52 protein-coding genes, 1 tRNA gene and 1 pseudogene (2 of these 54 only partly in view) are annotated in these 56,750 nt (G+C 60.3%); 25 read left to right on the top strand and 29 right to left on the bottom strand.

What is annotated here, in order from left to right:
- A protein-coding gene (locus tag ACP7E6_RS19760) for a DUF1013 domain-containing protein (protein ID WP_426231412.1) crosses the window boundary here: on the bottom strand, nt 1–154 show its start. It extends 545 nt beyond the left edge of the window; only the first 154 of its 699 coding nucleotides appear in the window; it begins with the start codon at nt 152–154; the stop codon falls past the left edge of the window.
- A 235-nt stretch (nt 155–389) separates the two neighbouring features.
- Between ACP7E6_RS19760 and acs the strand changes: the two genes are divergently transcribed.
- Nucleotides 390–2,339, top strand: a complete 1,950-nt coding sequence (gene acs, locus ACP7E6_RS19755; RefSeq protein WP_426231411.1) for an acetate--CoA ligase — start codon at nt 390–392, stop codon at nt 2,337–2,339.
- A gap of 41 nt (nt 2,340–2,380) precedes the next feature.
- Here the strand turns inward: acs and ACP7E6_RS19750 are convergent, their stop codons facing one another.
- Nucleotides 2,381–2,881: a thermonuclease family protein gene (locus tag ACP7E6_RS19750; RefSeq protein ID WP_426231501.1), complete on the bottom strand. Its 501-nt coding sequence runs from the start codon at nt 2,879–2,881 to the stop codon at nt 2,381–2,383.
- A 17-nt stretch (nt 2,882–2,898) separates the two neighbouring features.
- Nucleotides 2,899–3,147 (bottom strand): DUF1674 domain-containing protein, encoded by a 249-nt coding sequence (locus ACP7E6_RS19745; RefSeq protein WP_426231410.1) that lies wholly within the window; start codon nt 3,145–3,147, stop codon nt 2,899–2,901.
- Nucleotides 3,148–3,216: 69 nt separating this feature from the next.
- Here ACP7E6_RS19745 and htpX point away from each other — a divergent pair, with 69 nt between their 5' ends.
- The 6 genes from htpX (at nt 3,217) to ACP7E6_RS19715 (ending at nt 9,964) form a co-directional block, all read left to right on the top strand.
- On the top strand, nt 3,217–4,179 hold the full coding sequence (gene htpX / locus ACP7E6_RS19740; RefSeq protein ID WP_426231409.1) for a zinc metalloprotease HtpX: 963 nt from the start codon (nt 3,217–3,219) through the stop codon (nt 4,177–4,179).
- Nucleotides 4,170–5,594, top strand: coding sequence for an RsmB/NOP family class I SAM-dependent RNA methyltransferase (locus ACP7E6_RS19735; protein WP_426231500.1), 1,425 nt, complete (start codon nt 4,170–4,172; stop codon nt 5,592–5,594). Before htpX ends, ACP7E6_RS19735 begins: the two co-directional genes overlap by 10 nt.
- A 204-nt stretch (nt 5,595–5,798) precedes the next feature.
- Nucleotides 5,799–7,484 carry a heparinase II/III family protein gene (locus ACP7E6_RS19730; RefSeq protein ID WP_426231408.1) on the top strand — a complete coding sequence of 562 codons (1,686 nt, stop codon included), beginning with the start codon at nt 5,799–5,801 and terminating at the stop codon, nt 7,482–7,484.
- A gap of 127 nt (nt 7,485–7,611) precedes the next feature.
- Complete coding sequence (purH, locus tag ACP7E6_RS19725; RefSeq protein ID WP_426231407.1) at nt 7,612–9,225, top strand: bifunctional phosphoribosylaminoimidazolecarboxamide formyltransferase/IMP cyclohydrolase; 1,614 nt, start codon at nt 7,612–7,614, stop codon at nt 9,223–9,225.
- 84 nt (nt 9,226–9,309) lie between these two features.
- On the top strand, nt 9,310–9,582 hold the full coding sequence (locus ACP7E6_RS19720) for a type II toxin-antitoxin system VapB family antitoxin (RefSeq protein WP_426231406.1): 273 nt from the start codon (nt 9,310–9,312) through the stop codon (nt 9,580–9,582).
- Nucleotides 9,551–9,964: a type II toxin-antitoxin system VapC family toxin gene (locus ACP7E6_RS19715; protein ID WP_426231405.1), complete on the top strand. Its 414-nt coding sequence runs from the start codon at nt 9,551–9,553 to the stop codon at nt 9,962–9,964. Before ACP7E6_RS19720 ends, ACP7E6_RS19715 begins: the two co-directional genes overlap by 32 nt.
- Before the next feature lie 22 nt (nt 9,965–9,986).
- Here ACP7E6_RS19715 and ACP7E6_RS19710 read toward each other — a convergent pair whose 3' ends face one another.
- Both ACP7E6_RS19710 and ACP7E6_RS19705 read right to left on the bottom strand, forming a co-directional pair.
- Nucleotides 9,987–11,378, bottom strand: coding sequence for an MFS transporter (locus tag ACP7E6_RS19710; RefSeq protein ID WP_426231404.1), 1,392 nt, complete (start codon nt 11,376–11,378; stop codon nt 9,987–9,989).
- Between the two features lie 43 nt (nt 11,379–11,421).
- On the bottom strand, nt 11,422–16,209 hold the full coding sequence (locus ACP7E6_RS19705; protein ID WP_426231403.1) for an NAD-glutamate dehydrogenase: 4,788 nt from the start codon (nt 16,207–16,209) through the stop codon (nt 11,422–11,424).
- A gap of 286 nt (nt 16,210–16,495) precedes the next feature.
- On the opposite strand from ACP7E6_RS19705, the gene pdxY reads away from it, so the two are divergent.
- Together pdxY and ACP7E6_RS19695 are read left to right on the top strand one after the other, a co-directional pair.
- Nucleotides 16,496–17,371, top strand: coding sequence for a pyridoxal kinase PdxY (gene pdxY / locus ACP7E6_RS19700; protein WP_426231402.1), 876 nt, complete (start codon nt 16,496–16,498; stop codon nt 17,369–17,371).
- A gap of 213 nt (nt 17,372–17,584) precedes the next feature.
- Nucleotides 17,585–18,226: a carbonic anhydrase gene (locus ACP7E6_RS19695; protein ID WP_426231401.1), complete on the top strand. Its 642-nt coding sequence runs from the start codon at nt 17,585–17,587 to the stop codon at nt 18,224–18,226.
- A 265-nt stretch (nt 18,227–18,491) separates the two neighbouring features.
- Here the strand turns inward: ACP7E6_RS19695 and ACP7E6_RS19690 are convergent, their stop codons facing one another.
- Nucleotides 18,492–19,313: a lytic murein transglycosylase gene (locus tag ACP7E6_RS19690; protein WP_426231400.1), complete on the bottom strand. Its 822-nt coding sequence runs from the start codon at nt 19,311–19,313 to the stop codon at nt 18,492–18,494.
- Nucleotides 19,314–19,585: 272 nt separating this feature from the next.
- Nucleotides 19,586–20,620 (bottom strand): aspartate-semialdehyde dehydrogenase, encoded by a 1,035-nt coding sequence (locus ACP7E6_RS19685; protein WP_113247375.1) that lies wholly within the window; start codon nt 20,618–20,620, stop codon nt 19,586–19,588.
- A 407-nt stretch (nt 20,621–21,027) separates the two neighbouring features.
- Here ACP7E6_RS19685 and ACP7E6_RS19680 point away from each other — a divergent pair, with 407 nt between their 5' ends.
- The 5 genes from ACP7E6_RS19680 (at nt 21,028) to ACP7E6_RS19660 (ending at nt 27,638) form a co-directional block, all read left to right on the top strand.
- The gene (locus tag ACP7E6_RS19680; RefSeq protein WP_426231399.1) at nt 21,028–22,785 is read left to right on the top strand and encodes an alkaline phosphatase; all 1,758 of its coding nucleotides are present in this window, start codon (nt 21,028–21,030) and stop codon (nt 22,783–22,785) included.
- Between the two features lie 358 nt (nt 22,786–23,143).
- Nucleotides 23,144–23,608, top strand: a complete 465-nt coding sequence (locus tag ACP7E6_RS19675) for a hypothetical protein (RefSeq protein ID WP_426231398.1) — start codon at nt 23,144–23,146, stop codon at nt 23,606–23,608.
- A gap of 4 nt (nt 23,609–23,612) precedes the next feature.
- Entirely contained in the window at nt 23,613–24,305 is a 693-nt protein-coding gene (locus ACP7E6_RS19670) for an ABC transporter ATP-binding protein (RefSeq protein WP_426231499.1), read from the top strand.
- Complete coding sequence (locus tag ACP7E6_RS19665; RefSeq protein ID WP_426231397.1) at nt 24,302–25,594, top strand: ABC transporter permease; 1,293 nt, start codon at nt 24,302–24,304, stop codon at nt 25,592–25,594. The genes ACP7E6_RS19670 and ACP7E6_RS19665 overlap by 4 nt, the downstream gene beginning before the upstream one ends.
- A 157-nt stretch (nt 25,595–25,751) precedes the next feature.
- Nucleotides 25,752–27,638, top strand: coding sequence for an MFS transporter (locus ACP7E6_RS19660; protein WP_426231396.1), 1,887 nt, complete (start codon nt 25,752–25,754; stop codon nt 27,636–27,638).
- 68 nt (nt 27,639–27,706) lie between these two features.
- Here ACP7E6_RS19660 and ACP7E6_RS19655 read toward each other — a convergent pair whose 3' ends face one another.
- Nucleotides 27,707–28,405 (bottom strand): phosphatase PAP2 family protein, encoded by a 699-nt coding sequence (locus tag ACP7E6_RS19655; RefSeq protein ID WP_426231395.1) that lies wholly within the window; start codon nt 28,403–28,405, stop codon nt 27,707–27,709.
- A gap of 287 nt (nt 28,406–28,692) precedes the next feature.
- Complete coding sequence (gene leuB, locus ACP7E6_RS19650) at nt 28,693–29,805, bottom strand: 3-isopropylmalate dehydrogenase (protein WP_426231394.1); 1,113 nt, start codon at nt 29,803–29,805, stop codon at nt 28,693–28,695.
- 380 nt (nt 29,806–30,185) lie between these two features.
- On the opposite strand from leuB, the gene ACP7E6_RS19645 reads away from it, so the two are divergent.
- The gene (locus tag ACP7E6_RS19645; RefSeq protein ID WP_426231393.1) at nt 30,186–30,362 is read left to right on the top strand and encodes a hypothetical protein; all 177 of its coding nucleotides are present in this window, start codon (nt 30,186–30,188) and stop codon (nt 30,360–30,362) included.
- Nucleotides 30,363–30,701: 339 nt separating this feature from the next.
- On the opposite strand, the gene ACP7E6_RS19640 is transcribed toward ACP7E6_RS19645, so the two are convergent.
- Together ACP7E6_RS19640 and ACP7E6_RS19635 are read right to left on the bottom strand one after the other, a co-directional pair.
- Nucleotides 30,702–31,532, bottom strand: coding sequence for an alpha/beta fold hydrolase (locus ACP7E6_RS19640; RefSeq protein ID WP_426231392.1), 831 nt, complete (start codon nt 31,530–31,532; stop codon nt 30,702–30,704).
- Nucleotides 31,533–31,638: 106 nt separating this feature from the next.
- The gene (locus ACP7E6_RS19635) at nt 31,639–32,091 is read right to left on the bottom strand and encodes a DoxX family protein (protein WP_426231391.1); all 453 of its coding nucleotides are present in this window, start codon (nt 32,089–32,091) and stop codon (nt 31,639–31,641) included.
- A 550-nt stretch (nt 32,092–32,641) separates the two neighbouring features.
- On the opposite strand from ACP7E6_RS19635, the gene ACP7E6_RS19630 reads away from it, so the two are divergent.
- Nucleotides 32,642–33,049, top strand: coding sequence for a hypothetical protein (locus tag ACP7E6_RS19630; RefSeq protein WP_426231390.1), 408 nt, complete (start codon nt 32,642–32,644; stop codon nt 33,047–33,049).
- A gap of 4 nt (nt 33,050–33,053) precedes the next feature.
- On the opposite strand, the gene ACP7E6_RS19625 is transcribed toward ACP7E6_RS19630, so the two are convergent.
- The 3 genes from ACP7E6_RS19625 to ACP7E6_RS19615 all read right to left on the bottom strand — a co-directional run bounded on the left by ACP7E6_RS19625 (nt 33,054) and on the right by ACP7E6_RS19615 (nt 34,409).
- Nucleotides 33,054–33,440 carry a RidA family protein gene (locus ACP7E6_RS19625; RefSeq protein ID WP_426231389.1) on the bottom strand — a complete coding sequence of 129 codons (387 nt, stop codon included), beginning with the start codon at nt 33,438–33,440 and terminating at the stop codon, nt 33,054–33,056.
- 6 nt (nt 33,441–33,446) lie between these two features.
- Nucleotides 33,447–34,052 carry a 3-isopropylmalate dehydratase small subunit gene (gene leuD, locus ACP7E6_RS19620; RefSeq protein WP_426231388.1) on the bottom strand — a complete coding sequence of 202 codons (606 nt, stop codon included), beginning with the start codon at nt 34,050–34,052 and terminating at the stop codon, nt 33,447–33,449.
- Nucleotides 34,053–34,169: 117 nt separating this feature from the next.
- Entirely contained in the window at nt 34,170–34,409 is a 240-nt protein-coding gene (locus tag ACP7E6_RS19615; protein ID WP_426231387.1) for a hypothetical protein, read from the bottom strand.
- Nucleotides 34,410–34,570: 161 nt separating this feature from the next.
- On the opposite strand from ACP7E6_RS19615, the gene ACP7E6_RS19610 reads away from it, so the two are divergent.
- Both ACP7E6_RS19610 and ACP7E6_RS19605 read left to right on the top strand, forming a co-directional pair.
- A complete protein-coding gene (locus ACP7E6_RS19610; RefSeq protein ID WP_426231386.1) occupies nt 34,571–35,512 on the top strand; it encodes an HpcH/HpaI aldolase/citrate lyase family protein in 942 nt (313 codons plus the stop codon).
- A complete protein-coding gene (locus ACP7E6_RS19605) occupies nt 35,509–35,715 on the top strand; it encodes a DUF1737 domain-containing protein (protein ID WP_426231385.1) in 207 nt (68 codons plus the stop codon). Before ACP7E6_RS19610 ends, ACP7E6_RS19605 begins: the two co-directional genes overlap by 4 nt.
- Before the next feature lie 38 nt (nt 35,716–35,753).
- Here ACP7E6_RS19605 and ACP7E6_RS19600 read toward each other — a convergent pair whose 3' ends face one another.
- On the bottom strand, nt 35,754–36,188 hold the full coding sequence (locus tag ACP7E6_RS19600) for a metallopeptidase family protein (protein ID WP_426231384.1): 435 nt from the start codon (nt 36,186–36,188) through the stop codon (nt 35,754–35,756).
- A 170-nt stretch (nt 36,189–36,358) separates the two neighbouring features.
- Here ACP7E6_RS19600 and ACP7E6_RS19595 point away from each other — a divergent pair, with 170 nt between their 5' ends.
- From ACP7E6_RS19595 to bfr, 5 genes are all read left to right on the top strand, one after another.
- Entirely contained in the window at nt 36,359–37,309 is a 951-nt protein-coding gene (locus ACP7E6_RS19595) for an ImuA family protein (protein WP_426231383.1), read from the top strand.
- Between the two features lie 40 nt (nt 37,310–37,349).
- The gene (locus ACP7E6_RS19590; protein WP_426231498.1) at nt 37,350–38,774 is read left to right on the top strand and encodes a DUF6504 family protein; all 1,425 of its coding nucleotides are present in this window, start codon (nt 37,350–37,352) and stop codon (nt 38,772–38,774) included.
- The gene (locus tag ACP7E6_RS19585) at nt 38,771–42,109 is read left to right on the top strand and encodes an error-prone DNA polymerase (protein ID WP_426231382.1); all 3,339 of its coding nucleotides are present in this window, start codon (nt 38,771–38,773) and stop codon (nt 42,107–42,109) included. The genes ACP7E6_RS19590 and ACP7E6_RS19585 overlap by 4 nt, the downstream gene beginning before the upstream one ends.
- A gap of 283 nt (nt 42,110–42,392) precedes the next feature.
- Nucleotides 42,393–42,704 carry a (2Fe-2S)-binding protein gene (locus ACP7E6_RS19580; RefSeq protein ID WP_426231381.1) on the top strand — a complete coding sequence of 104 codons (312 nt, stop codon included), beginning with the start codon at nt 42,393–42,395 and terminating at the stop codon, nt 42,702–42,704.
- Nucleotides 42,670–43,155 carry a bacterioferritin gene (gene bfr, locus ACP7E6_RS19575; RefSeq protein WP_426231380.1) on the top strand — a complete coding sequence of 162 codons (486 nt, stop codon included), beginning with the start codon at nt 42,670–42,672 and terminating at the stop codon, nt 43,153–43,155. Before ACP7E6_RS19580 ends, bfr begins: the two co-directional genes overlap by 35 nt.
- Nucleotides 43,156–43,285: 130 nt before the next feature.
- On the opposite strand, the gene ACP7E6_RS19570 is transcribed toward bfr, so the two are convergent.
- The 10 genes from ACP7E6_RS19570 to obgE all read right to left on the bottom strand — a co-directional run bounded on the left by ACP7E6_RS19570 (nt 43,286) and on the right by obgE (nt 53,400).
- Nucleotides 43,286–43,828, bottom strand: a complete 543-nt coding sequence (locus ACP7E6_RS19570) for an RNA pyrophosphohydrolase (protein ID WP_426231379.1) — start codon at nt 43,826–43,828, stop codon at nt 43,286–43,288.
- Between the two features lie 69 nt (nt 43,829–43,897).
- Nucleotides 43,898–45,097: a divergent polysaccharide deacetylase family protein gene (locus tag ACP7E6_RS19565; protein WP_426231378.1), complete on the bottom strand. Its 1,200-nt coding sequence runs from the start codon at nt 45,095–45,097 to the stop codon at nt 43,898–43,900.
- Nucleotides 45,098–45,227: 130 nt separating this feature from the next.
- The gene (locus ACP7E6_RS19560; RefSeq protein WP_426231377.1) at nt 45,228–46,550 is read right to left on the bottom strand and encodes a S41 family peptidase; all 1,323 of its coding nucleotides are present in this window, start codon (nt 46,548–46,550) and stop codon (nt 45,228–45,230) included.
- A complete protein-coding gene (locus ACP7E6_RS19555; RefSeq protein WP_426231376.1) occupies nt 46,540–47,979 on the bottom strand; it encodes a murein hydrolase activator EnvC family protein in 1,440 nt (479 codons plus the stop codon). The genes ACP7E6_RS19560 and ACP7E6_RS19555 overlap by 11 nt, the downstream gene beginning before the upstream one ends.
- 117 nt (nt 47,980–48,096) lie before the next feature.
- Nucleotides 48,097–48,579: a 23S rRNA (pseudouridine(1915)-N(3))-methyltransferase RlmH gene (gene rlmH, locus ACP7E6_RS19550; RefSeq protein WP_426231375.1), complete on the bottom strand. Its 483-nt coding sequence runs from the start codon at nt 48,577–48,579 to the stop codon at nt 48,097–48,099.
- 194 nt (nt 48,580–48,773) lie between these two features.
- Nucleotides 48,774–49,220, bottom strand: coding sequence for a ribosome silencing factor (gene rsfS / locus ACP7E6_RS19545; RefSeq protein ID WP_426129875.1), 447 nt, complete (start codon nt 49,218–49,220; stop codon nt 48,774–48,776).
- Nucleotides 49,221–49,326: 106 nt separating this feature from the next.
- Nucleotides 49,327–49,908 carry a nicotinate-nucleotide adenylyltransferase gene (locus ACP7E6_RS19540; RefSeq protein WP_426231497.1) on the bottom strand — a complete coding sequence of 194 codons (582 nt, stop codon included), beginning with the start codon at nt 49,906–49,908 and terminating at the stop codon, nt 49,327–49,329.
- 37 nt (nt 49,909–49,945) lie between these two features.
- Nucleotides 49,946–51,226: a glutamate-5-semialdehyde dehydrogenase gene (locus ACP7E6_RS19535; RefSeq protein WP_426231374.1), complete on the bottom strand. Its 1,281-nt coding sequence runs from the start codon at nt 51,224–51,226 to the stop codon at nt 49,946–49,948.
- Nucleotides 51,219–52,388, bottom strand: a complete 1,170-nt coding sequence (gene proB, locus ACP7E6_RS19530) for a glutamate 5-kinase (protein WP_426231373.1) — start codon at nt 52,386–52,388, stop codon at nt 51,219–51,221. Before proB ends, ACP7E6_RS19535 begins: the two co-directional genes overlap by 8 nt.
- A gap of 1 nt (nt 52,389) precedes the next feature.
- Nucleotides 52,390–53,400, bottom strand: a complete 1,011-nt coding sequence (obgE, locus tag ACP7E6_RS19525) for a GTPase ObgE (RefSeq protein ID WP_426231372.1) — start codon at nt 53,398–53,400, stop codon at nt 52,390–52,392.
- A gap of 82 nt (nt 53,401–53,482) precedes the next feature.
- On the opposite strand from obgE, the gene ACP7E6_RS19520 reads away from it, so the two are divergent.
- Complete coding sequence (locus ACP7E6_RS19520; protein WP_426231371.1) at nt 53,483–54,343, top strand: endonuclease/exonuclease/phosphatase family protein; 861 nt, start codon at nt 53,483–53,485, stop codon at nt 54,341–54,343.
- A 49-nt stretch (nt 54,344–54,392) separates the two neighbouring features.
- On the opposite strand, the gene ACP7E6_RS19515 is transcribed toward ACP7E6_RS19520, so the two are convergent.
- The 4 genes and pseudogenes from ACP7E6_RS19515 to rplU form a co-directional block, all read right to left on the bottom strand.
- Nucleotides 54,393–54,974, bottom strand: a complete 582-nt coding sequence (locus tag ACP7E6_RS19515; protein WP_426231370.1) for a GNAT family N-acetyltransferase — start codon at nt 54,972–54,974, stop codon at nt 54,393–54,395.
- A complete protein-coding gene (locus ACP7E6_RS19510) occupies nt 54,971–55,627 on the bottom strand; it encodes a GNAT family N-acetyltransferase (RefSeq protein WP_060502558.1) in 657 nt (218 codons plus the stop codon). Before ACP7E6_RS19510 ends, ACP7E6_RS19515 begins: the two co-directional genes overlap by 4 nt.
- Before the next feature lie 129 nt (nt 55,628–55,756).
- The gene (gene rpmA, locus ACP7E6_RS19505; protein WP_037096930.1) at nt 55,757–56,026 is read right to left on the bottom strand and encodes a 50S ribosomal protein L27; all 270 of its coding nucleotides are present in this window, start codon (nt 56,024–56,026) and stop codon (nt 55,757–55,759) included.
- 101 nt (nt 56,027–56,127) lie between these two features.
- Nucleotides 56,128–56,436 (bottom strand): annotated as a pseudogene (rplU, locus tag ACP7E6_RS19500) (50S ribosomal protein L21); the annotation flags it as partial.
- 288 nt (nt 56,437–56,724) lie between these two features.
- On the opposite strand from rplU, the gene ACP7E6_RS19495 reads away from it, so the two are divergent.
- Nucleotides 56,725–56,750: transfer RNA gene (locus tag ACP7E6_RS19495), tRNA-Ser, on the top strand (it continues 64 nt past the right edge of the window).

Raw genomic sequence — 56,750 nt, 5'->3', positions numbered from 1 at the left:
GGCCCTTGATGCCCTGCGCGGATTCGCCGTCGGCAATCGCCTTGACTTCCAGCGGATGCAGTTTGCAGAACGTGGCGATCTGTTCGAACGACAGGGCAGTGTTGTCAACCAGCCAAACGGCCGTCGCTTTGGGCATAAGCAGTTGTTGAGCCATGGATATAGTCCTTCTGTCCGTCCGCGCCGGTGTCGCGGGCCGTGGGGTGTAACCACTTAATTTCCGGGAAATTAGCGCCTCTATACCCTCGTCCTCTCAGAAATGCAATTCTTCTTGAATAAATGACCTTTTGTCTAATGGACGCCGTGCCTTGACCTGATATGTATGGCGCCCGAAGCGGGTGCGCACGAGGAGATGTGCCGCCTGAAACTGCCTGTGCAGGGAGGAAATCATCATGTCTGCCAAAACCTATCCGATCCTGGAATCCGCCCGGAAACGTGCTCTTATCGACGATGCGACCTATTTGGAATGGTACCAGCAAAGCGTCGCGGATCCTGAAGCATTCTGGGGCGAACATGGCAAGCGCATCGACTGGTTCAAGCCCTATACCAAGGTCAAGAACACCTCCTTCGAAGGCGATGTGTCGATCAAGTGGTTCGAGGATGGCGTTACCAACGTCTCCTATAATTGCATCGACCGGCATCTTGAAAAGCGCGGCGACCAGGTGGCGATCATCTGGGAAGGCGACAATCCCTATGACGACAAGAAGATCACCTACCGGGAACTCCACGAGCATGTCTGCCGCCTCGCCAATGTGCTGAAGTCAAACGGCGTCAAAAAGGGCGATCGCGTCACCATCTACATGCCGATGATCCCGGAAGCAGCCTATGCGATGCTCGCCTGTACCCGCATCGGCGCGGTGCACTCGATCGTTTTCGGCGGCTTTTCGCCCGACGCGCTGGCCGGCCGTATCGTTGACTGCGAATCCACCGTTGTCATCACCGCCGATGAAGGCCTGCGCGGTGGCAAGCCGATCCCGCTGAAGGCCAATACCGACCAGGCCATCGAGATTGCCAAGCGCGGCGGCGTCGATGTCAAGTCGGTGATTGTCGTCCGCCGCACGGCCGGCAAGATCGCCTGGTTCTCCGAGCGCGACATCTGGTATCATCAGGCCGTGGCCGCCGTCGAAGCCGATTGTCCGGCAGCGCGAATGAATGCGGAGGACCCGCTGTTCATCCTCTACACGTCCGGTTCGACCGGCAAGCCGAAGGGCGTGCTGCACACGACGGGCGGCTACCTCGTCTATGCCTCGATGACGCATCAATATGTCTTCGATTATCACGAGGGCGATATCTACTGGTGCACGGCCGATGTCGGCTGGGTCACCGGTCATTCCTACATCGTCTACGGTCCGCTCGCCAATGGTGCGACGACGCTGATGTTTGAAGGCGTGCCGACCTATCCGGATGCCGGCCGTCTCTGGGACGTGGTCGACAAGCACCAGGTCAATATCTTCTACACCGCGCCAACCGCCATCCGGGCGCTGATGGGGCAGGGCGATGCCTTCGTCACCCGCTCGAAGCGCACATCGCTGCGCACGCTCGGTTCCGTCGGCGAGCCGATCAACCCCGAAGCCTGGGAATGGTACTATCACGTCGTTGGCGACGGCCGCTGCCCGGTGGTCGATACCTGGTGGCAGACGGAGACCGGCGGGATCCTGATCACGCCTCTGCCCGGCGCCACGGCGTTGAAACCAGGCTCGGCCACTCGCCCCTTCTTTGGCGTGCAGCCGCAGCTGGTCGATGGCGAAGGCAAGGTGATCGAGGGTGCTGCCGACGGCAATCTCTGCATCACCGACAGTTGGCCCGGCCAGATGCGCACCGTCTATGGCGATCACGAGCGCTTCATCCAGACCTATTTCGCCACCTACAAGGGAAAATATTTCACCGGCGATGGCTGCCGCCGCGATGATGACGGCTATTACTGGATCACCGGCCGCGTTGATGACGTCCTCAATGTCTCGGGCCATCGCATGGGTACGGCAGAAGTCGAATCGGCGCTGGTCAGCCATGATTCGGTGTCGGAAGCTGCCGTTGTTGGTTATCCCCACGATATCAAGGGACAAGGCATCTATTGCTACGTGACGCTGATGGTCGGCCAGACCGGCTCGGACGATCTGCGCAAGGCGCTGGTCACCCATGTCCGCAAGGAAATCGGCGCGATTGCCTCGCCGGATAAGATTCAGTTCGCTCCCGGCCTGCCAAAAACCCGCTCCGGCAAGATCATGCGCCGCATCCTGCGCAAGATCGCCGAGGACGATTTCGGTTCGCTCGGCGACACCTCGACGCTCGCCGATCCCGCCGTCGTCGACGACCTGATCGCCAACCGGCAGAACAAGAAGTAACAAGTGCCGAGCCATTCGATGTCCGGATGGCTCGGTCATACCTACCAGGAAGAGCAGGCCTTCGACTTGCGTCCGCCGTCATAAGGCGAGACGTAACCCGCAGACAGCATTTCGTGAGCCGGATTCCGCCCATCGGAAAAGCTGATATCGGCCACCACCCTGCCAAAATACTTGTCCCCGGAAATATGCGTTAGCTGGATTTCGCCCTGCTCGCTTGTCAGGCTGGCAAGCGCTGCCCGCGCCTGTTTGCCGGCATCGCGGGTAGACGCGCAGGCCGATTTCAGCTCCGGCGCATCGATGCCGCGCAGCCGGACATAGACTTCCATGGTTTGTTGCGGCCAGGGTTTTGCCGCCACCAGGATCGTGTCGCCATCGATGACGCGGATGATCTCTGCCGTCACCGGCCCGGCGATTTCCATTCGTTTGCCGGATTCGGACGAATGCGAAACCGTGGGCGGGGACACGACCTTGAGAGCGGCAACTGCAGGCGTTAGAAAGCGAACCATGATGAATAGGAAAATATACCGTCCACGACGAAACATCAACAGGAATTATTTCCTTAGAAGTCGATCGCCCGTCCGTTGATCTCCCAGTCGCCGAAACGCGAAGGTTCCGCGCCGCCACGGCCGCCGAGTTCTTCCGGAAGCTCAACGGGCTTCTGCGCCTTGCGGCGTTCATCAGCCTCGGCCAGCGCGCGCTTTGCCGCCGGCGAAAGGGGTTTGCGCGGCTCTAGTGCCAAATTGTCGTTGTCGTTTTCCATGCGAATTTCCGCGAAAAAGTTGAAGAATGCGCCTAATGTCCCCATCATATAGGAAACCTTTGTTCAAGCGAAACCCATGATTCACGTGAAACATCGGCAACTTTGGAGATCTGACGGATGAACCTGATGCGCACCGCGATGCTTTTGGCCTTCATGACCGCATTGTTCATGGCGGTCGGCTTTCTGATCGGCGGCAAGAGCGGCATGATGATCGCCCTCATCGTTGCCGCCGGAATGAACTTCTTTTCCTACTGGAACTCCGACAGGATGGTGCTGCGCATGTACCGTGCACAGGAGGTGGACGAGCGCACGGCACCCGAATATTATGGTATTGTTCGCGACATGGCTGCCAATGCCGGATTACCGATGCCAAAGGTTTACGTGATCGATAATCCGCAGCCGAATGCGTTCGCGACGGGCCGTAATCCTGAAAACGCTGCGGTCGCCGCCTCCACAGGTTTGCTCAATGCGCTGTCCTATGACGAAGTCGCCGGCGTAATGGCCCATGAACTCGCCCATGTTCAAAACCGCGATACGCTGACCATGACGCTGACCGCAACGCTGGCCGGGGCGATCTCGATGCTTGGCAATTTCGCCTTTTTCTTCGGCGGCAATCGTGAAAACAACAATCCGCTCGGTTTCATCGGCGTGCTGGTGGCGATGATCGTTGCGCCGCTTGCGGCTGCCATCGTGCAAATGGCGATCAGCCGGACGCGCGAATACTCAGCTGACAGGCGCGGTGCGGAAATCTGCGGCAAGCCGCTGGCGCTGGCTTCGGCGCTGGCCAAGATCTCGAATTTTGCGCATCAGGTGCCGAATGCCGAAGCCGAGCGCAATCCGGCCACAGCGCACATGTTCATCATCAATCCGCTGTCTGGCGAGCGGATGGATAATCTGTTTTCCACCCATCCGGCAACGGAAAACCGTATCGCTGCGCTGCAGCAGATGGCCCAAGAGATGCAGCCGGTCTCGACGCCGCCGGTCAGGGCTGATAATCCCGTGCGCAAATCGCGCTCCGTGCCGCCGACAGGCTGGGGTCGCGGTGGTTCCGAACCACCGAAAAAAGGTCCCTGGTCTTGACGTCTGACGAAAATAAAACCGCTTCGCATCCGAAACGAAACAACCGCCCTGCCCGTTCGCGCGGCCAAGGCGCTGAAAATCCGGCGTTTGAACGCAGTGACAAGCCCGGAATCCGGGCGCGGCAGGCGGCTGCCAAGATGCTTGCGGCTGTCGTTGATCGCAAGACTTCGCTCGACGGGATGCTGGATTCAGGCAATGGCAATCCGGTCTACCGCGAACTCAACGAGGCCGACCGCGCACTGGTCCGGGCGATCCTCAACTCAGCGCTGCGGCAATTGCCGCGCATCGAGGCGATGATCGGTTCGCTTTTGCAAAACCCGTTGCCGGAAGGCGCCCGCGCGCTTGATCACGTTTTGACGGTGGCTGCGGCGCAGATCCTCTATCTCGATATTCCCGATCATTCCGCCGTCGATCTCGCGGTCGAGCAGGCACAGATCGATCCGCGCAACAAGCGCTTTGCCAGCCTCGTCAACGCCGTGCTGCGCCGCATGTCCCGCGAAAAGCAGGATTTGCTGGACAATGTCGGCGAAAAAATCCCGGCAATTCCTGTCTGGTTCCACAAAAGGCTGGTCACCTATTATGGTGCCGACGAAGCAGCCCGCATCGCGGCAGCGCTGCTGACCCCGGCCGCTATCGACCTGACGGTGAAATCCGACCCCGAGGGCTGGGCTGAACGGCTGAACGGCCGCCTCCTGCCGACCGGTTCCATCCGTCTTGCCGGGTTTTCCGGCGCCGTGCCATCGCTTGCCGGCTTTGATGATGGCGAATGGTGGGTGCAGGATGCTGCTGCTGCGCTCCCCGCCAAGCTTTTCGGTTCCCTCACTGGCAAACGTGTCATCGACCTTTGCGCTGCACCCGGCGGAAAAACGGCGCAGCTCATTCTCGCAGGTGCTGACGTTACTGCACTCGATCAGTCGGCCAGCCGTCTCAAGCGGCTTCAGGGCAATCTTGCCCGGCTGGGGCTGGAAGCGGCGACCCAGGAAATCAACATGGCTGATTTCCGCACCGAAGAGCTGTTCGATGCCGCGCTGCTGGACGCGCCCTGTTCATCGACCGGCACAATCCGCCGCCATCCGGACGTGCTTTGGACCAAGGGGCCGGAAGATATCGAAAAGCTCGCCGTGCTGCAGGAAAAGCTGCTGCGCCACGCATTGACGCTGGTGAAGCCCGGCGGTCTGGTGGTCTTTTCCAACTGCTCGCTCGATATGCGGGAAGGTGAAGCCGTTACGGAACGCGTTTTGGCCGATGGCAATTGCGAACGGGTGGCGATCAAGGCGGCGGACTGGCCCGGTCTGGAAAATGCGGTGACGCCGCATGGCGAGTTCCGCACGACACCGGCGATGATCGATCCGCAGGATGGTTTTGCCGGGGGCCTGGACGGTTTCTATGCCGTCGTCCTGCGTCGCAAGATTTAGCCACATCTCTGTCAACAGGCTCATAGTGAGCGTCAATTGACGCTCCATGCGCGTTTCCCTAAACAATACAGGCACGATCTATAAAAGTTTAACGATTTTTCAGGCACAATCGTGTTCTGGTAGTATCCGATACGGACAGCAGTCACTCCGGTTTTAATGCCGCATCATGCAGTTCGGGAGTAGGGAGACGCGCAGGCGTCGAAAATGCAGATTTCAGACCGGCAAAGGCTTCTCTATCTGTATGCGCGTGAAGGCTGGCGCCGCTTCTCGCGCCGCCTTGCCTTGGGCCGCAACACCGCCTTCCGTTTTACCGGAACGACGCCAGACCGTCTGATCGTGGCGCCGACGGACTTGCGCGCCATTGATCCCTTCGTTGCGCAGGAAATCCTGCAAGGGCGTTTTCCGTTGGCCGGCCGCGTGCTTGAATCGGCGGGCGAATCGCCTTTCGAGATGGATCTGCCTTCACATGAATTCGCCGTAAGGTTGCATTCCTTCGGCTGGGTCCGGCATATGCGCACGGTCAAGGATGATGATGCCTTCGCGCATCTGCGCCATATCGTCAATGATTGGATCGTAACACATGGGCGTGCTATCGGCGGTATTGCCTGGGAAGCGGATATCATTTCCCAACGCCTGATTGCATGGCTCTCGCATTCGCCGATCATTCTGCGCAATGCCGAGCATCCGTTCTACCGGCGCTTTCTCAAAAGCCTGGCTTTCCAGGTCCGCTATCTGCGCCATATCACCGACACGACCTGCGACGGCGAGGCACGGTTGCGGGCGCGTATCGCGCTTGCCATGGCCTCGGTTGCGATGCCGGCGTCCGAAGCGACGATCCGCAAAGCCGCCCGCAATCTCGATGTGGAGCTCGACCGGCAGATTCTACCCGATGGCGGCCATAGCTCGCGCAACCCGCGCACGGGTCTGGAATTGCTGATCGATCTGCTTCCGCTGCGCCAGACCTATGTCAATCTCGGTCATGAGGTGCCGGCCAAGCTCATCCCGTGCATTGACCGGATGTATCCTGCGCTCCGGTTCTTCCGTCATGAGGGTGGAGAGCTTGCTCTTTTCAACGGCGCCACCTCGACGCTGGCCAATGAGCTGATGGCGGTCCTGCGGTATGATGAGACCGCCGGTGCACCGTTCAAGGCGTTACCGCATCTTCAGTATGAGCGGCTGGCGCACAATAATGTCGTTGTCATCATGGATACCGGCAAGCCCCTGTCGCCGGAATTGTCGCGCACGGCGCATGCCGGTTGCCTGGCGTTCGAAATGTCGTCGGGCCGCCACCGGTTCGTCATCAACTCCGGCTCACCAAAGTTTGCCGGCGAACGGTTCCGCCAGCTGGCGCGTTCGACTGCAGCCCATTCGACCGTGACGATCAACGATCGCTCGTCGTCGCGCCTGTCACAGTCCGGTTTTCTCGGCCCCATCGTCACCGGTGGCGTCTCCAAGGTCACAGTGCGCCGTGAGGAACGTGCCGGTCAGCCGGATGCCGTCATCGCCAGCCATGACGGTTACGCCCAGGCCTTTGGCCTGCTGCACGAGCGCGACGTCAGCATCAACGCCCAGGCCAATGCAGTCCGCGGCCGCGACCGGTTATTTCAGCCGGACGGTTCGGAGCCGGCAGAAACCAATAGCGCCGCCGCCGTTGCACGGTTTCATATTCACCCATCGATCGGTATCCGGCAGCACAGCGCCCATGAAGTCTATCTCAGCGCTCCAGACGGCGAAGTCTGGCTGTTTACCTGCCGCGATGCCCCAGTGGTGATCGAGGAAGACATTTTCTTTGCCGACCCCTCTGGGGTTCGGAAATCCTCGCAGTTGACAGTCACCTTCACGGTGGGGTCCCAGCCGGAAATCCAATGGATTTTTTCGCGCGAAGCATGACAATCGTACCGTTGGGGGCCTCGCCGCCGTGACTGCAGTTTCTTCGCGTGGAAAGCTGTGATAACGGCAGGCGGACATTTGCCGGAAGCCCCTCCCGATTATCCGGCGCCTACCAAGGAGCTTGATGATGGCTGTCGCCTCCAAGAAGATTCCCGCCCCGGATCAGGTCACTGTCCGCACCGCCCTGCTCTCCGTCTCCGATAAGACCGGTATCGTCGATCTGGCACGCGCCCTGCATGACAAGGGCGTTCACCTGGTCTCGACCGGCGGCACCCACAAGGCGCTTGCCGATGCCGGCCTGCCGGTGACCGATGTCTCCGAACTCACCGGTTTTCCCGAAGTGATGGATGGCCGGGTCAAGACGTTGCATCCCGGCGTGCATGGCGGCCTTCTCGCCATCCGTGACGACGAAGATCATGTCCAGGCGATGGTGACGCACGGCATTACCGGCATCGATCTGGCCGTCATCAATCTCTATCCGTTCGAAGACGTCCGCGCCAAGGGCGGCGATTACCCGACGACGGTCGAGAATATCGATATCGGCGGCCCGGCAATGATCCGCGCTTCGGCCAAGAACCACGCCTATGTCACCGTCATCACCGACGCGACGGACTATTCGGCTCTGCTGACCGAGCTTGGCAGCGGTGCCGCCACATCCTTCGCCTTCCGTCAGAAAATGGCCGCCAAGGCCTATGCCCGCACGGCTGCCTATGACACCGCCATTTCCGGCTGGTTCGCCGAGGTGCTGGATACGCCGATGCCGCTTCACCGCACCATCGGCGGTGTCCTGAAGGAAGAGATGCGTTACGGCGAAAACCCGCATCAGAAAGCCGGATTCTACATCACCGGCGAGAACCGCCCAGGCGTCGCGACTGCGACCCTTTTGCAGGGCAAGCAGCTGTCCTATAACAATATCAACGATACCGACGCTGCTTTCGAGCTGGTCGCCGAGTTCCCGGCTGCTACATCGCCTGCCGTCGCCATTATCAAGCATGCCAATCCCTGCGGCGTGGCCACCGGCGCCACCCTGCTTCAAGCCTATGAGCGTGCGTTGGCCTGCGATTCCACCTCGGCATTCGGCGGCATCATCGCGCTCAACCAGGAGCTGGATGGCGCGACGGCCGAAGAAATCGTCAAGCTCTTCACCGAGGTCATCATCGCTCCGTCGGTCAGCGACATCGCCAAGGTGGTGATCGCCGCCAAGCCCAACCTGCGCCTGTTGATCACCGGCGCCCTGCCCGATCCGCGCATACCTGGCCTGACGGCAAAAACGGTTGCCGGCGGCCTTTTGGTGCAGACGCGTGACAATGGCATGGTCGAGGATCTCGCGTTGAAGGTCGTTACCAAGCGCGCGCCGACGGCGCAGGAGCTGGAAGACATGAAGTTCGCCTTCAAGGTGGCGAAACATGTCAAATCCAACGCCGTCGTCTATGCCAAGGACGGCCAGACCGTCGGTATCGGTGCAGGCCAGATGAGCCGTGTCGATTCCGCCCGCATTGCAGCGCTGAAGGCCGAAGAAGCCGCCAAAGCGCTCGGCCTTGCCGCGCCGCTCACCCGCGGTTCCGCTGTTGCGTCCGAAGCCTTCCTGCCGTTTGCCGATGGCCTGTTGTCGATGATCGCTGCCGGCGCCACCGCCGTTATCCAGCCGGGCGGCTCGATGCGCGACCCGGAAGTCATCGCCGCCGCCGACGCGGCAGGGGTGGCGATGGTGTTCACCGGCATGCGCCATTTCCGGCATTGAGGCCAACCTTGCCATCAAGCCAGCATCTGCCATCTTGATGGCAGGTGCATTTTGGCCTATATTTTTGGGCAAAGGTGCTTCAATATGGCAGAACCCCAACTCTCTGTGCGCAGCGCAAGAGCACGCGATCTCGCGCACCGGCTTGCGCGGCGAGAGAACCGTTCGATCGCCGAGATTGTTGAGCGGGCGCTGGAATCCTATGAGAGCCGCGAGACGGGCCGTGAGCCTGCTGCTGCCTTTTACGTCCGGCTATCGAAAGATCATGGTACGGATATCGACCTTGACGCAGTAGGGAAAGCCGGACGATCCACGCTGGACCTGCGCTTTGATTTTCCTCGATACCAATGTCGTCTCTGAAACCCTGCGAAAATCGCCGTCAGAAGCCGTGATCGCATGGTTGGTGCGTCATGACGCGGAACTCGCGCTCCCAACTGTGACTATTGCTGAAATTGCCTTCGGCATCCGGAAGATCTCACCTGATCAGCGCGCCGTGTCGCTGGAACAAGGTTTAAGCGACTGGCGGCGGCGTTTTTCAGATCGGATATTCGGTCTAACCGAGGAGGCGGTCATGGCCTATGGCGAGATCATGGGCACTGCATCCCGTCAGGGCCTTGGCATGTCGGCCCCGGATGGGATGATTGCGGCTATCGCCCGCGTCAATGGTGGTCGTTTGGCCACCCGCAATCTTGCCGATTTTCGCACCACTGGGCTGTCACTGATTTCCCCGTGGGATTTCTGACCTTCATCGTCTGTCCCTTGGCTCAGACGGGTTTATTCGCCGGGTAAGGCGTGCGGATCAGAATCAGCAAGCCGACGGCCAGGAAGAACACCAGGGCCATCATGCCGATGCGGGCAGAGCCGGTCATCAGAGTAACGGTGGCAACGGCAGCGGGGGCCATGAAGGTCGTGGCGCGCCCGGAGAGGGCATAGATGCCGAAATAGCGGCCTGCCTCGTCGGGACTGACGCTGCGCGCCATATAGGAGCGGGAGGAGGCCTGGACCGGGCCGAATGCGATCCCGACCAAAAGGCCGAAGACGATATAGGCTTTCTCCGCAGCCGTGCCGAAAAGCCCACCGGCATCGGTGGTCGGCAGCGGCAGCAGGCCGAACAACGTATAGCCGGGGCCGGTCGAGACGATGCCGAGGGTGGCGATGGTCAGGCAGATCAGGCTGGCGGTGACGATCACCTTTGAGCCGAGTTTTGCATCCAGCCGGCTGGCATAAAGGCATCCGCCGATGGCCACGACATTGAGAATGATGCCGTAGACGCCAAGCTCGACGGTCTGCCAGGCAAACATGCTGGCCGCGAACGTGCCGCCCAGTGCCAGGAGGCCGTTGACCCCATCCTGAAAGATCATCCGGGCGATCAGAAAGCGCAGAATGCCGGAGCGTTGCCGCAGTTCGCCGATCGTGTGGCGCAGCTCGGCAATGCCGCTGCGCACAGCGGCCGCCGCCGGCATCGCTGCCTTGTGGGCATCCGGGGTAAACAGGAACATCGGCAGGATGAAGACCAGATACCAGATGGCCGAGATCGGTCCGGTCACCCGGGCGTCGGCGCCGGTCGCCGGATCAAGCCCAAACATTGGGTCTATTCCGATAAGTGTTTTGCCGGATTCCGGATCTCCGGCCAGAAGCGTCACGACGGCGATCAGCACGATCATGCCGCCGAGATAGCCGAGCCCCCAGGCCATGTTGGAGATCCGCCCGATCTCCTTTTCGCCGACCAGCCGTGGCATCATTGAATCGTTGAAAACAATCGAGAATTCCGCAGCGATAGACGCCAGGATGATGAAGATGAAGGGATAGATTATCGATGATCCCGGCACGGCAAACCACAGTAGCGCCAGGGAGACGATCTTGATGAAGGCGAAGAAGGCGATCCAGGGTTTTCGCGCCCCGGTCTGGTCGGCGATCGAGCCGAGCACCGGCGACAAAATCGCGATGACGATGCCGGAAATGGTCAGGGTATAGCCCCACATCGCCTGACCGTGCGCCGGGTCGTCGGTAAGCCGGGATACGAAATAAGGGCCGAAGATGAAGGTGATGATCACCGTGAAGAACGGCTGTGCTGCCCAGTCGAACAGCATCCAGCCGCCGAGGCCGGCGCGCGATACCTTTGGCTCGTCGCCAGCCTCCGCCGAGATGCTGCTCACCTGATTCTCCACCGTCTATCCGCCCCGTCTGGCGCGGACAGTGTCACCTCATCCTGTTCTGTGCAAGATCGCTCAACAAGCCCGCTGCAACGGTGATCTTGGCAAGCGTCGTCTCGCCCTTCTCCGTCAGCAGGGTCAGTTGGTCGGTGACGCGCGAAATCCGGCTATGGTCGCTGTCGCGCCAGGCTGCGACCGGATTGCGCTCGTCCTTCTTGTCGGTGAGGGCCGTGATGGTGATGTCCTTGCGCGCGGTCGCAATGTCGTTGATGCTGCGCGAAAGGGCCATGGCCTCGTATTGCTCGGTTGCCGACACACGCTCGGCAGCCGCCAGCAGCCGGGCGATCCGCAGGCTCTGTGTCACGCCGAAATAGCTCTGTGCCGTGCGGGCCAGCGTCACGCCGGTATCGGCGGCGATCTGGATGATTTCCGGCACGAAGGTCAACACGGCAAGAGCGGCGATTTCTTCGGCCAGTGCTGACGGCACGCCACGCTCGATGAAATAATCGGCCCTTTGCCGCACGTCTGCCGTCGCGTCCTCAGGAATCGCGCTTTGCAAAGCGGATTTCAGCTTCCGCAGCGCTTCGCGCAGCTGCTCGATGGCCTCGCCAAGCGGCGCTTGCATCGCCTTGGTCCTGAGTGTCCGTTCGGTGACGATGGCAAAGATGCGCGCCGCCTCCTGGTAGAGTTCGTTCTGCACCGCGCCGCTGATGACATTGTCGAGTGCATCGATCTCGCTATAGATGCGGTTCAGGTCGTAACCGTCGCGGGTCAACACCGCAGCCTTGACCACGTCAGCCGGCATGAAGCCCGTCTGGTCGATCAATGTGCTGACGAAGGCCGGCCCGCCGCGGTTGATGACGTCGTTGGCGAGAACCGTCGCAATGATCTCGCGGCGCAGCCGGTGTTCGTTGATGTCGCTCGCATGCGCCTTGTGCATCTTCTCCGGGAAGTAATCCCGCAGCGTCGTCAGCAGATAGTCATCGTCCGGCAGCTTGCTGGCAACGATCTCGTCGAACAGCACGATCTTGGCATAGGACAGAAGTACGCCGATCTCGGCGCGTGTGAGCGCCTTGCCGCTCTGGTAGCGCTCGCTCAGCGCCAGATCGTTCGGCAGCACCTCGACCTTGCGGTTGAGATGGCCGTCCGCTTCCAGCCGGGTCATGAGCCGGGCAAGCGCCGTCCGGTTGCCGGCACCCAGCATTTCCGTCAATGAGATCGACAGCGACTGTTCGTAGTTGTTGCGCAGCACCAGTTCTGCCACTTCGTCGGTCATCGAGGCCAAAAGCGTGTTGCGCTTGGCGCGCGTCAGCCGCTCGTCGCGCATCGCCGAAGCGAGTGCGATTTTGATGTTGACCTCGAAGTCGGACGAGTTGACGCCGGCCGAGTTGTCGATGGCGTCGGAATTGCAGCGTCCGCCCTTGAGGCCGAAGCCGATGCGGCCGCGCTGGGTAACGCCGAGATTGGCGCCTTCGCCGATCACCTTGGCACCGACATCGTCGGCAGTGATGCGGATCGGGTCGTTGGCGCGGTCGCCGACATCAGCGTCGGTTTCGGTCGGGCCGCGCACATAGGTGCCGATGCCGCCGAACCAGAGCAGATCGACCGGGCTTTTCAGGATCGCCGTCATGATCTCCGACGGCGTCGCCTGGCTTTTTTCCAAACCGATCGCCGCCATCGCCTGCGGCGTCAGCGTCACCGATTTTTCCGTGCGCGGAATGATCATGGCGCCGGCCGAAAGCGTCGAGCGGTCATAGTCCTGCCAGCTGGAGCGCGGCAGGTTGAACATGCGCTTGCGCTCGGCAAAGGATTTTTCGATATCCGGATCAGGATCGATGATGATGTCGCGATGGTCGAAGGCGGCGATCAGCCGGATTTTTTCCGACAGCAGCATGCCGTTGCCAAACACGTCGCCGGACATGTCGCCGACACCGGCGACGCTGAAGGGCGTCGTCTGGATATCGATGTCCATCTCGCGGAAATGCCGCTTGACGGTTTCCCAGGCGCCGCGCGCCGTGATGCCCATCTTCTTGTGGTCGTAGCCGGCCGAACCGCCGGAGGCAAAGGCGTCGTCCAGCCAGAAGCCGGCTTCCTGCGCCAGGCCGTTGGCGGTGTCGGAGAAGGTCGCCGTGCCCTTGTCGGCGGCAACGACGAAATAGGGATCGTCACCATCCAGCCGCAGCGTATCGGCCGGCGGCACGATGTCCTGGCCGACAATGTTGTCGGTGATCGACAGCATGGTGCGGATATAGGTCTTGTAGGCCTCGGTTCCCGCCTTGAAGATGTCGTCGCGGGTGCCGCCGACCGGCAACTGCTTCGGATAGAAGCCGCCCTTGGCCCCAACGGGAACGATGACGGCGTTCTTGACTTGCTGCGCCTTGACCAGGCCGAGCACTTCGGTGCGGTAATCCTGCGACCGGTCCGACCAGCGCAGCCCGCCGCGGGCCACCTTGCCGAAGCGCAGGTGCACGCCTTCGACCTGCGTGCCATAGACGAAGATTTCGCGGAAAGGCCGCGGCTCCGGCAGGCCGTCGAGGATCTTCGGATCGAGCTTGAAAGCCAGCATCACCTTCGGATTGCCATCGGCATCGCGCTGGAAATAGTTGGTGCGCAGCGTCGCCTCGACGGCGTTGACGTAGCGCCGCAGGATTTGGTCCTCGTCAAGGATTGGAACGGCGTCCAGGGCCTGTTCGATCGCCGCTCTCAACGCTGCAGTGCGCTTGGTCTTCGGCTTGTCTTCCAGCACGGGATCCATACGGGTGACGAAAAGCTTGAAAATATCCGCAGCGATTGCTGGATATTTGTTCAGCGTGTCGGCGAGATAGCCTTGGGAATAGGTGATGCCGGCCTGGCGCAGGTAGCGCGCATAGGCGCGCAGCACCGTCACCTCGCGGGCGCTGAGGCCGGCAAGCAGGATCAGCCGGTTGAAGCTGTCATCTTCGATCACGCCGTTCCAGGCGGAAAGATAGGCTTCCTCCAGCATCGGGCCGGTCTTGTCGAGACTGAGCAGATGTCCGTCGCGATGGATCAGTTCCATATCGTGCAGAACGACGAGCCGATCGCCGCCCTTGGCGCAGGAGACGGTAATATCATGGGTCTGTTCGCTGATAACCCGGAAGCCGAGGTTTTCCAGCAGCGGCACACGGTGCGACAGCGAAACCGGCTCGCCGGCATGGAAAATCTTCAGCTCCAGCGATTCCGGGCCCTTGCCGCGCTTCTGATAGAAAGCGATGCGGATCGGGTCATCAGGCGAGCAGGCCGCGATATCGGCGAGATCGGCATGGGCCTCGGCTGGCGTGAAGGCTGCCTGATAGGCTTCATTGACGGAGATCGACACGCCGTCATGGCGCGCCAGCAGGTTGAACCGGTCGATCCAGCGGGTGACGATATCGCGCACCGCGTCTTCCAGCTTGGCTTGCGGCACACGCGGCGTCTTGCCGCCGGAACGGCCGATGATGAAATGCACGCGGGCAAGACCGCCCTCAGGGAAAGCCGGATAATAGGCGGACACGCGGCCGTCATAGACGGTCTTCAGATAAAGCCCGATCTTTTCGCGCACGTCGGAATCATACTGTTCGCGCGGCACGTAAACTATAACGGATACGAAACGGTCGAAGTGATCGATACGCGGCAGAACCCGGATTCGCGGCCGGTCCGCCAGTTCGTTGATCTGCTCGCAGAAACTTGCCAAAAGGCTGACGTCGATCTGGAAAAGGTCGTCTCGCGGATAGGATTCCAGCGTGTTGGTCAGCATCTTGCCTGAATGGCTCTGCGGATCGAAGCCGAAATGATCGACGATCTTCTCGACCTTGAAGCGGAGCAGCGGAATGTCGGCTGCCGGGCGCGTATAGGCGCTGGAGGTGAACAGGCCGACGATGCGCAGTTCGCCGGCGACATTGCCGGCCTTGTCGAAGCGCTTGACCCCGATATAATCCATATAGGCGCGGCGGTGCACCACAGATTTGACATTGGCCTTGGTGACGATGAGGAAATCCGGGCCGTTGAGAAAGGCAAGGATTTCCGGCGTCGTCAGCACGGCATCCTTTCCCTGGCGCAGCACGCGCACGTCGGGATTGGAAAGAATACCGAGGCCGCGCCCTTCGCCGCGTTCGACCACGGCATTCTCGCCCTTGCCGGAATAGGTGTATTCGCGCATGCCGAGGAAGGTGAAATTGTTGCCGCGCAACCAGCGCAGGAAGGCCAGCGCCTCGTCGCGATCGCCCTTCTTGCTGTTGGGGGCGTGGTTTTCCAATTCGTTCATCGCCTGATCGAGCAGGCCCGACATCGAGGTCCAGTCGCCGACCGCCTGATGAACCTGGGAGAGCACGTTGGCAATCCGCTCCTTCAGGTCTTCGGCTTCGGTGTCGGTGACGCGGCTAATATGAATCTGAATATGGCTGATCCGGGTGGCCGGATCGCTCTTTTCTTCCGGGTCGAAGATTTTAGCCGGCTTTCCGGCCTCAAGAACCAGAATAGGATGTACGGCAAGATGAATGTCACGGTGGGTGCTGGTCACCTCGCCCATGATCGAATCGTAGAGGAAGGGCATGTTGCGGTCGGTCACGGACAGGATCGAGACGTCGGTTGCATTCGGCGCGATGCCGTCTACCGATTCGACGGAGATGACCGGACGGTCGCTTTCCTTGCGATTGATGGCGGTCAGCGCATGCGCTGCCGTCAAAGCCAGCATGGTGGGCGTATAGGCGTCGAGATCGTCATGGCTGGCACGGCGAAACAGGATCTCCGGAGCGAGCATTTTCACCCCCAGCAGCTTGCCGGCTTCGCTCACCGCTTCGAAATGACGGTCTTTTTTCGGATTGTATTTGGTGCCCATGACGTATCTCCCCGCAATCACCATTTTGGCCAAACCTAACAGAAGAATTGTCCATGGCGATTGTTTTTGTGGCTATTTTTCGGTCAGATTGATCCAATTCGGAATGGTTTTATGAAATTTTCGGGAAGAATTGGCCGATTTTCGAATTCAATCGGTTGTATTTGCATATTTCTTTGTTCTCATGAACGAGCCGGAAATGTGTCCTTTCGATCTTTTGGCAGTCGCAGTTGACAGCGGCATGACTGTCGGGCGATCTGGGCAGCTCGAAACAGCGGAAAATCGCAAAATGTCTGAGCCTGCCCCCGGCGCCGTCATCGTCATTTCCAGCCATGTGATTCGCGGGTCCGTGGGCAATCGCGCTGCCGTCTTTGCGCTAGAGACGCTGGGTTATCCGGTCTGGGCCTTGCCGACGGTGATCCTGCCCTGGCATCCCGGCCATGGCCCCTCGACGCGAGTGACGGTCGGCCCTGATGATTTCGACAGGTTGATCGACGATCTGATCCGCGCCCCGTGGACGGGAGAGGTGCGGGCTGTTCTCTCCGGTTATCTCGGTGCCGCCCATCAGGCGGACGGTGTGGCGCGGCTGGTCGAGGCTTTGCGGGCGAAGAATCCGGACCTGTTTTATGCCTGCGACCCGGTAATGGGCGATGTCGGCGGGCTGTACGTGCCTGAGGCCACGGCGATCGCGATGCGCGACCGGTTGCTGCCATTGGCCTCGCTTGCCACGCCAAACCGGTTCGAGCTGGCCTGGCTCTGCGGCGCCGAGCTTGAGACGAACACCGCCATTCTGGAAGCGGCCCTGTCGCTCGGGCCGTCGCGCATGCTGGTGACATCTGCCATCCCGATGATGAATGGCGGCACCGGTAATCTCTATCTGTCCGGCAATCATGCGCTGCTGGCCGAGCATCGGCTGATCGACAATCCGCCGAACGGGACTGGCGACCTCTTGGCGGCCTTGTTCGTTGCCCGGCTTCTGGAAGGCTTGAACGAGGAGCGCGCCTTGCAGCTGGCAACCGCCAGCGTCTTCGAGATCATCGCGCGCACGGGCAAGCGCGGTGCCGATGAGTTGACGCTCGAGCGGGACGCGTCCAGTCTTGCGACGCCGATGGCGATGGTTCAGATGCGCCGGTTGCTGCATCCCGGTCAGAAACGGCGCTCCTGATATCGTTCGGCCGATCTACCCTCTTGCCAGCCCATGCCTTGAGCGAATAAACCGTTTTTCACCCACGCAAACCAAACGGAGAATTTCGGATGTAACCGGCGGCGCGGGCTGCCGTAATTTGCCTGTGTGCGGCGCACAAAGATGGTATGTGCTGCAGAGCCGACATGCGAATGTACATCTCAATTGTCTAAATAATTGGAGTGATCAAGCATCATGCAGCGTTTCCCGGACTATTTGCTGAACGGCTACAACAATTTCATGAGCGGCCGCTTCAGCGAGCAGCAGCAGCGCTACAAGGCCTTGGCCGAAACCGGTCAGCAGCCGAAGACCATGGTCATTGCCTGTTGTGACAGCCGCGCGGCGCCGGAAACCATCTTCGACAGCGGCCCCGGCGAATTGTTTGTGGTGCGCAACGTCGCCAACATGATGCCGCCTTACGAGCCGGACGGCCAGTATCACTCGACATCGGCGGCTCTCGAGTTCGCCGTGCAGGTGTTGAAGGTCAGCGATATCGTCGTCATGGGCCATGGCCGCTGCGGGGGCATCAAGGCAGCACTCGATCTCGATGCCGAACCGCTGTCACCCGGCGATTTCATCGGCCGCTGGATGAACCTCCTGAAGCCCGCTGCCGAGCAGATCCACAACAACGAATTGATGACTGCGGCCGAGCGCCAGCGGGCGCTGGAGCGGGTCTCCATCCGCAACTCGATCGCCAACCTGCGGACCTTCCCGTGCGTCAAAATCCTCGAGCAGCGCGGCAAGCTTCAGCTGCACGGCGCCTGGTTCGACATTTCGACCGGCGAACTGTGGGTCATGGATAGCAAGACCGGTGATTTTGCCCGGCCCGGCATGTGATTTTTCTACCTTTGCCCGGTGCCTCTCCACACTCCGTCATTCCCGGCTCGACCCGAGAATCTGGTTATGTCGATGTGGGAACCCTCGGTGAGGGCATGACCTTTGCGCCGTTGCGCCGCTGATGGATCCTCGGATCAAGCCCCGGGGGTGACGAAGCGTGGAGCGGCGCATCGTTCCAAAAAGCCGCCTTCTCCCACCTCATGAAAACAAAAAATCCGCAGCCCGTTTCCGGACTGCGGATACATTCATCCCGTGGACGGCTTGATCAGCCGCCGTCGATTTCGGCGCCGATGATGGCGATTGCCTGCTGGTAGACGCTGGCGGCATTCCAGCCCTGGATCGCGCCGAAATTGGCCTGACCCTGCTGATAGCCGGCGCCGGCGCTCCAGCCATGGCCGCGCAGGAAGTTGGCGGTCGAGGCAAGCGCGTCCGCCTTGGAGCGAACCATGTCGATATGGCCGCTACCGTCGCCATCGACGCCGAATTTCAGCACATTGGCCGGCAGGAACTGCGTCTGGCCGATTTCGCCATGGGCTGCGCCGCGTGCGTCAGGGCTGAGGTCGCCGCGCTGCACAAGCGTCAGGGCCGCATAGAGCTGGTCGGTGAAAAAGTCGGAACGGCGGCAGTCAAACGACAGTGTCGAGACGGCTGAAAGCGTGTGTTCCTTGCCCATGAAACCGCCGAAGCCGGTTTCCATGCCCCAGATCGCGATGATCGGGCCAGCCGGAACACCGTAGCGCTTTTCGATGGAACTGAAGAGAGCGGCGTTCTGCGCCTTCATCTTCTTGCCGCGCGAAATGATCGTCTGGCCGCCACGCTTCTGCATGAACTGGCTCAGCGACAGCTTGAAACTCTTCTGGCCCCGGTCGGCACGGATCGTTGCCTTGTTGTAGGTGACGTTGGCGAAGGCCTTGTTCAGCACCGCCGGGCTGATGCCGCGGCCTGCGGCTTCGCCCTTGAAGTCCTCGACCCAGGCGTCGAAGCCTGCCGATGTGTTGCTGCATTGTGCAGCCGCTGCCACTGACGGCAGAATTGCTGCCGCAATCATCGCCGTGAAACCTGCCAGTACGCACTTTGCCTTGCGCATGAAATACCCCGTATTGCCCGAATCCAAAATTTATGACCGCAAAATGCCAGTCTTTGCGGTTTCTGTCACGACGTTGCTACAGTATTGAGAGGCCGCGTTTCACGTGAATCCTCCTTTTGACTGTGAAAAAACGTCACAGTTGCCTTTTTACAAAGAAACCCCGCATCCCGTTAACGGATCATGCGAGGCTTTTCACCCAATCGCGACGATAGAAACCAAAGGCTGGTCGCATCTCGATCGGGTATAATCGGATAAAACTTTATATTTTCTAATCAAGCAGCCTGTTTCTTGGCCTTGATCAGGCCGCGATTGACGAGGAGCTCGGCAATCTGGATGGCGTTGAGGGCAGCCCCCTTGCGCAGGTTGTCGGAAACCACCCAGATATTCAGGCCGTTCTCGACGGTTGCGTCCTCGCGGATGCGCGAAATATAGGTCGCATCTTCGCCGGCGCTTTCGTAAGGCGTGATGTAGCCGCCGTTTTCATGCTTGTCGATGACGATGCAGCCGGGCGCTTCGCGCAGGATGTCGCGGGCTTGGTCGGCGGTGATCTCGTTTTCGAATTCGATATTGATCGCTTCCGAATGACCGATGAACACCGGAACGCGCACGGCCGTGCAGGTCAGCTTGATCTTCGGATCGAGGATCTTCTTGGTTTCGGCCATCACCTTCCACTCTTCCTTCGTGTAGCCGTCTTCCATGAACACATCGATGTGCGGGATGACGTTGAAGGCGATGCGCTTGGTGAACTTCTTGCTTTCCATCGGATCGGCGACGAAGACGGCGCGGGTCTGGTTGAACAGCTCGTCCATGCCGTCCTTGCCGGCGCCGGAGACCGACTGGTAGGTGGAGACGACGACGCGCTTGATCTTGGCAAAGTCATGCAACGGCTTCAGCGCCACGACGAGCTGGGCGGTCGAGCAATTCGGGTTGGCGATGATGTTGCGCTTGGTGAATTGGGTGATGGCGTCGGGGTTGACTTCCGGAACCACCAGCGGCACGTCCTGATCGTAGCGCCAGGCCGAGGAGTTGTCGATGACGACGCAGCCCTGCGCGCCGATCTTCGGCGACCACTTCAGCGATACGGCGCCGCCGGCCGACATCAGGCAAATGTCGGTGTCGGAAAAATCGTAATTTTCGAGGTTCTTGACCTTCAGCGTCTTGTCGCCGAAGGACACTTCGGTGCCCTGGCTGCGGGCCGAGGCCAGCGCCACGACTTCGTCTGCCGGAAAACCCCGTTCTTCGAGGATGTTCAGCATCTCGCGGCCGACATTTCCGGTCGCGCCGGCAATAGCAATCTTGAAACCCATTGTCTTTGCTCTCTTTCTGTCTCTCCACGGGGCTTTGGGGGAAACCCGCCGGCCAAAGGCGCGGGTTTCAGGTCCCCGGCCGTGCCGGGGAGAGAGCGGTGGCCAGAGACGTCAGACGGTTTTCGTCGTCGTTTTGGCCGTTGTTTTGGAAGATATCGAGAAAGAACGAACCCGCCCGGCAGCAAATGCCGGGGCGATCAGCGCAGCGATGGCGTAACCAAAACGGTGCATGGTGGGTCCTTTTCCGCTGCTGCTCATACGCGGTTTTGGCGCGGAGTCAACAGGCAAGCAAGAAATGACGGTCGGCAAGGCACGCCGTCAAAACGTTACGGAAGTGTCATGCCGTTGTCATCGCGGGTGCCTATTGCGGGCCGTCAGCTCGAAAGCAAACCAAAAAGGGGTTTTCCATGCGTATGCTTCTGTCGGCGCTTGCCGCCACGACAATCCTCGCTGGTGCCGCACAGGCCACCACCGTTTATCCGCTGGATCGTGCCACGATTCTCGCTGGCTCGCCCTTCGATTTCAAGGTCGAGTTCAAGTCCGCCGTCAAGCCGGAAGACGTCAAGATCACCGTCAATGGCCAGGATTACAAGACGGTTCTGGGCAAGCAAGCCGAATTCGTCGCCGAAGAAAAAGGCAAGGACGACAAGGTCCTCGGCTCTGCCCTGATTGCCCGTGATCTCGTTCTGCCGACCGAAGGCGCCTATACGATCGAAGTGACCGCCGGCTCCGAATCGAAGTCGGTGACCTGGGACGTCTACAATACCGGCGAAACCCAGAAGGCCAAGAACATCATCTTCCTGCTCGGCGACGGCCTGTCCGTGGCCCATCGCACCGGCGCCCGCATCATGTCGAAGGGCATGACCGAAGGTAAGGCCAACGGCCGCCTCAACATGGATGACCTCGACCATATGGCTTTCGTCGGCACGTCATCGACCGAAGCGATCGCCACCGACAGTGCGAACACCATGTCGGCCTACATGACCGGCCATAAGACCGCCGTCAACGCGCTGGGTGTCTATGCCGACCGTACGCCCGACAGCTTCGATGACCCGAAGGTCGAAACCATCGCCGAAGCCATCCGCCGCCAGACGAAGAAGTCGATCGGTATCGTCTCGACTGCGGAAATCGAAGACGCGACGCCGGCTGCCGTCGTCGCCCATACCCGCAAGCGCGGCGACAAGGAGCAGATCGTCGGCATGATGTTCGACGTCAAGCCGGATGTCATCCTCGGCGGTGGTTCGGCCTATTTCCTCGGCAAGGACGTTCCGGGCTCCAAGCGCAAGGACGACAAGGACTATATCAAGCTGTTCCACGACGCCGGCTACACGCTCGCAACCGACAAATCCGAGCTTCAGACCGCAACCGGCACCAACACAGGCAAGATCCTCGGCCTCTTCCACACCGGCAACATGGATACGGCGCTGGACCGTGAGTTCCTGAAAAAAGGCACGGTCGAAAAATTCCCGAACCAGCCCGGCCTGGTCGATATGACCAAGGCGGCGCTCGGGGAATTGTCGAAGAACGAGGAAGGCTTCTTCCTGATGGTCGAAGGCGCCAATATCGACAAGATGTCCCATCCGCTGGATTGGGATCGCGCGCTGGTCGAAACCATCGAATTCGACAAGGCGGTCGGCGTTGCCCGCGAGTTCGCCGCAACCCATCCCGACACGCTGATCGTCGTCACCGGCGACCATGCCCACGGCGTTTCGATCATTGGCACCATCGATGATGAAAAGCCCGGCACCGAGATGCGCGAAAAGGTCGGCACCTACGCCGAAGCCGGATTCCCGAACTATACCGACGAAAACAAGGACGGTTATCCGGACAAGGTCGACGTCACTCGTCGCCTGTTCCTCAGCGCCAACAACGGCCCGGATCACTACGAGACCTTCCGTCCGAAGCTCGATGGTCCGTTCGTTCCGGCAATCCAGAACGAGAAGAAGGAATATATCGCCAACGAAGCCTACAAGGATGTTCCCGGTGCCGTCTTCGTGCAGGGTAACATTCCCAAGAGCGGCGATAGCGGCGTGCATTCGGTCGATGATGTCGTCCTGCAGGCAGCCGGTCCGGGTGCCGAGGGCTTCAAGGGGTATATGGAAGAAAGCGACATCTACCGCGTTCTCGCCGATACCCTGGCTCTTGGCGTCAAGCAGACAAACTGATCCATAATCGCGTCCGGCGGGCTGGTGAGACAGCCCGCCGTCAGGTGACTGAGGACCGACTTTGATGCGGTTGTTGGTGGGTGATACTGATACTCAACCGTCGTCATTCCTGTGCTCGTCACAGGAATCCAGTCAGCCCAAGTCTTTGGGCTGAAAGAGTCTTTTGACCCGACAGACGTCGGGTCACTGGATCCCCGCCACAAGGGCGAGGATGACGGGTTTGGAGAGCGCCCAATGCGAAAAATCCCCTGGAGAGGAATTGGGCTCTCATTACGACCGTTACCGAATGATAAGAATGGACTTCGTTAGCCGGGTTTCCGTTTCCCGGCCTGATATCATAAGTTAAGGTGGACGCCCGATGACCGGTCCCTTTGCGAGAACCACGCGCCGCGATGCGCTACGCCTCTTGGCCAGTCTGCCTTTGCTGGCGGCTGTGCGTCCGGCCGCAGCCGCCGTTCCGTCTCTGTCGTTCGATGAGCTCTACAGCAAGTTCGGCGTTCTCGGGCTGGAGTTCTCCGAAAAGGTGAAGTCGCTCGCCGGTCAGGACATCACCATCAAGGGTTTTATGGCACCGCCGCTGAAGGCCGAGGCCGCATTCTTCGTGCTGACCGAAATTCCCATGTCGCTCTGCCCGTTCTGTTCCTCGGACGCCGACTGGCCGGACAATATCGTCGTCGTCTATCTCGGTGAAAAGCAGACATTCGTGCAGCCGTCGCAGACGATCGAGGCGCGCGGGGTTCTCGAATTCGGGTCATGGACCGATCCCGAAACCGGTTTTGTCAGCCTGCTACGGCTGCGCAATGCCGAATACGCGTCGGTCTAACACCATGCTTTCGCTCGATCTCAATTCCGTGTCGGTTTCCTATCCGGGCCTTCCCACACCGGTTCTCGATATCCCTTCGCTGTCCATCGCCGCAGGCAGCCGTGTCGCGGTCACCGGTGCATCTGGCTCGGGAAAAAGCACGCTGGTCAATATCCTCACCGGGCTTGAACGCTGCGCACGCGGCGGCTCTGTCCAATGGGGCGGAACCGATATCGCCCTTATGCCGGAACGCAGCCGCGATCGCTGGCGCGGCGCGCATATCGGCCTCGTCATGCAGGATTTCCATCTGTTCCCGGGCTTGAGCGCGGTCGATAACATCCTTCTGCCCGCCCGCCTATCGCGCGCGATGAAACCGGGTTACCCGGATCGGGCGCTGATGCTGCTTTATGCCGTCGGTCTCTGCCGCGCCGACCAGAAAGTCGAAACCATGTCGCGCGGCGAAATGCAGCGCGTCGCGATTGCAAGGGCGCTGCTCAGAAAACCGGGCGTGCTGATCGCCGACGAGCCGACTGCAAGCCTCGACAGCGACAGCGGCGATGCCGTCGCCCGGCTGCTGATCGACCTGGCGGTCAACAATGAAAGCACGCTGATCGTCGTTTCCCATGATCCACGGCTGACCGGCAGGCTCGATCGCCGTATCACGTTGTCGGCCGGCCGGATTGCGTCGGATCGAGAGCACCGGGAAAAGGCTGCATGACCCGTTTCATCCTTTCTGATCTGCGCCGTCTCTGGGCGGGCTCGCTGGTCGTCGTGCTTCTGATCGCCTTTGCCACCGCACTTGGGGTCGCCGTCACCTTGCAGGAAAGAGCGCTCAGACTTGGCAGCGCCCGTGCCGCCGACCATTTCGATCTTGTCGTCGGCGCTCCGGGCAGCGAGACCCAGCTGCTGCTCTCCTCGATCTTCCTGCAGCCTTCTCCCCTGCCCCTGATGCCGGGCGATGTGCTGGGCAAGCTTGCGGCCGATCCGCGTGTGTCCTGGGCGGCCCCCGTCGGTTTCGGCGATTCCTTTTCCGGTTATCCGATCGTCGGCACGTCCACGGCACTTGTCGGCAATTTATCGGCGCTTTCTGAAGGACGCAGCTTTAGCACTGCCGGCGAAGCGGTCATCGGTGCCGCCGTGTCGCTGCCACTCGGCTATGCGGTAAAACCCATGCACGGCACTGCCGGCGGCGAAACGCATACGGAGCTTGCCTACCGCATCACCGGCCGCTTGGCGCCGACGGGAACATCCTGGGACCGGGCCATCCTGGTGCCCATCCGGGCCGTCTGGGGCCTGCATGGAATGGGCGCCCACGATCATGAGGCGGAAGAAGCGCACGCGGACAAACCGGCCGGAGACACGGCACGGGCGCCTGGTACCGAGGCCGCTCATCACGATGACGATCACGGCCATGGCGAACATGCTGCCATCGATCCTGATGCGCCGCTTGATGAACATTGGACGGCGGAAATCCCGGGCCTTCCAGCCATCCTCGTCAAGCCGAAGACCATCGCCGACGCCTACAAGCTGCGGCAGGATTATCGCGGCAATGGCACGCTTGCGGTTTTCCCGGGCGAGGTGCTGACCAATCTCTACGCGACGCTTGGCGATGCCAAGCGTGTGCTGTCGGCGGTCGCCGTCGGTGCGCAGATCCTGGTGGCCGCCGCCGTGCTCATGGTCACCGTCATGCATATCGGCCAGCGCCGCCGCCAGATCGGCGCGCTGAGAGCCTTTGGCGCGCCGCAATCCGCCGTGCTGGCGATCGTCTGGCTCGAGCTGTTCATCCTCATCGCGCTTGGCATTCTCTCAGGCTTTGCCATCGGCTACGGTGCCGCGATGCTGTTGTCGGCGATGGTTTCGGGTGAAAGCGGCATCGTCCTGCCGGTCGGTTTCACCCGCGACGATTTGAAGAGCGTGATCGCCATCGTGCTGTTTTCCGCTATCCTTGCGCTGGCACCGGCGCTTCTTGCCTACCGCCAGTCGCCGGCGGCGGCGCTGCGGGCCTGAGCTTATTCGACTAAAGTCATAATCCCAAAGCCGCTCTGCCACCCCAGGGGGTTTTCTGCCATTTTGGTCTCATGGCGCATTCCGCTTGCGAATCAGGGAGGATTCGGAGGCATTTGAGGGTGCGCACAAAGCCGTTTTTGAGTGGAGGACAAACGAAATGGCAGATGTCGCAGTAGCGCCCGGTGCAAAGGCTGCACCGATGACGGGCGAGCAGAAGAAGGTGATCTTCGCCTCTTCGCTCGGCACGATCTTCGAGTGGTACGATTTCTATCTCTACGGTTCGCTGGCCGTCTATATCGGCGCGACCTTCTTTTCCCAATATCCGGAAACCACCCGTAACATCTTCGCCCTTCTGGCGTTTGCGGCAGGCTTTCTGGTGCGTCCGTTCGGCGCGCTGGTGTTTGGCCGTCTCGGCGATCTCGTCGGCCGCAAATATACCTTCCTGGTCACCATCGTCATCATGGGCCTGTCGACGTTCCTCGTCGGCATCCTGCCTGGCGCCGCCTCGATCGGCATCGCCGCTCCGATTCTTCTGATCGTGCTGCGCATGCTGCAGGGCCTGGCGCTCGGCGGCGAATATGGCGGTGCTGCAACCTATGTGGCCGAACACGCGCCACAGGGCCGGCGCGGTTACTTCACCTCCTGGATCCAGACGACGGCGACGCTCGGTCTGTTCCTGTCGCTGGTGGTCATCGTTGCCGTGCAGATGATGCTCGGCAAGGAAGCCTTTGCAGCCTGGGGCTGGCGCGTGCCGTTCCTGCTCTCGTTCATCCTGCTCGGCGTTTCCGTCTGGATCCGTCTGAAGATGAACGAATCGCCCGCCTTCAAGAAGATGAAGGAAGAAGGCAAGGGCTCCAAGGCACCGCTGACGGAAGCGTTCGGCCAGTGGAGAAACGCCAAGATCGCGCTTCTGGCGCTGTTCGGCGCCGTCGTCGGCCAGGCCGTCGTCTGGTATACGGGCCAGTTCTACGCGCTGTTCTTCCTGCAGAACATCCTGAAGGTGGACGGCCAGTCGGCCAACATCATGGTCGCCATCTCGCTGTTGATCGGCACCGGCTTCTTCGTGCTGTTCGGGGCGCTGTCGGACAAGATCGGCCGCAAGCCGATCATCATGGCCGGCCTGGTGCTTGCCATGCTCACCTACTTCCCGCTGTTCAAGGCGTTGACCTGGGCCGGCAATCCGGCGCTCGCCGAAGCGCAGGAAACCATCCGGGCAACCGTTACGGCTGCTCCGGGCGACTGCAAGTTCCAGTTCAACCCGACCGGTACGGCGAAGTTCACGACCTCCTGCGATATCGCAACGTCGTTCCTGACGCGCAACTCTGTTCCCTATGACGTGGTGCCCGGCCCGGCCGGAACGCCGGCAACCGTCAAGATCGGCGAAGCAACGGTCACCGGCTATGACGCGATCGCGGCTGGCGACAAGGCCAAGGCATCGGGTTCGGCCTTCGAAAAGCAGATCAACATCGCCCTTCACGACGCCGGTTATCCGCTCGTTCGTGGCGCGGCAAAGGTTCCGGAAAGCAAGCTTGACGGCTTCGTCGCCGCCAATCCGGAATTGACGCTCGATGCCGCAGCCATTCGCGCCGGCGACAAGGCAGCCATGACCGGCGAACAGCTGGTTGCGGCCAAGCTGTTGACGGCGGAAGAAGCCACGGGCGTCACCGAGATGCCCGTCTACACCGTCGACAAGGGCGGTTCCTTCACCATGGTCGCCGATCCGGCCCGCGTCAGCTGGCTTGGCGTCATCGCCGTGCTCACCGTGCTCGTCATCTACGTGACGATGGTCTATGGCCCGATTGCAGCGCTTCTGGTCGAACTCTTCCCGACCCGCATCCGCTACACCGGCATGTCCCTGCCCTACCATATCGGCAACGGCTGGTTCGGTGGTCTGCTTCCGGCAACGGCCTTCGCGATGAGTGCCGCCCAAGGCGATATCTATTACGGCCTCTGGTACCCGATCGTGTTCGCCGGCATCACGTTGGTGATCGGCATGCTGTTCCTGCCCGAAACCAAGGATCGCGATATCCACACCATGGATTGATCCCGGCTGGATATCGATACGGAAAGCCCGGCGCAGTCCCCTGCGCCGGGCTTTTCATTGCGTCCGGCTCATCCCTTCGAAGGCTGGAAACTGTTTTTCGGCCGTGGCCAGCCCTTCTCGTCCAGCCGGAACAACCAGGTCTGCCGGGCAAAGAAGAAGGCCGTCATCAGCGCCGTCCACAATCCGACGAGCAATCCAGCGGCCACATCGCTCGGATAGTGCGCGCCGACCACGATCCGGCTGATGCCGATGGCCAAGGCTCCCAGCACAAAGACGATGCGCAGCCGTGGCGCTAGCATCGAGAATGCGCCGAAGAACGAGCCGACGGCTGCCGAATGGCCGGAGGGGAAACTCTGGAACACCCAGTCATGGCCGGAGAAGAACGACAGGCTGTGGGCGCCATACTCAGCGAAGAGTTCGGGCCGCGCCCGGCCGATCACCAGCTTGGCCAGATGCACCACGATGCTGGCGCTGCCGATCGTCACCAGGAAATACAATGCCAGCCGCCAGCCCGTCTTGCTTTTCGACGAAAAGCCTTCGCTGCGCGACACCCGGTGCAGGATATAGGCGACGATGACGATCGAGCCGGAACCGTAGATCATCCAGGCAAATGTACCGAAATCGGTGATCTTCTCGTTGAAGGCAACAACCCCGCCCGGCAGCCCCTGCGCCGTCTGCGAGATCAGACCATCGAAGGGCAGCAGCGCCGCAACCAAAAGGGCGGCCGCCAAAAGCAGCCAGAGAGACGAGGAAAGTGGTCGGTTCATGAACGGCCTTTCCCGATGTATCGGGTATTTGCGGGATGCTCCCTCTCTTCCCGTCATCCTCGCCCTTGTGGCGGGGATCCAGCGCGCTCACGTGGGTGAGCGAAAAGACTCTTTCACGCGACGGACGTCGCGTGGCTGGATTCCTGTGACAGGCACAGGAATGACGGAGCTGGAGCTAAGTCTCCGCAAACCTGTGGTCCTCTGGGCGAAGAATCAACCCCACCCGAACGAAAACGGCATCCAGGCCATGACCCGGATGCCGCACAATACCGTTAATCCGGCAGAATTTACGCCGAAAGCGCCTTGAATTCGGCGAGGATCGCATCGCCCATGTCGACGGTGCCGACCTGGCGGGCGCCGTCGGCCATGATGTCGCCGGTGCGGATCCCCTTGTCGAGAACGTTGGCGATGGCCTTTTCCAGGTTGTCGGCTTCCGTCACGAGATTGAAGGAGTAGCGCAGGCACATGGCAAACGAGGCGATCATCGCGATCGGGTTGGCAATGCCCTTGCCGGCAATGTCGGGGGCCGAGCCGTGCACGGGCTCATAGAGCGCCTTGCGCTTGCCGGTCTTGGCATCGGGCGCACCGAGCGAAGCCGACGGCAGCATGCCGAGCGAACCGGTGAGCATGGCGGCAACGTCCGACAGCATGTCGCCGAACAGGTTGTCGGTGACGATGACGTCGAACTGTTTTGGCGCACGAACAAGCTGCATGCCGCCGGCATCGGCCAGCATATGGTCGAGCGCGACGTCGGAATATTTCGCCTTGTGCGTCGCGGTCACCACCTGGTTCCACAACACGCCGGATTTCATGACGTTGCGCTTTTCCATCGAGCAGACGCGGTTGCCGCGGGTGCGGGCCAGTTCGAACGCGACGCCGGCGATGCGCTCGATCTCGTAGGTGTCATAGACCTGCGTGTCGATGCCGCGCTTCTGGCCGTTGCCGAGATCGATGATCTCCTTCGGTTCGCCGAAATAGACGCCGCCGGTCAGTTCGCGCACGATCAGGATGTCGAGGCCTTCGACCAGTTCGGGCTTCAGCGAAGACGCATTGGAAAGCGCCGGATAGCAGATCGCCGGGCGCAGGTTGGCAAACAGCTGCATGTCCTTGCGCAGGCGAAGCAAGCCTGCTTCCGGGCGCACCTCGTAGGGCACGTCATCCCATTTCGGGCCGCCGACGGCGCCGAACAGCACGGCGTCCGCTGCCATTGCTTTTTCCATGTCGGCGTCTGAAATCGCCGCGCCATGCGCGTCATAGGCGCAGCCGCCGACCAGGCCTTCGTCGATCGTGAAGCCACCGGCCATGTCGGCATTCATGTAGGCGATGATTTTGCGGACTTCCGCCATGGCTTCCGGGCCGATGCCGTCGCCGGGCAGAAGGAAAAGATTGCGCACTGTCATGGGGCATTCCTTATATCGAAGGGTGGGCTGTCAGGGTGTTGGCGCGTTCTTAACGCAACTTCCGTTCAAGGAAAATGCAGTTTTGGAAAGAATTGTGCGCGCACCGTCAGTTCCCTCCGGAACGGATGAGGACTATCCGAACGTCAGACGCTTCCATCGGGCCAAATTTATCTTCTGGCCGAGTTGATGAAACGATCAATGCGCATCATGCCGTGACGGCGGTCTTGCGAGCTTCGTTGGGCATGCTTCTCTTCAAGGATAATCAAAGCCGGACGACAGCTCCCTGTTCCATCCGGAACAGCGCCAATATCTGGCCTGTGGGATTGTCCGGTCACTGGATGAGCAAGGCTCATCCGCAGGATTGCAAGGAGAGACCCCGCATGCGCAGATTCGTTCTGACCGCCGCCGTCGCCATCATTGCCGCCGCTTCTTGCGCAGCCCCGTCGCAGGCCGGCTACTATACCGACGACTGCAAACCCTATTGCTACGTCAAGAAGGTCAGAACCTACGATCATGACGGCAATCTGATCGTCAAGAAGATCCGCGTCTGCGAATAAGCGCTCACCATTTCCGGCTTCCTCCCCGAGAGCCCGGCTGTCCCTGCAGCCGGGTTTTTGGTTTGCTGACGGGTCTCAAAATTGCTGCTTTATGACGTGGCCACTCCCACCTTCCGTCATGCTCGCCCTTGTGGCGGGCATCCAGTGACCCGACGTCCGTCGGGTCAAAAAGACTTTTCAGCCCAAAGACTTGGGCTGGCTGGACTCCTGTGACAAGCACAGGAGTGACGGAGGTTTGGCTGCCGATAGCCTTTCCAATGACCTACCGATAATGAGACATGCTTTTGCCATCAGTGCTGGCCCGGGTGTCCTCGCAGCCGCGTTTGTGGTCTTGCAACCCTACCCCTTGAAAAAAGCCAGCATATCGGGATTGAGAATCTCCGGATGCGTCGAGAGCATGCCGTGCGGCAGTCCTTCATAGCTCTTCAGCGTTCCGTTCTTCAGCAGTTTTACCGAAAGCGGTGCCGAGTCGTCATAGGGAACGATCTGGTCGTCGGTTCCGTGCAGGACCAGCACCGGAACCTCGATCTTCTTGAGGTCCTCGGTAAAATCGGTTTCGGAAAACGCCTTGATACACTCGTAATGGGCGTTGGCGGCACCCATCATTCCCTGCCGCCACCAATTGTCGATCAGCCCTTGGGAAATCTTGGCGCCGGGACGGTTGAAGCCGTAGAACGGGCCGGTCGGCACATCGATGAAGAATTGGGCGCGGTTTGCCACAAGGGCGCTGCGCAGACCGTCGAAGACATCGATCGGTAGCCCACCTGGATTTCGGTCCGATTTCACCATGACCGGCGGCACGGCACCGGCGATGACCGCCTTGCCGACCCGTCCCGGCTTGGCGCGCGCCACATAACGGACGACCTCACCGCCGCCGGTGGAATGGCCGACATGGAAGGCGTTCTTGAGGTCCAGCGCGTCGGTGAGTGCTGCAACGTCGGCGGCATAGGTATCCATTTCGTGGCCGGTCGATGTCTGCGTCGAGCGTCCATGGCCACGGCGGTCGTGGGCGATGACGCGAAATCCCTGCGCCAGGAAGTAGAGCATCTGGTTATCCCAGTCGTCGGCGCTCAGCGGCCAGCCGTGATGGAAGACGATCGGCTGCGCGTCGCGCGCACCCCAATCCTTGTAGAAGATTTCCGTTCCGTCGTTTGTGGTGATGCTGCTCATTCGTGCGGTTCCTTTTGAGAGGACGGGGTGAAAGGCAAGACGGCAGAATGCCTGTCGTCCATGCCGGCCGCAACACGTTTTAAGCCGATTGCGCAGGGATTGCTGATCAGCTCCAGTCCCTGTCGCCCCGGCGCCATCTGTGCAGATCGTACCAGGCGACGAGAAGAAAGGCTCCGGCCAGCCCGAGATGCTCGAAGAAGAAGTTCATCGTCATGAAGCGCTCCTGCCCCAGCGGCATTTCCCAGAACCGCAGGGCAATGAATGTTGCAAGCACGGTAAACACGGCCAGAGACAGCGCGCCGATCCACCGCAGGAAACCGCTGATGACCATGACCGAAGCGCTCAGCTGGAAAAGGATGACCACGGCGGCGATCGGCCTTGCCGGCAAAAGCTGGTATCGCTCCATCTCGGCGACGGCGCTGCCGAAATCCAGGAGCTTGGTCACGCCGCTCAGGATATAGATAGAGCAAAGCGCCAGGAGCCCCAGCCAGCGGACCGGATGGCTGGTGAAAACCGGCGTGCAGACGCCGGCGAGTTTGGCTTCCATTCTCAACAGCATCGTTTTCCCCTTCTGGCGTGGACGTTCAAGCGGGATGCTACATGTCTCTGCGTTGAAATCGAACAGTTTTTTTGAAATTGTCCTCTCCCAGAATCCCCGCCCAAAAAAACCGTGCCATGATCATGGCGTTCTGTCACGGATGCACCGCAAGACGTTTGCGGCGAGGCAGGGCTGGCGCTCCACGTGAAGCCTCGTGGTCTTCGATGAGAAGGCTGCGAACGTCAGGCGGACCGGAAGGAGAGCCCCCGGAAAATGGATTCCCCCTGTCCTTCTGGGGCGGGTGTGCCTGTGTGGCACGCATGCCGGGTCGAGAACCGTGACGTACCGGAGCCGTGAGCTTAACGCCGGAACCGGAATCCTATGTCGCGGCAATCGTCCCGGGTCAGAGAATCCGCAGTCGGGGTCTGTAGGGAGGAAAGCTCCCGAGAGAACGCCAAACGGGGCGCTGGAAGGCGTCAAATATATTTACTCATTAGAGGCGGTTTCCAGTGCCCCGTCCGATTGAGTGCATGTTTTCAAAACCACGGCGAACACCGCGCGGGGATGCTTTTTGCTGCCCGCCCCTGAAGGAGCGATTATGCCCTGTGTCAAACCCGAAATATCACCGGCAACCGAAGTGATGGTCCGTGTCGCTTCGACGTTCTGGCTCAATCATCTCGCTTGCGGCGTGCGCCGCTGCCGCCGCGATTGCCGTTGCCTCGCAAGAAAGACCAGGTTTGGACATATTCTCTGTGTTGCCCAGATGGAAGATCGCGAAATCACGGAGATGCTTGATTTTTGCTGCGACACTGTCGAGTTGGCGACACCGCAACAGGTGGCTGCAGGGCTTGCCGGGGCGAAGACGGACGACGAACGCGAGATGATCCTGTTCCGGCGTCAGATCTTTCTCTATTTTCACGCGGAACTGGCAAAAGCGGGCCTAATAGAGCCTTTGGGGCCACCCTTTGTCGAGAGCTGACGTGTCAGCCCTTGAAGGCGGTGACTTCGATCTCGATCAGCATTTCCGGGCGGATAAGGTCGCAGACCACCATCGTTGCGGCCGGGCGGATGTCGCCGAAGGCTTCGCCGAGGATCGGGAAGACGAGATCGGCAAAGGCGGCATCGGTGACGTAATAGTGATTGCGCACCGCATCCTTGAGCGAGAATCCGGCGCCGGTCAGCGCCGCCTCGATCGTCTTCAGGCAATTGCGGGTCTGCTCTTCCACCGTCTGCGGCATGGTCATCGTCTGGTAATCGTAGCCGGTGGTACCGGAAACGAAGCACCAGTCGCCCTGCACGACAGCCCGCGAATAACCCGCCGTCTTTTCAAACGGCGAGCCGGAAGAGATCAGTTTTCGCGGGCTGGGCATTCCGGGTCAGGCCCAGGGATGCGAGGCGGCATTGGCCTTTTCGAACGTGTCGATCGCCGTTGCCTTTTCCAGCGTCAGGCCGATATCGTCGAGGCCGTTCAGCATGCAGTGGCGGCGGAACGCGTCGAGTTCGAAGGTGATCTTGCCGCCGTCCGGGCCGGTGATTTCCTGGTTTTCCAGATCGACCGTCAGGATGGCGTTGGAGCCGCGCGAGGCGTCATCCATCAGCTTTTCCAGGTCTTCCGGCGAAACCACGACCGGCAGGATGCCGTTCTTGAAACAGTTATTGTAGAAGATGTCGGCAAACGAGGTCGAAATGACGCAGCGGATGCCGAAGTCGAGCAGCGCCCACGGGGCATGCTCGCGCGACGAGCCACAGCCGAAATTGTCGCCGGCAACCAGGATATTGGCATTCTGGTAGGCGGGCTTGTTGAGAACGAAATCCTCGTTGACCGTGCCGTCTTCATGATAGCGCGCTTCGGCGAAAAGCCCGATGCCGAGACCGGTGCGCTTGATCGTCTTCAGGTAATCCTTCGGAATGATCATGTCCGTGTCGATATTGACGACGGGGAGCGGCGCGGCAACGCCGGTGAGCTTGACGAACTTGTCCATGGCAATGGCCTTCGATTTCAACGGGGCGGAAGAATTTCCGCCCAGCGTGTAGAGCAATTTCACGCCGAAATGAAGGAGAATCTTGTTGCGCGCTGCGGGAAAGCCCGCAAACCGGCCTCAGAGATCGATGATCGTGCCGCGGCCGTCGTTCCAGATGCGCGGTTCGCGCTGCTGGCGGTTGCGGTTGACGGTGGCGCGCACCGGCTTGGGCGCAAGCCGCGCGGCAATCGTCATGCTGATCATCACCACCGAGGCGATGCCGATCAGGGCAAGGCCGAGCGAGGCGGTAAACACGAAGGCCATCAGCGTGAAAGCGATGCCTGCGATTGTCAGGAGGAGAGAGCGTATGCTTTGCATTGTCGTCACCTTTCGTTGCCTGAGATGTGGGTTCGCCCGCGCCGCGTTGCAAGACCTACTTCCGTATCACAGGTCTGCCTTGCGAAAATGGCGAAAGCCGGGCACAAAAGCCGCATGAACTCGCCTGCACCCCTGAACTCGCCTGCATCAGAGAGTAGAGCATGATGCCGTCCGAAACCTCCGCACCCTTTTCGGCATCGTCCTCTGGCGACCGCCACCCGGCCCGTCTGCGCCGCTCGGTTCTGTGCGTACCCGCCGACAATGCCCGCGCCCTTGCCAAGATCGCCAGTCTTGCCTGCGATGCGGTGATCTACGATCTCGAAGATGCAGTCTCCGTCGACAACAAGGTTGCCGCCCGCCAGACGCTGGCCGATCATCTGCAGCGGCAGCGCCGCAGCGATATCGAAGTGATCATCCGCATCAACGATCTGAAGACACCGTTCGGCGAGAAAGATCTGGCCTTCGCCCTGACGCTGTCGCCCGATGCCATCCTTTTGCCGAAGGTCGAAAGCCCGCAGGATATCCAGGCGGTCGTTGATTTCCTTTCGGAAAACGATGCCCCGGACAACGTACGTCTCTGGGCGATGATCGAAACCCCGCGCGGCGTGCTCAATGCGGCGGCGATTGCCGAAACCGGAAGAACCTCCGGCGGCAGGCTTGATTGTTTCGTGCCGGGGCTGAACGATCTGCGCAAGGATACCGGCGTGGCCGCCCTGCCCGGCCGCACCTATCTGATTGCCTGGCTGATGCAGATCCTGCTCGCCGCCCGCAGCTGCGGCCTCGATATCATCGACGCCGTCTTCAACGATTTCCGGGATGATGCGGGTTTCGCGGCGGAATGCGCTGAGGGCCGCGACATGGGCTTCGATGGCAAAATGCTGATCCACCCGGCCCAGATCGGCCCGGCCAACGGCGCCTTCGGTGTCGCCGACGCCGCCCTTGCTGACGCCCGGTCGATCATCGATGCCTTTGCGCTGCCGGAAAATGCCGATAAAGCCGTCATCAATCTCAACGGCCAGATGGTCGAGCGTCTCCACCTCGATCAAGCTCTGCGGCTCGCCGCCAAGGCCGATACCATCAACCAAAAAGGAAAAAACCCTTGAAACTTTATCGCCTGCTGACTGCCATCGACGACGCCACCTTCTGCCACAAGGTCACGGCCGCTCTCAACAAGGGCTGGGACCTCTACGGTTCGCCGACCTATGCCTGGAACCAGGAAACGCGGGCAATGATGTGCGGCCAGGCTGTCGTCAAGGATGTCGAAGGCAAGGAATACACCTCCGACACCAAGCTCTCCGAACACTGACCCCGATGGACTGAATGGCTGGGACGGTTAAATCCGTCTCAGCCGCCCACATGCTCGACGCTTTCCTCGATCCGCTCCATGTCGTCGTCCGACAGGCCGAAATGATGGCCGATCTCGTGGATCAGCACATGGGTGATGATGTCGCCCAGCGTCTCCTCGTTCTCAGCCCAATAATCGAGAATCGGCCGGCGGTAGAGAATGATCCGGTTCGGCATCTCGCCGGTTTCCATGGTGAAACGCTCGCCGATGCCGCGTCCCTCGAACAGTCCGAGCAGATCAAACGGCGTTTCCAGCGCCATGTCCTCGAAAACGTCCTCATCCGGAAAATCGTCGATCTCGATGGTCAGATCGGTCGCCAGCGCCCGGAATTCGTCCGGCAGGTGGCTGTAAGCCTCCAGTGCCAGGGATTCGAATGTGCTGATTGTCGGCGCGTGGCGTTCCCGCCAATCGTCGCTCTGGTCTATGCGGGCCATGGGCACTCCTTGCTTGCCCCCTGATATAGCCATTTCCCCAGCGTTTTTCGAGGGTTGAATTTGGTTGGACCCTGTCAAGGAATAAATTCTTAGAGAATCCCGTTGACTCTTCTTTGAAGCTCTGGAATCTATAAGAACATAACAGGAACAATTTGAATTGGAGTGACGTCATGGTGCAGACGCCCATGACGCGCGAGCGTCTTTCTGCGCTCCGCGAAGAGATCGCAAGGCTGGAAAATGAAAACGTCCCCGGGCTCCTGAAAGCGGCCAGGAAGGGCGCTCCGGCGGGCTTCGAGCAGAAGATCGGCAACGAGGATGCAGGCGTTTCCAGGCAGGTTCTTCCCCTCGGTATCGCCGCACTCGACGATATCCTCCAAGGCGGTTTGCCGCTTGGCGGGCTCACAGAAATCCGTACCGCGGAAACCCGGGATGCAGGTGCTGCGATGGGTTTTGTTCTCGCATTGGCGGTGCTTTGCCAAGATCGCGGACAGGCAGTCTCGCCCGTTCTTTGGATCGGTCAGGGAATGACTGCGTCTGAAGCCGGTCCTCCCTATGGCCGTGGGCTGCAGGCCTATGGGCTGGATACTGGCCGTTGCATCTTCAGCAGCCCCCGAACTGTCGCCGATGCGCTCTGGATTGCTGAAGCGGCGCTCTCGGTCCCGGTCTTTACGGCTATCATTCTGGAAATCCGGGGAAACCCGGCCCAGTTCGGCCTGAACGAAAGCCGCCGCCTGCATATGCGAGCGCGAACAGGCAAAGTGCCGATTTTTCTTCTGCGGCAGGCGGGTGAGGAAGAGGCGAGCAGTGCCATCTTCCGGTTCCGTGTTGCCCCTGCCCCCGCCGCTGGGCGGCCGCTTCCGGATGGATCGATGCTGGCCGGCAGCATCGGCAATCCGGTCTTCCGGGTCGCCGTTGAGAAAAGCAGGGCCTTTGCACCTCTTGAGCTTTTGATGGAATGGAGTTCCCATGCCCGCCGTTTCCGAGATCTCGTCCCAGAGACAGCCGCTTCTGCTGCAAAACGCCAGCCAGCGCATTCTGTCGCTGAACTTCCCGCATCTGCCGGCGGACCGGGTGGCGCGGATGAAATGGGGCGTGTCATGGCTTTCCAGAAAGCGTCCTGATTTTCCGCCGCTGGTTTTTGTCGACCGTATCCAGAATGCCATGCGCATTGCAGCCCTTGATATCTGCGGTGAAAAGGCCGGGTTGAAACGCGGACAGGGTCTGGCGGAGGCGCGCGCCATGCTTCCAGGCATCGAGATCATTCCAGCCGATCCTGCTGCCGACAAGGGTCTGTTGACATCGCTTGCCGACTGGTGCGACCGCTATACGCCGCTTGTGGCGATGGATGGAGCGAACGGGCTCTATCTGGACATCAGCGGTTGCGTCCATCTGCATGGCAGCGAACAATCGCTTCTGACCGACATCCTCTCCCGGCTTTTTCGCCTGGGCATCGAGGCACGTGGTGCAATTTCCTCTTCAGCGGGCCTTTCCTGGGCGATGGCGCGCTACCGGCCGGGGGAAATTGCCGGGCCTCAGGATGCCGAAGACGTCCTGTCTTGCCTGCCCCTTGCGGCACTCAGGCTTCCCCTAGAAACGATCGAGACGCTGGCGCGCGTCGGTCTGAAAACGGTCGGCGATCTCATTCCTCTGCCGCGGGCGCCTTTAGCCCGCCGGTTCGGCCCGTCGGTGCTTCTACGCCTCGATCAGGCTCTTGGATTCGAAGACGAGCCGCTTTCTCCACGCCTTCCGGTGGCCAGCCTGTCGGCGGAGCGGCGCCTTGCCTCTCCCATTCAGGATGAGGACGATATTCTCGGCCTGACATTGCAGCTTGCCAAGAGCCTGCGGCAGAGCTTGGAAGAACGCGAGGAAGGGGGCCGCCTGTTCGAACTCGTGCTCTTCCGTGTGGATGGCAAGGTCTTCCGCATTCGGGCCGCTACGTCGGCTGCATCGAAAGATCCCGAGCGCATCGCCGCGCTGTACCGCGAGCGTCTTCAGGCCATTCACGACGATCTCGATGCCGGCTACGGTTTCGAAATCCTTCGTCTCTGCGTGCTGAAGACGGAACGCTATGTTGCCATCCAGGAAGATTTTTCCGGGAGATCGGATCAGACCCGCTCCCTGTCGGCCTTTGCCGATCGGGTCATGGCGCGCTTCGGGCCGGAGAGCCTGTCCGTGCTGGTGCTGCAGGAAAGCCATGTGCCCGAAAGGGCGGCGGGCTTTTCTCCGATTGCCGATATCGCCGGGCTCTCTGCGCAGCAGAGGCTTGATATGCCCGCCGCCGCCCTGCCCTCCGTTCGCCCCTTGCGGCTTTTCCGTCATCCGGAACGGGTGGACGCGATCGCGACCGAATTGCCGGAAGGCGCGCCGGCAAGCTTCAAGTGGCGCAAGATCACCTATCAGGTAGCCCGGGCCGAAGGTCCGGAGCGGATCGCCGGCGAATGGTGGATCGACGGAGAAGATGCGCTGACGCGGGATTATTTCCGGATCGAGGATTCGGATGGACGGCGCTTCTGGCTGTTTCGCGATGGCCTCTACGGCCAGACCGTCGCGCCCCCGCAATGGTTCCTGCATGGGATTTTCGCATGAGCGCCGCACCGGTCTTTTATGAGCTTGGCGCCAGAACCAACTTTTCCTTTCTGGAAGGGTCTACTCCGGCCGAGATCATGGTGGTCACGGCCCGGAAAATCGGGCTGGCGGGTCTCGGGATCGCGGATCGCAATACGGTGGCCGGCGTGGTTCGCGCCCATGCCAAGGCAAAGATCGAGAACTATGCGTTTCAACCTGGTGCCCGCCTGGTTTTTGCCGATGGCACACCGGATATTCTCGCCTATCCGCGCAATCGGCGGGGCTGGGCGCATCTGTGCCGCATGCTCAGCGCGGGAAACCTTCGGTCTAAAAAAGGAACCTGCACGCTGTTCCTGTCCGATCTGCTCGAATGGCAGGACGAGCTTCAGCTGATCGTTCTGGAAGGCGCCGGCCGTCCCGATGCTCCGATGCTGACCAACCTTTTGTCCAAACTCAGTGATTATGCCGGACATCGGCTCCATCTCGGCATGACACCGCATTATGACGGGTTCGATCAGCACGACTTCGCCAGTCTGGCTGCAATTGCCTTAAAGACAGGAACTCGGCTTATTGCCAGTAATGATGCGCTCTATCACGCGGCCGATCATAGGCCGATGGCGGATATCGTCACCGCTATCCGGGAGCATGTCACGATCGCAGGGGCAGGCCTGCGCCTTCAGGCCAATGCTGAGCGTCATTTGAAAAACCCGGTAGAGATGACCAGGATCTTTCGCGATTATCCCGATGCCATCGCCAACACTGCCAAATTCTTTCGCCGGCTATCCTTCAACCTCGACGAATTGAAGCATAATTATCCGACGGAGAGTGGCGAGGATGAAACCCCGGCGCTCAGACTGCAGCGGCTTGTCCGTGAAGGCGCGATGCTTCGCTATCCCGGCGGTGTTCCCTTAAAGGTCGAACGCCAGCTGGCCTACGAACTCGAACTGATTCAAACCAAGGAATACGAGCCCTATTTCCTGACCGTCCACAAGCTGGTGAACTTTGCCCGCAGCAAGGGCATTCTCTGCCAGGGGCGGGGATCGGCAGCCAATTCGTCGGTCTGCTTTTGCCTGGGCGTCACCGAAGTCGATCCACAGAAATTCACCCTGCTGTTCGACCGCTTCCTGTCGCGCGATCGCGACGAGCCACCGGATATCGACATCGATTTCGAGCATGCACGCCGCGAGGAGGTGATCCAGTATATCTACCGGGAATATGGCAAGGAGCATGCCGGTCTTGCATCGGCCGTCATCAGCTACCGTGCCCGCTCGGCTGGCCGTGAGGTGGCCAAGGTTTTCGGCCTTTCCGAGGATGTGCAGTCGGCGCTTTCCAGCTCGATCTGGGGCTGGTGGACCACGTCTTTTTCGCAGGAGCAGGCAAAAGCCGCCGGTCTCGATATGACGGACCCGACCACGTTGCGGGTGTTGAACTATGCCGGCCTGCTGATGGAATATCCGCGCCATCTGTCGCAGCATGTCGGCGGCTTCGTCATTACCAAGGACCGTCTCGACGAGGTCGTGCCAATCATGAACACGGCCATGCCCGATCGCTACATGGTCGAATGGGACAAGGACGATCTGGACAATCTGAAGATTCTGAAGATCGACGTGCTGGCGCTCGGCATGCTCACCTGTCTCGCCAAGGCCTTCAAGCTGCTGGAAAATCATTACAACGCGCCCAAAAGGCTGTCGCAGGTCTATGAAGACATTCAACCGACCGTCTACGACATGATTTGCCGGGCCGATACGGTCGGCGTCTTCCAGATCGAGAGCCGGGCGCAGATGAGCATGCTGCCCCGTCTGCGGCCACGGGAGTTCTACGATCTCGTCATCGAAGTCGCCATCGTCCGGCCGGGACCTATCCAAGGCGACATGGTCCACCCCTATCTGAAACGGCGGCAAAACCCGGATGCTGTGGAATATCCAAGCGAGGAATTGCGGGAGGTTTTGAAGCGAACCCTTGGTGTGCCGCTGTTTCAGGAGCAGGCCATGCAGATTGCCATAACCGCTGCCAAATTCACCCCCGCCGAAGCCGACAAGCTTCGCCGGGCCATGGCAACATTCCGTCGAACCGGCCAGGTCGCCCATTTCGAGGAGCGCATGGTGAAAGGCATGATCGATAATGGCTACCAGCGTGACTTCGCCGAGCGCTGTTTCAATCAGATCAAAGGTTTTGGCGAATATGGCTTTCCGGAAAGCCATGCAGCTTCATTTGCCCTGCTGGTCTACGCCTCTTCCTGGTTCAAGACCTATTATCCCGACATTTTCTGCGCCGCTCTGCTCAATTCCCAGCCTATGGGGTTTTACCCACCCGCCCAGTTGGTGCGGGATGCACGCGAGCATGGCGTGAAGGTTCTGCCGGTCGATATCAATATATCCGATTGGGATGCCGCTCTTGAGGGTGATGCTATGTTCGATCCCAGCGATATAGAGCCGCGCCATAGGGAGATGCGCGATGTCATCAGGACGGGAAAAGCAATCCGGCTAGGCTTTTCGCTGGTCAAAGGCCTGCGTCAGGTGGATATGGTTGAAAAACTTGTTGCCCATCGCGGCGGCGGTTATTCCTCGGTGCGGGATCTTTGGCTGCGGTCAGGCCTGACGCGCTCGGCCATCGAGCGTCTCGCGGATGCAGACGCTTTCCGATCGATCGGGCTCGACCGGCGCGCAGCGCTCTGGGCGGTCAAATCGCTCGACGGGAAGTCCGCAGCGGAAAGACTTCCGCTGTTCGAACAGGCTGGTCAGAGCGATCTTCAGCAGGAGCCGGAGGTCATCCTACCCCAGATGCCGCAGGGCGAGCATGTCATCAACGACTATCGCTATCTGAGCTTGTCGCTGAAAGCACATCCCGTTTCCTTCCTGCGCGAAGATTTTTCAAGGCAGGCGATCGTCACGAACCGCAGCCTGGATTCAGTCCGAAACGGCCGCATGGTGACAATCGCCGGTCTCGTTCTGGTACGCCAGCGGCCGGGAACGGCAAAGGGCGTGATCTTCATGACGCTTGAGGACGAAACTGGCGTTGCCAATGCCATCATCTGGAAAAATGTATTCGAGATGTATCGTTCCGTTGTCATGGGCGCGCGCCTGGTCAAGATCAGGGGGCGCCTGCAAAGTGCCAGCGGCGTCATCCATGTGGTTGCAAGCCATCTGGAGGATATGACACCGGCGCTCGGCATTCTCCAGAAAGAGGCAAGGGGTTTTGGCGCCAATGCCAGATCCGATGAAGTGCTGAGGCCCACGGGCGATCACCGGCAAGAGCATGGGTTTCGAAAAGACAGCCACCCTCATGACGAGGCAGAGAATCGTCGGGACATGATCGAAACTGTGAACGTCATGCCGAAGGGAAGAAACTTTCATTGAACGCGCCGATCCGCGTCGCCGAAGGCAAACCGGATGTTTGTAACAAAAATTGTTTGTATTTTTGCCACTCAAGAAAACTTGAATTTGACCGCAAAGCCGGTCTCGTCTGCCCTTGCGCTTATTAAGCTAATGAAAACACGATGTTTTCTATCAAGTTTAGAATTGCTCTAATATCTACCGCTGAATTTGTCGCGACGACCTAGCGCCATTTTTTGTTGACACCAAATATCCGCTTTTGCTTTATGACTTGAATTCAGTGCCTTGCTTATCACGGACAGACAAAATGCTGGTTTGTAGCTGCAATTTTATCACCGATAAGGACATTCAGGACACCATCATCGAGATGCTCGATGAGGACTGTTGGCAGCTTATCGTGCCTGCAAAAGTCTACCACGCGATGGAAAAACGTGGCCGTTGCTGCGGCTGTTTTCCAAATGTCGTAGACATCATCATTCGCACCACCGAGCAATATCATGCCGGACGCCCCTCGACTGGCGACCAGATATTTGATTTCATGACCCGCCTCAAACAATTCCATGAAGAAAACAGGAGAGCGGATCTTGAAAGGCGACACAAAAGTCATCGAGCAGCTTAACGAAGCGCTGTATCTCGAGCTCGGGGCTGTCAACCAGTATTGGGTTCACTATCGTCTTCTTGACGACTGGGGCTACACGCTGCTTGCCAAAAAGGAGCGGGCCGAATCCATCGAAGAGATGCAACACGCCGACAAGCTGGTTTCCCGCATCATCTTCCTCGAAGGCCATCCCAACCTTCAGACGGTCGCACCGCTTCGCATCGGTCAATCGGTCAAGGAAGTCTTGGAATCCGATCTCGCCGGCGAGTATGACGCCCGCGCGGCCTATAAGAAATCTCGCGATATCTGTCATGACGCGGGCGATTACGTGACCATGAAGCTGTTCGAAGAGCTGCTGATGGATGAAGAAGGCCATATCGACTTCCTCGAAACCCAGCTTGATCTGTTCAACAAGATCGGTGCCGAGAAATACGGCCAGCTCAACGCAGCGCCGGCCAACGAAGCCGAATAAGGCTCCGACACTGTTAAAAAAAATACCCGCCACGATTTTTCGTGGCGGGTATTTTTTTAAGTTAAAACAAACGTTTGACCCGGCGGAGCACTGAAGATCGTCGGCCCCACACGGTGCAGCGTGTCTTGATCTACCTTGGCGGAGCGTTTCCAGCCAGATGCCCGAACGCTGCCACGACATTCTCGTAGACCCCGCGTTTGAATGCCACAATCAGGTCTGGCAGCGCCAGCATCGGCTTCCAAGCCCATTCGTCGAACTCCGGCTCGTGGCCGCCGGGAGGCGGGTTGATGGCAATTTCCGATTCGTCGCCCTCGAAACGGAAGGCAAACCAGCGCTGGGTCTGACCACGATATTTGCCCTTGAGGCCGATACCGATCAGATGCGCAGGCAAATCGTAGTTGATCCAGTCGGGGGCTTCGGCAAGCAGCGAGACGGTTGTCATGCCGGTTTCTTCGTGGAGTTCGCGATAGGCCGCTTTCAGCGGGTCCTCACCCTTGTCGATGCCGCCCTGGGGCATCTGCCAGAGCTGCGCCGAGCCGTCATACTCGGAATTGCCGATTGGAATGCGCCGCCCGGCCCAGACAAGACCCTCCCGGTTCAGCACCATGATGCCGACACAGGGGCGATAAGGCAGATCCTCGGCCTTGACCGGTTTCGATTTGTCCTTGCTCATGATGTAACCCCTGCCTGTCTGCCCTTTGCATGCCGGATCAGTGAGATCCGCGCGGTTCGATCGAATACGCTACTGCTGTTGTGGATCCTTGACGAGGGCCGAAACGCCGACAAATTCGATGCCGCGTGTGCTTGCCTCGTCCATCCACTGGGAAATGGCTGCGACGCTTTCATCGAAGGCCGAGGCAACGCCGATAGCGCCGCCATTGCGCCTGGCGATGCGCTCGAGTTCATCGAGTCTCTTCAGGATCGCCTTGCGGTCGATCTGGTCATCGACGACCATGTCGGCAAATCCATGCGGTACGCCGATCGTTTCGGCCAGCGTGCCGGTCAGCGTCTGCGCCGATGTCGCGTCGTCTAGGAACAGCAGCCCGCGCCTGCCGATATCGCGCATCACCGGCTCCAGCGCATCGGCGTCCGAGAGAAAACGGCCGCCGAGAAAATTCATGATGCCGGTATAGTTGGTGATCTGGGCCAGTGAAGTGTGCAGTTCCGACAGGTTCTTCTTTGCATCCAGCCCGACGCGCAGCGTGTGCGGGCCGGGATTGTTTTCGGGGTAGTCGAAGGGTTCGAACGGGACCTGCAAAAGGATTTCATGGCCGGTGCGACGCGCTTCCTGCATCCAGCGCTGCAGGCTGTTGCCGGTTGCGGCAAAGGCCATCGTGACATCGGGGGACAGCTGACGCAGCGCATTCTGCGTGCCCGTCTGGCTGAGGCCGAGGCCGCCGACCACGATGGCAATGCGGACGCCGCGTGCGCCGGACCATGGCCGCGCATACTGATCCATCGGCCGCAGCCCCTCAGGACCGGTGACCGGCAGCCGTCCCTCCGGGCTGTCTTCCAACAGGTCGTCATTCGGGAAAGTCGCCAAGCGCGGGTCCTGTCCCTTGGTCCGGCCGACTTCGATGAAGGCGGGGCCGTCGCCGTCGCGCTGTTTGGGAGAGAATTTGGTGACGATGGAACCGTTGTCGGTCAGCGTTTCCTCGACATGGGCACCGGAAAGCCCACCGCTCGTCTTCTGCTGCTTGAGTTTGGTGCTGTCGGGCTCTGTCGCGGCCTTGTCGCCTGGCTGGGCGGCATCCGCTACGATCTGCGGTTCCGGCGGCAGGATCAGTCCGGTCGGCTCCAGAACGGTCCAGAGCGAAACGCCAATCAGCGCCAGGGCACAAACGCCAAGCGACAGGCGGCCGAATGTCAGGCCGGACTTTTTAGCTTTGGAGGAGCGCGTCTTGCGGTTCTGACCAAGAGGAGCGTTGAGATCTGTTCCCAAGAGGGCCTCTGTCGATCTGAGTTGCGATGGCGGAAGCCTTTGGCTTGGGCGTTCCCTTAAGAGTCGAAACCGCCGCCCAGCTGGAGCCGGGCGGCGAAGAGTATCAGGCGATCCGTGTTGTCAGCGGATGTTACGGCTTCAGTTCAGCTTTTTCCGGATTGGCCGGGAAGGCCGGGTCCGTCTTCTTGCCGCGCAGAAGGTCGAGCGCGTAGTTCAGCTGCAGGTCGTCCTTGGTTTCCGGCGGGACGTAAGCAACCGAGCCGGAGCCCTCGTCGTTTTCGTTCTGGCCCTTGATGTGGCCACGCAGGCTGGATTCGCTCGTGGTTTCGACCTTGCCGAGCAGTTCCGGCGGCAGCGGCTGATCGACCTTGATGTCCGGCGAGATGCCGGTGCCCTGGATCGACTTGCCCGATGGCGTGTAATAGAGCGCGGTAGTCAGACGCAACGCGCCGGCTTCGCCGAGCGGAATGATCGTCTGAACAGAACCCTTGCCGAACGAACGCGTGCCGAGAACGGTGGCGCGCTTCAGGTCCTGCAGGGCGCCGGCAACGATTTCCGATGCGGAAGCCGAACCGCCGTTGACGAGCACTATCACCGGCTTGCCGTCGGTCAGATCGCCTGGCGTCGCGTTGAAACGGCGCGTCTCGTCGGGATTGCGGCCGCGGGTGGAGACCACTTCGCCGCGCTCAAGGAAAGCGTCGGAGACGTTGATCGCCTGGTCGAGCAGACCACCCGGATTAAGGCGAAGGTCGAGCACATAGCCCTTAAGCTTGTCAGCCGGAACCTGAGCCTTGATCTTTTCGATCGCGTTCTTCAAATCGTCATAGGTCTTTTCCGTGAAGGAAATGACGCGGACATAACCGACATCGTCTTCCGTGCGGAACTTGACGGCGCGCACGGCGATGATGTCGCGGACGATCGTTATGTCAATCGGCTTTTCAGCACCCTTGCGCAGGATCGTCAGCTTGATCGGCTTGCCGACCGCGCCGCGCATCTTGTCGACGGCTTCCTCAAGCTTGAGACCGCGCACGTCGGCACCGTCGATCTTGGAAATGAAGTCACCGGCAAGAACGCCAGCCTTGGCGGCCGGTGTATCGTCGATCGGGCTCGTCACCTTGACGAGATCGTCTTCCATCGTGACCTCGATGCCGAGACCGCCGAATTCACCCTTCGTCTGGGTGCGCATGTCCTCGGCATCCGTCGAATTCATGTAGCTCGAATGCGGGTCCAGCGACGAGAGCATGCCGTTGATGGCGTTTTCGATCAGCTTGTCGTCCTGTGGCGGCGTCACGTATTGCGCACGCACGCGCTCGAAAACATCTCCGAAAATCGACAGTTCGCGATAGGTCGACGGGTTAGCCGCGACGGCTGGGACGATGGAGGAATATACAACGCCCGTGGCCGCTGCACCCATGAGTGCCCCGACCAGAACAAGTGACGTTCTACGAATCATTGCGTGCCTTTCCGGTGTCTGCTGCGGTCCACCATGGTCGGGAATCAACCGGTTTTCCGTCTTTTCTGAATTCAATGTAAAGCGTCGGGCGTTCTGTTTCCAGCGCCAATGCAGTGGCACTGGCCACTCTTTTGTTACCCATCGTACCCAGCGGTTCACCGGCGACGACGAATTGTCCCTGTTGCACCGTCACACCCTCCAAACCCGAGAGAACGACGTGATAGCCGTCACCGGGGTTGAGAATAATCATCTGGCCGTAACTGCGAAACGTACCGGCAAAAACGATCCAGCCATCCGACGGCGCGGTCACCAATGCCCCTGCATTGGTCTCGAGCATGATGCCCTGAAGCGAATGCCCCGTGCCGTCGGCGTCGCCGAATTTGCGCAGGATCGATCCGGCAACCGGAAGCGCGAGCTTTTTCTGCAAGTCCGAAAACGCATATGCAGGCGCAATACGGTTTTTGTCGGGCGTCGTGCTGTTTGCCAGCTCGCGGGCCTCGTTTCGCTGGGCCTCCGACATCAGCCGGCGATTTTCCTCTTCGGCCTTGGCGGCCGCCGCTGCATCGCGTGCGGAAGCGATTTCGCTCTCGATCGAGCCGATAAGCCCTTCGAGACTGGTTGCCTGCGTTGCAAGCTGCTCGGCCTTGCGGCGTTCGGAGGCGAGTTCTGTGGCGCTGCGCTGCTTGAGTTTCTGCTTTTCAACGATCAGCATGTTCATGCGCCGCTCTTCCTCAAGCCTTGCCGTCATGTCGTCGCCAAGCGCCTGCTTCTGGGTGACGATTTCCTTGCGAACGCCGGCAAGCGCCTTCAGATCGGCGGCAAGGTTTTCCGTTTCGTGACGAATGCCGGGAACAACGGCGCCGAGCAGGATGGCGCTGCGCACGGAGGCGAGCGCATCTTCCGGCGTGACGAGCAGGGCCGGCGGCGGATTGCGCCCCATCCGCTGCAGCGCCGCCAACACTTCGGCAAGCACGCCGCGCCGGGCGCGCAGGGAGGCATGAACGGCGTCTTCCTTTGTCCGCAACGTGGTCAGCTTCTCTTCACCGTCGATGATCTGCTGTTCCAGCGCCTTGCGTTTGTCAGCCGAGGCAACAAGCGCCGTGCGCAGCGATTCACTGGTTTTCTCCAGTTCCGCTATTCCGGCCTGCAATTGCGCGGCACGATCGTTGGAAAGCGTTATGGTCTTCGACAGGGCTTCCAATTCGCTGCGGGTGCTGTCGCGTTTTACGGCAAGTTCTGCGGCGGGATCCGCCTGCGGCGGAGCCTGTTGGGCGGCGTCTTGCGGGTTTTGATCCGGTATCTCCGCAGTTTGCGCCAGCGCAGCGGTGGCGAAAAGGAAAGTGATGGCCAAAACGCTCGCGCGGAAACAGAGCCAGCCGGTGTTTCCCGGCTGCTCTTCCCGTGCCTGCTTTGCCGCACCTGTGGTCATTCCGCCATCGCTGTCAGCCGTCTATTTAAGTGAAAAACCCTACGCTGATTTGGCCAGTTCAGCCAACAGCCATTCGTGGCAATTGCGGCATCCGGATGGCGATGCAACGCCAACCGTTCAAACCCGATGATAGGGATGGCCTGAAAGGATGGTGACGGCGCGATAAAGCTGTTCTGCGATCAGGATACGCACCAATTGATGCGGCCAGGTCATCTTGCCAAGACAGATAACGGCATCCGCCTTGGCGTGAAGGGCGGGATCAAGCCCGTCGGCGCCGCCGATGGCAATCATCAGGTCGCGCTTGCCACTGTCTCGGAAGGAGCCAATGAGGGATGCGAAACCTTCGGAATCGAGGGCCTTGCCGCGTTCGTCGAGCAGGATGAGAAGACTGGCATCGGGCAATGATTTTTCGAGTTGGGCCGCCTCTTCGCGCTTGCGCGTATCGGCGCTTGATCCCCGGCTTTCGGCGACTTCGGCAATCCGCGACAGTTCAAGGCCGATTGCGGGGCCGGCCTTGGCGAAACGGTCGAGATAACGGGCCGCCAGATCCTTTTCCGGGCCGGCCTTGAGGCGCCCGACAGCAAACAGGCCAACCCGCATGTCATTTCCCTAATTTTCATCACGCCCGTCAGAGCATCGCCGTTTGGTCAGCAGCGAGAGGCACATTCTCCCCGCCCAGCAGAGCGCTGGTGGCGTACCTCAATCTGCAAATGGCCGCAACCAGCTAACCTGTCCCGCACGGCCATGCAGGAAATGTGTCACTGATGCTCAAGCACCCGAAACGGCGCTCAGGGTCAGTGCAAAGTGCCGTCTTCCATGTCCGGCGCGGCCCACATCTTTTCGATGTTGTAGAACTCGCGGATTTCCGGGCGAAACACGTGAACGATGATGTCGCCGCCGTCGATCAGCACCCAGTCGCCGGTCTCCAAACCTTCAACGCGGGCATTTCCCTGGCCACCGTCCTTGAGATCAGTGATCAGGTGATCGGCGATCGCCATGACATGCCGGCTGGATCGCCCGGAGACCACGACCATATAGTCTCCCAGCGCCGATTTCCCGGCAATGTTGATGGTGACAATATCTTCCGCCTTGGAGTCCTCGAGACTGCCGAGAACCAGGTGAAGAGCACGGGCAGCGACTTCGTCACTGCGTTCCGGGCTTTGCGGGAAAATGCGGGTGACATTTCCCTTCGCGTGTACTGTTGTCAGGGTTTTTCCTTTCCAGGTGAACAGAACAGGCATGGCGCGATTCGAATGTCGGTCGAGCCGCACTCTAAATGTAGGCACCAATGCCCTACGGTTTCAAGACACGAGAAATAAATGACGGTTAATCATTGCTTATATGCACTCAAGATTTCGCCCGTAATGCCGTGGAACTCAGCGGTGAACGCGGTCCGTGAATGAACGTCCAGGCCGGAGCCTTGCGCCAGGCGAGGCTTGCGGCATGAGCTTCGTCAACGCGCGCATAATCAAAGGTTTTCGCCATCTTTGAGGACAGATAGGACAGGGTGTCGCCGGGGCGGTCGATGACGGCGATCGGGAAGGTGCGGGCAATCTTTTGCCAGTCCTGCCAGAGATGAAAATTCTTCAGATTGTCGGCGCCCATGATCCAGACGAAATGAATGCCGCGATTTCGTTCACGGATTTTTTCCAGCGTGCGCGCCGTATAGCTCTGGCCGAGCGACTGCTCGAAGGCCGTCACCTTGATGCGCGGATCGTGGGCGATTTTCTCGCTGAGCGCAATGCGTTCGGCAAGCGGGGCCAGATGGTTACGGCTCTTCAGCGGATTGCCGGGTGTCACCATCCACCAAAGCTGCTCCAGCCCAAGCCGGCGCAGCGCGATATCGGCAACGAGCACATGGCCGTCATGCGGCGGATTGAAGGAGCCGCCGAACAATCCGACGGTCATGCCATTTTCGACATGGGGCATTTTCAGATAGAACGGATCGACGTCGCCCGTCAGCACCTTACGGCCGGACCTGACCGGTGCCGCGCACCCTGTATTTGAATGAGGTCAGCTGCTCGACGCCGACCGGCCCGCGCGCGTGCATTTTGCCGGTGGCGATGCCGATCTCGCCGCCCATGCCGAACTCGCCGCCATCGGCAAACTGGGTCGAGGCATTGTGCAGGAGGATGGCCGAATCGACTTCTGCGAAGAAGCGCTCGACGACGGCCGGATCCTCTGCAATGACGGCTTCCGTATGGGCAGACGACCAGGACGAGATATGATCAACCGCGCCGGCAATGCCATCGACCAGCGTCACCGAAATGATCGCGTCGAGATATTCCGTTGCCCAGTCTTCTTCGGTCGCAGCAATCAGCCCCGGCACCATGGCGCGGATGTCTTCGCTGGCGCGGACTTCGCAGCGGGCATCGCGAAGGGCTGTGATCAGCGGCAGGACGAATTTGTCTTTTGCCTTGCGGTCGATCAGCAGCGTTTCGGCCGAGCCGCAAATGCCGGTGCGGCGCATCTTGGCGTTGACGACGATGTTTTTCGCCATTTCTAGATCGGCAGAAGTATCGACATAGACGTGGCAAAGGCCTTCCAGGTGGGCAAAGACCGGCACACGCGCCTCGTTCTGGACGCGGGCAACAAGGCTCTTGCCGCCACGCGGAACGATGACGTCGATCGAGCCGCCAAGACCCGTCAGCATGGCGCCGACGGCCGAGCGGTCGGAGACCGGAACCATCTGGATCGCATGCACTGGAAGCCCGGCATCCTTTAGGCCCTGAACCATACAGGCATGGATCGCTTGCGATGAATGCAGGCTGTCGGAGCCGCCGCGCAGGATCACGGTATTGCCGGCCTTGAGGCAAAGCGCGCCGGCATCGGCGGTGACGTTCGGACGGCTTTCGTAGATGACACCGATGACGCCGAGCGGCGTGCGCACGCGTTCGATATGCAGGCCGTTGGGGCGATCCCACTCGGCGATGATGTCGCCGACGGGATCGGGCAGTTCGGCGATCGCGCGAATGGCATTGGCCATGTCGAGGACACGGATTTCCGACAAAGTCAGCCGGTCGAGGAAGGATGCAGCAACGCCGGTTTCGCGGGCGTTTTCAAGGTCGAGCGCATTGGCGGCGAGAATGTCGTCCTTGTGGGCGACGATGTTGCTGGCCATGCTGATCAGGGCTGCATGCTTGCGCTCCGCAGATGCCGTGGCGAGCGGCCGGCTGGCGGCGCGGGCCTGACGGCCGATCACCGCCATCAATTCCTGGATTTCTTTCTTTCGCGCATCGTCAAGCATGAGCGTCGCTCCTCACTGCATCCGTCTCCCGCTTGGCGGATGCCGTCATCACCATATCGTCGCGATGCACCATGGCGGCGCGTCCGGCATAACCGAGAATGACGGCAATTTCCGCCGATTTCTTGCCGGTGATCTGGCGGGCTTCGTCGGCATCGTAACCGGCCAGCCCACGGGCAATCTCGCGGCCTTCCGCACCGAGGATGGCGATCGTATCGCCGCGGCTGAACGATCCCGTCACCTGGCGAACGCCGGCCGGAAGCAGGCTCTTGCCGGAGCGAAGTGCTGTTTCGGCACCGGTATCGATGGAAAGGCTGCCTGCCGGCAGCAATTGCCCGGCAATCCAGGTTTTGCGCGCAGTGACCGGTGAGCCGGATGGCGCAAACCAGGAGGAGCGCGCACCTTCGCCGATTGCCGACAGCGGATGATCGACCTTGCCGGACGCAATGATCATGGCGCAGCCGGCACCGGTGGCAATCTTGCCGGCATCGATCTTGGTGCGCATACCGCCACGCGACAACTCGGACGCGGCACCCCCTGCCATCGCCTCGATCTCCGGGGTGATCTCCGCGATGGTTTCGAGGAACTGCGCATCGGGATCGAGATGCGGTGGCGCGGTGTAAAGCCCATCGATATCGGATAGAAGCACGAGCAGATCGGCGCCGGTCATGGTGGCGACACGGGCCGCCAGACGGTCATTGTCGCCATAGCGGATTTCGGTGGTGGCGACGGTATCGTTCTCGTTGATGATCGGCACGGCCCGCATCTTCAAAAGCTGGCTGATCGTCGCGCGGGCGTTGAGGTAACGGCGTCGCTCTTCGGTATCGCCAAGCGTCAAAAGGATCTGACCGGCAACGATCTCGTCGGCCGACAGGCTTTCGGACCAGGCGCGGGCCAGCGCGATCTGGCCAACGGCCGCCGCTGCCTGGCTTTCTTCCAACTTCAGCGCACCGGGGGCGAGATCGAGTACCGAACGGCCAAGCGCAATGGCGCCGGACGAGACGACGAGAACCTCGACACCCTTGGCCCTGAGTACAGCGATATCGGCGCACATCGCATTCAGCCACTGCTTCTTCAACCCGGTCTTGCGATCCACAAGCAGGGCCGAGCCGATCTTGATCACAATCCGGCGGTATTTTTCCAGCGGTTTGCGTTGCGGCGTCATGTCAGTCTTCGTCCACCGGGGTCTGTGCAGCGACGATGATATCGCGCAATGCCCGCAACGTTTCGGTCATACCGGTGCCGACCACGGCCGACAACAGCAGCGGCGTCTGGCCGCTGGCCTTTGCCAGTGCTTTCTGCTTCTTCTTCAGTTCGGTCGGATCGAGCACGTCGATCTGCGACAGCGCAACGATTTCAGGTTTGCCGGTCAGCTCGCCGCCATAGGCTTCGAGCTCGTGCTTGACGGTCTTGTAGGCCTTGGCGACATCTTCCTCCTGTGCGGAAACGAGATGCAGCAACACGCGGGTGCGCTCGACATGGCCGAGGAACCGGTCGCCGAGACCGACGCCATCATGGGCGCCTTCGATCAGGCCCGGAATATCGGCCAGGATGAATTCGCGACCGTCGATCGTCGCAACACCGAGGTTCGGATGCAGCGTCGTGAACGGATAGTTGGCAATCTTCGGGCGCGCGCGGGTCACCGTCGCCAGGAATGTCGACTTGCCGGCATTCGGCAATCCCACCAGACCGGCATCGGCAATCAGCTTCAGCCGCAGCCAAATGGTCTTTTCCTCGCCCTCAAGGCCTGGGTTGGCCCAGTTCGGTGCCTGATTGGTCGAGGATTTGAAATGGGTGTTGCCGAAACCGCCATTGCCGCCGGCAGCGAGGCGGAAGCGCTGGCCCTCGGCGATCATATCGACGATCATTGTTTCGGAATCTTCCTCGAAGATCTGCGTGCCGACCGGAACTTTCAGCGTTACATCACCGCCGCCAGCGCCCGTGCGGTTGCGGCCCATGCCGTGGATGCCCGTGCCGGCCTTGAAATGCTGCTGGAAGCGGAAATCGATCAGTGTGTTGAGACCATTGACGGCCTCCACCCAGACGTCGCCGCCACGGCCGCCGTCGCCGCCATCCGGGCCGCCGAACTCGATGAATTTCTCGCGCCGGAACGACACAGCGCCAGCTCCGCCGTCGCCGGACCGGATATAGACTTTTGTTTCGTCAAGAAATTTCATCGCACTGCCATCTGTTTGGTGTATTTGCCGCCACAATTGTCGCCATCGATATAGGCGCGTGCTCCGGAGGTCAAAGAATATCGTGAAGTTTTTGAGCTATAACATCCAGTACGGCGTCGGTCTGGACGGCCGTTTAGATCCCGAACGCATCGCTGCAAGTCTTGAAGGCGCCGACGTGATCGCGCTGCAGGAAGTGACGCGGAATTTTCATCGCAACGATCATGCCGATCTTCCCGCCATTTTCCGCGACCTGATGCCGCAATACTTCTCCACCTTCTGGCCAGCCTGCGAGATCGATGCCGGATCGGCGATCGAGAACGGCCGGGCCGTCGAGCGCCGCTTCCAGTTCGGCAACATGATCCTGTCGCGTTTCCCGATTGCCGCGACCCGCCTCATCCCCTTGCCGCGCACCCGCACGACCTCGCCGATGAACCTGCAGCGCGGCGCGACCGAAGCACTGGTCGTCACCCCTTCCGGCCCGCTGCGGGTCTATTCGGTCCATCTCGACCATGTCTATCCGGCGGAACGCATCGCCCAGATCGCCTATCTGAAGGAAAAGGCTCTGTCCTATCCGCGCGAGGGCGGGGCGATGACCGGCGGTAGTGATTTCGGCTTTGCCGAACTGCCGCATCCGGAAGACTTCGTGCTGATGGGCGATTTCAACATGGAGCCGGAGGGACCGGAATACTGCCTGATGACCGGCTCGCGCGATGCCTATTATGGCCGCTCGCTGCGGCTTGAAAACCCGGTGGATGCGCTGGCGCATCTCGGCCGGCTGACGCCTGAAAGCTACAGCTGGATCAATCCCGCCGATCATCAAAAGCGCATGCATCTCGACTATTGTTTCCTCAGTGCCGGTCTTGCGCCACGCTTGCGGCATGCCTGGATCGATACCGAGGCCGCCGGTTCGGACCACCTGCCGGTCGGCTTCGAGCTGGACTAGCTTAAAGCGAAAAGGCCCGCAGTTTCGTTACTGCGGGCCTTTTTACATTTCACGGTGCGATGAGGGCACCCGCCGTGATGCTGGTCTCGATATGACTGACCATGCCGTTGCGGGCCAGCGTATAGATCTGGCTGCAGCCGGTGATCTCGAAGCCGATCTTCTTCTGCAGCTTCAGCGATCCGGCATTGTCGGCAAACACGCCGGAATGCAGGACGGTGCCGGGCATGCGCCGGAAGAACCGCTCGATGGCCGCATGCGCCGCTTCGCTGGCATAACCGCGATTCCAGTAATAGCGGTTCAGCCAGTAGCCGAGATGCCATTGGCCATGCATGAGCTCGATGCCGACGCAGCCGATATGGACGTCGTCGCCGGTGGTGATCGCCAGCGTCCAGCCGGCAATCAGTCCCGAACCCTGCCGGACCAGCCAGTCATGTGCGTCCTGCCGGTGATAGGGCACAGGCACCCGCGCCAGCATGCGCGAGACCTGATAGTCGGCCAGCGATTGCGCCACCGCATCGGCATCCGACAGCTTGTGCGGCCGCAAGATCAGCCGGGCGGTTTCAATGACCGGGCAGGGGCCTGGATCGGGACGAACGGCAACCTTCGGCCGTTCACGCAGGTGAGCGGTCATCTCAGACCTCCCCAGCTGCGCAACGACATCCAGGTCTTGCGATCGAGCCGGTACCATTCGACCGACATCATCCCGCCCAGCGCCAGGCTATCGACCATTCCGGAGCCCTGGAACTGGAAGCCGCATTTCTGGATGACCCGCCGCGAGGCGACGTTCATGACCCGGCAGCGTGCATCGATCTGGTCGATGTCACGGGTGCGGAAGGCCATGTCGGTCAGTGCCTGGGCTGCCTCTGTGGCATAACCCTTGTTCCAGTGCGGTTCGCCCAGCCAGTAGCCAAGCTCCGCCGTCTTGCCGTCGGGATGCGGCTCGATACCGCAGCAACCCAGAAATGCGCCATTATCCGCTTTGGTAATCGCATAGACGCACTTGCCAATCGTGCCCGTTTTCGTACGGCGTACGAAATCCGCAGCATCGGCCACCGTGTACGGGTGCGGCATGCGCGAAACCATGGTGGCGATATTGGCGTTGTTGGCAAGATGGGCAAGGGCGTCGATATCGTCTTCGTGGGGCGCGCGCAAAACGAGCCTGGGCGATAACAATATCGGGCAATCGGTCCTTGACCGTTGGGGCCGCAGCCGTTCCTGAGAAGATTCCAGGGAATCTTCCCGGGGAGACCGTGATTGGCTCTCCCTCAACAGTTCGCTTTGCATGTTCAGTCCTCCAAGACGTGAAAAAGGGGAGATCGGGCATTGCCCCATCTCCCCTTTTGATCTTGGCCTGAACACGGTAAGCGTCAGCCGGGTCGATGAGACGCCGGCTGTTTTAAGAGCGCTACCGGCTTATTCCGCTGCTTCGGCTTTCGGCATTACAGACACGTATACGCGGCCATTGGCCTTCGTACGGTAGTTCACATTGCCGGCCGTAAGTGCAAAAATGGTGTGGTCCTTGCCGAGGCCGACATTGGCGCCCGGATGCCACTGGGTTCCGCGCTGACGCAGAATAATGTTGCCCGGAATGACGACTTCGCCACCGAACTTCTTCACGCCGAGGCGCTTGGACTGTGAATCGCGACCGTTGCGCGAGGAACCGCCAGCTTTTTTATGTGCCATGGATGTTCTCCTTTAAACCTTGGATCCGTGTCTCAGTTTGCGGCTTCAGCGGCAGCGTCGTCGGACTTCTTGGAAGCCTTCTTCGCCTTCGCGCCGGCAACAGCAGCGATGTCCAGAATGCGGACAGTCGTGTTGTGCTGGCGGTGACCGCGGGTGCGCTTCGAGTTCTGGCGGCGGCGCTTCTTGAAGGCGATGACCTTCTTGGCGCGGCCATGTTCCACAACTTCGGCGCTGACAACGGCACCTTCGACAAACGGAGCACCGATGGTTGCATCGGCGCCGACGCCGACCATCAGGATCTCGGTGAATTCAATCTTGTCGCCTGCGGCGCCTTCCAATTTTTCAATCGTCAGAACGTCGTTGGCTGCCACGCGGTACTGTTTACCGCCGGTTTTGATGACTGCGAACATTTTTTATCCTTTCATGTTCGTTCCGGCTCTTCGCTTAAGGCGAGGCCGTCTTTTTCTTCAGTCGGACATAACAAAGCCTTTCAGCCTTGCCGGTGAAACGGGCACAATAGAGACCCGGCGCGGTGAGGACATGCCACACCACTTCGATTTCGCGAATTACGTGAAGCCGGCAAAACTGTCAAGGAGAAAGGCGCGGATGCGTTTGATTTTCCTTGATCCACCCTCTTGCCATCATCAAAAACTGCCGCTATGAACCGCCTCGCGCTGATGGCGCCGACCAGCATATCCGGAGAGGTGGCAGAGTGGTCGAACGC

The organism is Pararhizobium sp. DWP3-4, from assembly GCF_049898205.1.
Classification (GTDB): Bacteria; Pseudomonadota; Alphaproteobacteria; order Rhizobiales; family Rhizobiaceae; genus Pararhizobium.
Note: the sequence above shows the minus strand (reverse complement) of the source record. Positions and strands in the feature narration are given on the sequence as shown.

Bases quoted from the DNA above. Each gene is read 5' to 3' on its own strand.
- ACP7E6_RS19615 (WP_426231387.1), bottom strand. From the start codon at position 34,409: ATGCAAAGCATACGCTCTCTCCTCCTGACAATCGCAGGCATCGCTTTC.
- ACP7E6_RS19670 (WP_426231499.1), top strand. From the start codon at position 23,613: ATGCTTTCGCTCGATCTCAATTCCGTGTCGGTTTCCTATCCGGGCCTT.
- ACP7E6_RS19745 (WP_426231410.1), bottom strand. From the start codon at position 3,147: ATGATGGGGACATTAGGCGCATTCTTCAACTTTTTCGCGGAAATTCGC.
- ACP7E6_RS19560 (WP_426231377.1), bottom strand. From the start codon at position 46,550: ATGATTCGTAGAACGTCACTTGTTCTGGTCGGGGCACTCATGGGTGCA.
- purH (WP_426231407.1), top strand. From the start codon at position 7,612: ATGGCTGTCGCCTCCAAGAAGATTCCCGCCCCGGATCAGGTCACTGTC.
- ACP7E6_RS19570 (WP_426231379.1), bottom strand. From the start codon at position 43,828: ATGAGCAAGGACAAATCGAAACCGGTCAAGGCCGAGGATCTGCCTTAT.
- ACP7E6_RS19585 (WP_426231382.1), top strand. From the start codon at position 38,771: ATGAGCGCCGCACCGGTCTTTTATGAGCTTGGCGCCAGAACCAACTTT.
- ACP7E6_RS19685 (WP_113247375.1), bottom strand. From the start codon at position 20,620: ATGGGTTTCAAGATTGCTATTGCCGGCGCGACCGGAAATGTCGGCCGC.
- ACP7E6_RS19610 (WP_426231386.1), top strand. From the start codon at position 34,571: ATGATGCCGTCCGAAACCTCCGCACCCTTTTCGGCATCGTCCTCTGGC.
- ACP7E6_RS19510 (WP_060502558.1), bottom strand. From the start codon at position 55,627: ATGCAAAGCGAACTGTTGAGGGAGAGCCAATCACGGTCTCCCCGGGAA.
- ACP7E6_RS19705 (WP_426231403.1), bottom strand. From the start codon at position 16,209: ATGGGCACCAAATACAATCCGAAAAAAGACCGTCATTTCGAAGCGGTG.
- ACP7E6_RS19690 (WP_426231400.1), bottom strand. From the start codon at position 19,313: ATGCGCAAGGCAAAGTGCGTACTGGCAGGTTTCACGGCGATGATTGCG.
- rpmA (WP_037096930.1), bottom strand. From the start codon at position 56,026: ATGGCACATAAAAAAGCTGGCGGTTCCTCGCGCAACGGTCGCGATTCA.
- ACP7E6_RS19580 (WP_426231381.1), top strand. From the start codon at position 42,393: ATGCTGGTTTGTAGCTGCAATTTTATCACCGATAAGGACATTCAGGAC.
- ACP7E6_RS19750 (WP_426231501.1), bottom strand. From the start codon at position 2,881: ATGTTTCGTCGTGGACGGTATATTTTCCTATTCATCATGGTTCGCTTT.
- rlmH (WP_426231375.1), bottom strand. From the start codon at position 48,579: ATGCGGGTTGGCCTGTTTGCTGTCGGGCGCCTCAAGGCCGGCCCGGAA.
- ACP7E6_RS19655 (WP_426231395.1), bottom strand. From the start codon at position 28,405: ATGAACCGACCACTTTCCTCGTCTCTCTGGCTGCTTTTGGCGGCCGCC.
- ACP7E6_RS19720 (WP_426231406.1), top strand. From the start codon at position 9,310: ATGGCAGAACCCCAACTCTCTGTGCGCAGCGCAAGAGCACGCGATCTC.
- pdxY (WP_426231402.1), top strand. From the start codon at position 16,496: ATGTCTGAGCCTGCCCCCGGCGCCGTCATCGTCATTTCCAGCCATGTG.
- ACP7E6_RS19635 (WP_426231391.1), bottom strand. From the start codon at position 32,091: ATGCTGTTGAGAATGGAAGCCAAACTCGCCGGCGTCTGCACGCCGGTT.
- leuD (WP_426231388.1), bottom strand. From the start codon at position 34,052: ATGGACAAGTTCGTCAAGCTCACCGGCGTTGCCGCGCCGCTCCCCGTC.
- ACP7E6_RS19645 (WP_426231393.1), top strand. From the start codon at position 30,186: ATGCGCAGATTCGTTCTGACCGCCGCCGTCGCCATCATTGCCGCCGCT.
- leuB (WP_426231394.1), bottom strand. From the start codon at position 29,805: ATGACAGTGCGCAATCTTTTCCTTCTGCCCGGCGACGGCATCGGCCCG.
- ACP7E6_RS19730 (WP_426231408.1), top strand. From the start codon at position 5,799: ATGCAGATTTCAGACCGGCAAAGGCTTCTCTATCTGTATGCGCGTGAA.
- acs (WP_426231411.1), top strand. From the start codon at position 390: ATGTCTGCCAAAACCTATCCGATCCTGGAATCCGCCCGGAAACGTGCT.
- ACP7E6_RS19600 (WP_426231384.1), bottom strand. From the start codon at position 36,188: ATGGCCCGCATAGACCAGAGCGACGATTGGCGGGAACGCCACGCGCCG.
- obgE (WP_426231372.1), bottom strand. From the start codon at position 53,400: ATGAAATTTCTTGACGAAACAAAAGTCTATATCCGGTCCGGCGACGGC.
- ACP7E6_RS19555 (WP_426231376.1), bottom strand. From the start codon at position 47,979: ATGACCACAGGTGCGGCAAAGCAGGCACGGGAAGAGCAGCCGGGAAAC.
- ACP7E6_RS19675 (WP_426231398.1), top strand. From the start codon at position 23,144: ATGACCGGTCCCTTTGCGAGAACCACGCGCCGCGATGCGCTACGCCTC.
- ACP7E6_RS19540 (WP_426231497.1), bottom strand. From the start codon at position 49,908: ATGCCCCATGTCGAAAATGGCATGACCGTCGGATTGTTCGGCGGCTCC.
- ACP7E6_RS19595 (WP_426231383.1), top strand. From the start codon at position 36,359: ATGGTGCAGACGCCCATGACGCGCGAGCGTCTTTCTGCGCTCCGCGAA.
- ACP7E6_RS19665 (WP_426231397.1), top strand. From the start codon at position 24,302: ATGACCCGTTTCATCCTTTCTGATCTGCGCCGTCTCTGGGCGGGCTCG.
- ACP7E6_RS19625 (WP_426231389.1), bottom strand. From the start codon at position 33,440: ATGCCCAGCCCGCGAAAACTGATCTCTTCCGGCTCGCCGTTTGAAAAG.
- ACP7E6_RS19680 (WP_426231399.1), top strand. From the start codon at position 21,028: ATGCGTATGCTTCTGTCGGCGCTTGCCGCCACGACAATCCTCGCTGGT.
- rsfS (WP_426129875.1), bottom strand. From the start codon at position 49,220: ATGCCTGTTCTGTTCACCTGGAAAGGAAAAACCCTGACAACAGTACAC.
- htpX (WP_426231409.1), top strand. From the start codon at position 3,217: ATGAACCTGATGCGCACCGCGATGCTTTTGGCCTTCATGACCGCATTG.
- proB (WP_426231373.1), bottom strand. From the start codon at position 52,388: ATGACGCCGCAACGCAAACCGCTGGAAAAATACCGCCGGATTGTGATC.
- ACP7E6_RS19695 (WP_426231401.1), top strand. From the start codon at position 17,585: ATGCAGCGTTTCCCGGACTATTTGCTGAACGGCTACAACAATTTCATG.
- ACP7E6_RS19515 (WP_426231370.1), bottom strand. From the start codon at position 54,974: ATGACCGCTCACCTGCGTGAACGGCCGAAGGTTGCCGTTCGTCCCGAT.
- ACP7E6_RS19640 (WP_426231392.1), bottom strand. From the start codon at position 31,532: ATGAGCAGCATCACCACAAACGACGGAACGGAAATCTTCTACAAGGAT.
- ACP7E6_RS19660 (WP_426231396.1), top strand. From the start codon at position 25,752: ATGGCAGATGTCGCAGTAGCGCCCGGTGCAAAGGCTGCACCGATGACG.
- ACP7E6_RS19590 (WP_426231498.1), top strand. From the start codon at position 37,350: ATGCGCATTGCAGCCCTTGATATCTGCGGTGAAAAGGCCGGGTTGAAA.
- ACP7E6_RS19535 (WP_426231374.1), bottom strand. From the start codon at position 51,226: ATGCTTGACGATGCGCGAAAGAAAGAAATCCAGGAATTGATGGCGGTG.